Genomic DNA, 57,671 nt, shown 5'->3' on the forward strand with positions numbered 1-57,671 from the left:
CGCCACATCCTGGATATCCGGCTCCTGGTAGTAGTGCGCCAGCACCACGGCATTTTTTTCTTTTTTCAACCGTTCGATGGCGGCAAAAAGATCAAGCGTGGGATCGATCTCGATATCGAGAAAACCCTTTTTGGGGACCTGTTGGCGGGCGGCGGTGATGATCTCTTTTTCCATCTGCTTCGATTTTTTCAAGAGGGCAATATTACGAACCGGGAATCCAAATCGCCGATCAAATTTTTTTTCAAACCCCTAAACTGTAATAATAAATAATAATAAATATTTTAAAAAAAAGTCTATTATTATTACAACTGTGGATTCGTGGATAATTCAACCATTGAGTAAAACACAAAGTTAGTAATACACAGCAATTCACACTTTGTTTGTGGTTATCCACCATGTGAAACAACGCAGCAACTGTATTTCAGCCTATTTATGCACGATGTGGAAAAACAACCACCTGCAAAAATCGATCCTACGAATTTACTAGTAGGTCTGTGGATATCGCGGGTAAAAACCAGGTTCCACACAACATGCGGAAGGTGATCACTACTCCTTGTTAAGATGTGTGGAAAATGTTCCGTTTCATATACACGTTTCACATAGGGTTATTCACACCTAACCAAGGTTCTGCACAGCCCTTTGTGGGAAAAAAGGCATCTGCCTGGTTGGTTTCCCGCTGCGTTGTCAGCGAAAAACGCCGCAGGCGCTGCGGGAAATAAAAAGATAAACTCTTTCCTACCTTTATACCTAAGAAAACGATTGTTATATGAAACTATTGAAAAAACTACCCCTGCTGCTTTTTCTGTTTATCCAGTCTTTTGCCTACGCCAATGAAGGTATGTGGCTCCCGCTACTATTGGAACGTCTGAATGAAAAGGAGATGAAAAGCCTGGGGATGAAGATCAGCGCCAAGGATATATATAATGTAAACAGCGGCAGCCTCAAAGACGCGATCGTCAGCTTTGGCGGATTCTGCACCGGTGAGGTTATTTCCACCCAGGGCCTTGTGCTCACTAACCATCACTGCGGCTTTGATGCCATCCAGAACCACTCCACCCTTGATAATAATTATATACGTGACGGGTTTTGGGCCAAAGCCAACGGCTCCGAGCTTCCCAACCCGGGTCTCTTTGTCACCTTTATCGTGCGGATCGAGGATGTAAGCGCGGCCGCGCTAAAAGGCGTCACCGCCGGGTTATCCGAATCTGAGCGCCAGTCCATGATCGATAAGAACCTGGAAGCCGTAAAAATGAACGCCAAAAAGGAGGCCCACCAGGATGTGATGGTCCGTGGGTTTTTTGAGGGCAACCAATATTACCTCTTTATTACGGAGACCTATCGCGATATCCGGCTGGTCGGGGCACCCCCTTCTTCCATCGGAAATTATGGAAAAGATACCGACAATTGGATGTGGCCAAGACATACCGGCGATTTCTCGATTTTTCGCATTTATGCCGGAAAAGACAACAAACCGGCCGATTTTTCGCCCGAAAACGTCCCTTTTAAGCCAAAAAAGGCCCTTTCCATCTCACTCGATGGCGTAGCAAAAGGTGACTTTACCATGGTTTTCGGTTTTCCCGGAAGAACAAATGAATACCTGTATAGCGAGGCGGTACGCCAGGTAGTGGAAGTAAACGACCCCATCAAGATCGATATCCGCACCCGCGCGCTGGCCGTGATCGACGGATATATGCGCAAGAACGAACAAATCAAGATCCAGTACGCCGCCAAATATGCCGGCATCAGCAATTCCTGGAAAAAATGGCAAGGAGAGGTGCTTGGGCTGACCAAGACGAACGGCGTAGGCAAAAAACTCGCCTATGAAAAGGAATTCCAACAGCGCGTAAACGCCAACCCGGCCTTGAAAGCCAAATACGGCAATCTGCTCGCGGAAATTGACGCGGCTTATAAAGAAATCGAGCCACTGGGAAAAGCGAGGGACTATTATAATGAGATCATCCCACGAATCGAACTCTTCCTTGCCTGCAGCCAGGTGAACAGACTAAACACCGCCCGCGAATCAAACGGGGAAGCGGGTTTCAAGAAAACCTTGCCGGGTGTACAGGAAAGGCTGGAAGGGATCTATAATGAATATAATGCCGAAGTGGACAAAAACCTGTTCATCTCGCTCCTTGAGATTTACGTGAAAAAACAGGAAAATGAGGTCATTTCACCCTATTTATTGAAGATTTTGGCCGAAAATGATCAAAATTTCATAAAATTGGCCGATTTGGTCTATTCTTCCACCAGCCTGGATGATCCGGCCAAAACCATGGCGGCATTGGCCGCAAATCCCGCAGAATTGGCCCAAAATCACCAAAAAGACCTTGCCAACGCGCTTTTTATCGATATCAACAATACATATTATAATAAGGTAACGAAAAAGCTCAATGCGGTGCAGGACCGGATCAATACCCTGCAAAGGACCTATATGGCGGCTCAAATGGAGGTTTTTAAGGAAAAACGCTTCTATCCCGACGCCAACAGCACCCTCCGCGTTACTTATGGTAATGTAAAAGGATACCAGGCCAGGGATGCGGTGGAATATGATTTTTATACCTATCTGGACGGAGTCATGGAAAAATACAAACCCGGCGATTATGAGTTTGACCTGCCCGAAAAGCTCATTGACCTGTATAAAAAGAAAGATTTTGGCCAATATGGCGCCAAAGGCCGGCAGCCAGTCTGTTTTATCGCGGCCAACCATACCACCGGCGGAAATTCAGGCAGTCCGGCACTTGATGCCTATGGAAACCTGGTAGGACTGAATTTTGACCGGGTTTGGGAAGGAACCATGAGTGATATCAACTATGATCCCTCCATTTGCCGGAATATCATGGTGGACATAAGGTATGTGTTGTTTATCATCGACAAATTCGCCGGGGCGGGGCATTTGGTGAAGGAGATGAAACTGGTGCATCCGAAGGGGGGTCGGTAGTCAGAAGTCGGGAGTCGGGGGTCCGAGGACGGAGGTCCGGGGTCGGGGGTTGCGAGCTCCGAGTTTTAAAGGAAAGGAAGTTCATCCGAAATAAAACTACGTACCTCCGACCCCGGACTCCCGACCTTGGACCCCGGACCCCGGTCTCCAACCCCCGACCTCCAACTCCCGGGATTTTCCACTTCTTTTCCCCAAATACCCTATTTTTGCCATCCGTTTTTATAACCCTATAATATTATATGTCAGTCATTCAAACAATCAGAGACAGGGGCGCATTGATTTCAGCAATCGTGATCGCTATTTCACTGGTAGGGTTCATCCTGATGGATGCCTTTTCCGGTCGCGGCAGCATTTTCGATGGGGAGCGATCTACCACATTGGGAACGGTGAACGGCCTGGAGATCAAGTATGCGGATTTCGAAGCCAAGTTGAAGGCACAGGAAGCACAGCAACAACAACAGGGTTATCCCATGAATGAATCATCCCGTCAGGGTTTGGTTCAGCAGTTGTGGAACCAGGAAGTGAACCGTCTTGTAATGCAGGGCGAGTTTGAAAAGCTTGGGCTCTATGTTGGTAAGAAAGAGCTGAACGATGTACTCTTTAATGATCCCGGTGAACAGGTGATCCAACGCTTTACCGATCCGCAGACCGGTATGTATGATGCGGCCGCTTATCAGCAGCAAGTGATGCAATGGAAGAACAGTAAAGTGCCCGAAGACCAAAAAAGCTTTGAGCAGTTTTTGGCCGATCTGGAATACCAGCGCCTGAATGATAAATTCAATTCACTGGTTGCCATCTCCGCGTATTACCCCAAATGGTACCTGGAGAAACAGAATGCTGAGCGCAGCCTGCTTTCCAATGTATCGTATGTGCTGGTTCCTTATGTGACCGTTAGCGACTCTTCAGTAAAGATCAGCGATAAAGACATCAGTGATTATATCGCAAAGAATAAGGATGATTTCAAAGTAGAAGAAAGCCGCAGCATTGAGTATGTAACTTTTGATGCGGCTCCTACAGCGGGTGATAGCGCGGCGGTGTTTCAACAACTCGAACAACTCAAGCAATCTTTTGCTACCACCACCGACAACGAAGGATTTATCAACGCCAACTATTCGGAGCTGGGATATTATAAAAGCAAAATGGCCAAGTCGGGTATTCAGGCGGGCCCTTATATTGACTCTGTGGTTAAAGTAGGTGCCGGTAATGTATATGGTCCTTTTGTGTTTGGTAATAATTATCAACTCGCAAAAGTTATCAGTCAGGCTGTTTGGCCCGACACAGTGAATGTGCGTCATATCCTGGTTTCTACCATGGAGAATGGTCAGCAGATCCGCGATGACAGCAGCGCGAAGAAACTGGCCGATAGCATCCTTGGTCTGGTACGCAGAGGATCTAATTTTGATTCACTGGTGGCAATGTACTCCAGCGACCAGGGCAGCAAGGCCAAGGGCGGTAAATATGAGAATGTGACCCCCGGGGGTATGGTGCCGGCCTTCAATGAATATATTTTTACCCATGGACCCAAATCCACAGATGTGGTGAAGACCGAGTTTGGATACCATGTGATCGAGGTGTTGAGCCAGAAAGGATCTTCGCCGGTATATGAAGTAGCTTATTTGACAAAGCCCATTGTGGCCAGTCGCGAAACAGATGCCTCTGCCAACAATGCGGCCAATAAATTTGCCGGCGACAGCCGCGACCCCAAAGCCTTTACGGCTAATTGGGAGAAAGAATTAAAAGCAAAGGGAATACAGAAGGTGCCTGTAACGCTCGGGCCCCAGGATTATAATATCATGGGACTTGGCGTATCGCGCCAGTTTGTACGCGATGTGTACGAAGCGGACCAGGGCGATGTATTGCCTCCCACCATGATCGGCGATAAATATGTAGTAGCCGTGGTAACCGCAGTAACCAAAGAAGGAACCATGTCGGTTGACCAGGCGCGTGTGCGGGTAGAGCCTTTGTTGCGCAACGAGAAGAAAGCCCAGCAGATCATTCAGAAGATCGGCAGCTACACCACCCTGGAAGAAGCTTCTACCAAGGCAGGGTTCCCGATAGCAACCGCGGACAGCCTGCGGTTCTCCGGTGGCAGCAGCCAAATGAGTTATGAGACCAAGTTCCTGGGTGTGTCATTTAACCCGGCCAATAATGGCAAGGTGGTGACCAAACCCATTGACGGATCACAAGGGGTATATGTGGTACGCGTGAATTCGCAGACCGCTACCTCGGTGGCATCCGCGAATATTGAAGATGAGCGCCGGTTTCTGCGTCAGCAGGCCATGCAGCGCATCATGGGCGGATATGGTAATTTCGGGTTTGGCATGCAAGGCGCCACACCGGCGTCCACGCTGCGTAATCTCGCGAAGATCAAGGACAACCGCCGGAAATTCAACTACTAAAACACAGCCATTGATACGTCGGCAGCCACCTCAAACAATGGGGTGGCTGTTTTGTTATACCTTTATACCCGATTATGGCCGAAGAACTCATTAATAAAGTAGCGGAGAGTGGTCTGGTGACCCTGGACCTGGAAACCTATTATCCCAAGGGCGAGACCATGGTGTTTGACCTGAAGGATTTTCTTTTCATGGAACTGATCCTGAAAGAAAAGGATTTCCGCGAAAAGCTCAAGTCCCATGATTGGGAACAGTACCGCGATAAGTTTGTGGCCATTGTATGTTCGGCAGACGCCATCATTCCCGTGTGGGCGTATATGCTGGTAGCAGCGCAGTTGCAGCCTGTGGCCAGAGAAGTGGTATTGGGTGATGAAAAAGAACTCCACAAAAAAATATTCCTCGATCGCATAGCCGCCATCAACGCCGATGATTATTTGGATAAGCGCGTGGTGGTAAAAGGCTGTGGCGAACTTCCCATTGGTGAATTTGCCTACCTCGAGATCACCAAAAAACTCCGTCCGGTTGCCAGGAGTATTATGTATGGTGAGCCTTGTAGTACGGTGCCGGTGTATAAGAAGAAGGGGTGATGATGTGATTTACTACAGAGGCGCAGAGACACAGAGAAAATACAGCTCCATCCCGAATTACCAACTCGCCGATCTTATTTATCTCTTCAATTATTCGTCGCGTAGCGACGACAGGTCGGTAGCCCCCGAAGAATTGAAATGTTCGTGATCGTTCCGTAGGAACGAAGGGTGAAGAATATATTCGAAAAAAGGCACCATAATTAATTTTCATTATGATATTCTAAGTAAAATCTCTTAGGCATGAAAAGTTTCATTTATCTGTATCATGTTTAGAATTTCCGAAATTGATTTCTCGCATATGATTTTAGTGTTATCTCTAAAAATAATTTGGTGAATTGAATGTAAATGCCGGAACTTAGGTAGACCATTTACCAAACGCTGCGCATGAACCTTATCCAAAAACTCCTTCTCTTCACAGTGATGTTTTCCTACACATCACTCTATTCTCAGGATAGTTCATTACAACAAGACCTGCTTTCACTTCCCACAAAATATTTTAATAAGCTTCAGGATAAATACGAATCATTAGGCGAATCGCTTGACAAGCGCGCTGCTAAAATGCTTAATAAGGCTCGTAAATCCGAAGAGCGCTTATTCAAACAACTTTGGAAAAAGGATTCAGCAAAAGCGAAGGAGTTGTTTGGCGATGTGCGCACGCGTTATGCGCAACTTCAATCACAGGCCAAAGACCGCGCGGCAAAGCTTACTGTATTTTCCAAATTGTATAGTGGTCGCATAGACTCCCTCACTACATCCCTTAAGTTTTTGGAAGGAACCGATCTGGTCCCCGCTTCCATTCGCGAGAAATTGCCCAAGGGCATGGAAGGGTTATCGGCATTGCAAGGAAAACTCGACCAGGCCGAGATCATTCGAAAAGCCTTGCAGGAAAGAAGAAAGGAGCTTGCCGCGGCGCTGGCCAATTCAGGTCTTGGAAAATATGTGAAGGATTTCAATAAGCAGGTGTATTATTATCAGCAGCAGGTGAATGAGTATAAGGATTTACTTAAGGACCCCACAAAACTAGAGGCAAAGCTTATTACAGTATTATCCAAAATTCCCCAATTCAAAGAGTTTTTAACGAGAAATTCTCAGGTTGGTCGGCTTTTTCAAACCTCGACAAATGCTAATAATACTTCTAGCGCTCCAATAGTAGGACTTCAGTCTAGATCATCAACACTTCAAAGCCTTCAATCAAGGTTTGGTAGTTCTTCGCAAATGCAACAGGTAGTTCAACAAAATATCCAGTCAGCACAAGGACGCCTTAGTCAGATCAAAGAAAAGGTTAATCATTTTTTACCACAGGGAGGAAGTGGGGAGGAAGAATTACCAGAATTCAAACCCAACACCCAACGAACGAAGAGTTTTTGGAAACGGCTGGAGTGGGGCACAAACATTCAGAATGTAAGAGGTAATGGGTTGTTACCCTCTACGAGTGATTTGGGTATTTCACTTGGATATAAATTAAATGACAATAGTATTGTTGGCATAGGAGGATCTTATCGTTTGGGTTTGAGTAATCAACTCAGGCGCTTGAAGATAAGCCATCAAGGTGCAGGGATTCGCACCTTTTTAGATTATAAAGTTAAGGGTAGCTTTTTTGCAAGTGGTGGATATGAGATAAATTTCTTTCCAACGCTCCGAGGAGTAAGGGTGGAGCCAGCATCGGGAGGTGCCGGAATCAATCTGAATGGAAGAAGTCAAAGCGGACTAATTGGCATTCAAAAGGTAGTGTCATTGAATTCAAATTTATTCAAGAAGATGAAGGCCCAAGTATTGTGGGATTTTCTGAGTTACCGACAAGTTCCCAGAACGCAACCTGTTTTATTCAGGATCAATTATAATTTTTAGCATTACTAACTATCGAAACCAGATCGTATGAGAAGGAGTATTTTTTTACCTATCCTAATTGCGCTATTCATTCATGCTGAAGCCCAAGTTAATACTGTAACGGGGTCCGCCGAGCAGGGCTTTCCGTTGATTAATTATACAGACACAAAAAGCGGGATGACCCTGCAAGTTGGACTCTTTTATTCAAGTGGAAATGGATTGCTGGTAAATGAAATTGCTTCAAATATTGGAACCGGATGGAGTTTGGATGCAGGTGGGGTAATTATGCGTGTTCAAAATGGGGAACCAGATGATCAACAGGCTTTTTTTTCGGGAGATCTGGCTTCGGATGATCAAAATGTGCCTGGTGTGAAGAATGTTGGGAAAAGTTATCCGGATGGGTATTTATACAACCCAAATACGGCCTTGGGGTGTAACCAAGGTAAAAACTATTACCCTGTATTCAAGGAAAATAAAGTATATAAGGAAAGAAATATTGTGGCAGGAGATACGGAACAGGATAAGTTTATCTTTCGTATGAATGGAAGAGCCGGGGCTTTCGTTTTAGGAAAAAATAGCACCGCTGCAACATTGGGTGATTCGAGGATGAAAATAACTTTTTCAACTCAGGATTTAACGTCACAAGGAATTAGAACTCGAATTAACCAGTTCACTATTGTTACGGAGGATGGCTTGAAGTATGTTTTTAGTGACCTTGGCCTCACGCGAATATGCCGGTATAAGCTGGCTCAATTTGATAAAAACGGAAGTTTTGTAGTTAAAAGCGGCAACGGTGATGATGCAGATTATGCTGTGAACAGATTTTACGGCTTTCCGCTGGATCTTGATGAGCGCCCATTCGTAGTTAATTCGTGGTATCTTACCGCAATCGAGAATACAAATAACGGGCAGAAAATATATTTTAATTACCAAAATATAACCTCTGATGTATTAGCTGGAAAAATAATAAGTCATCAACGAAATCTTAATTATCTATCTAAGGGAAGCCAACGTAAGAAGAACAAGCAAGGTGAAATGTGGTTTAAATATCTTTCAAACCCCACAAATGCTGACCAATTTTCTTGGGATTTAAATTCTTTAAGTAGGCTTAAACCAGCTACTACAAGTTTGGTTTATAGCCATTCCATCACAACTTCAAAAAGGATTACTTCAATTATTTTGCCCAACCAGGGGCTGATCAGTTTTATTTATCAACCAAAGGAGAGAGAAGATCTTTCTGGTGAACATGCTCTAGGGCGAGTTGAGTATATAATAAGCAACAAATTGATTCGGGCCTATGAATTGACACACGGGTATTTTTATAAGAATTCTGTAATGCCGTATTATTCAAACTTTACAGGATTCCAAAAGAAATTTGCAAGACTATGCCTCTTGAGTCTGCGAAAATTGGGAAATGGAGATGATAACGCAACTGAGCCGCCCTATTTATTTGAGTATTACACGGGGTATGCGGGCAGGCCCGGTAACTCAAATGGTGATGATATAGTGCCTGCAAGAAATTATTTAAGCCAGGATCACTGGGGATACTATAATGGGTTTAATAGTGAAATGCCATTGACAGAGGACCATGATAAGTTCAATGATGAACGTACTATGTATTTTAAAGCGGTTCTGCCTAAATTCAAAATCCCTAAATCCGGATATGCGAAAAATGGGTTACTTAAGAAGGTGTTTTATCCAACAGGCGGGTATCTTGAATACAAGTATGTTCAGAATGTTCCGCCTCAGAATCTGTTTCCGGCTGGCTATCCTCAGTTGAGTGGAGGCGTCTCTGTTTCAGAGACCGTTTTGTTTGACGGATACGATGTGGCTAAAAACATCATTACGACCTATAGTTATAAGCTAAGTAATGGGTTGTCCTCGAGATGGGGGGAGGAAAAGCCATATTATTACAGTTATGATATCAATAAGTTTGACCTTAAGTTTTCCCGTATTGCGTATAATAAACCCGGGCTTCAGTATCCGGAAATGGCCGTATCCACTGAATTAGGAAAGATTCTTGGAAAGGCGTTGATTACTTCTGCAATTGCTGCGACAGTACAGATAGGCATTCAGGCCATTTTAGAGCAGGTTTGGAGCGCGGCCATTCCCTATGTAAATATGATAATTTTTGCCTACAGTATCGTTAAATTATTAATTGAGTTTTTAACACCCCTTGACGCACATCGGTTTATTCTAAGCAATGTGAATAACGCTTTACAAAACCCGCTTCCAGTTATGCATTCTATGGTGGAGGTGAAGAATAATTCCCCAAATGGCAATAATGGGAGGACGGTATATCAGTTCACAGACCTTGCAGATTTTCCAGCTATTGTGCCGAAAATGGAATGGCCCTTTGTCCAATCTCAGAGGGTGGTGGCTTGGGCATACGGCCTTCCTAAAAAGGTGACTGTTTATGATAAGGACAATGATCTAATTGCGGAGAATATAACAAACTATAAAAATATTCAGGCGCCATTGGCAAATAGTAATTATTTGAATTGTAACTGTGCTACAATTTTAAGACAATCGCAAAAAGGCAATAAATGGGAGGACTATCAATATACCTCCTTTGCCCAAAGCACCTATTCGTGGATGACTCCCCGGAGATACTATGGATTTACAGGACGTGCGGACTTGGTTTCAACAATTGAAAAATCTTATACAACTAATGGGAATCTATATTTTTCAAGTTCCACAGTAACTACAATTGACCCAATGACACTATTGCAGAAAGGAAAAATCATACAAAAAGATGCCCAATCGGTTATCATTAGTTTATCATATTATCCAACAGACTATACCTCCACAACAGGCGCTATTGGGAAGTTAAAAGAGAATAATGCAATTCATATTCCGATTAGTACAGAGACTTGGAAAATTCAATTGGTGAGCGGCCCCCCCTCAACATATACAATGGAACTTTTGGATGCCACAGTAACCGAGTTTCAGCTTTATACTTTTGGCACATCGCCCAATACACGCCAGGAGGTTAAACCCTTTAGAACGTACAGGCTAAAGTCAAAAGCCCCGGTTGCATTGGCCACAGTGGGAATGCATAACCCCAACAGCTTACTGAGGGTTCCTTCGTTATATAAGCAGATTTCAGAGATGACCTATGACACAGAGGGTAATCTTATTCAGACGGTTTCTGATGACAATATCATGAGTTATATCAACGATTATTCATCACGAAACGTTGTTGCAACCGTTGTTAATGCGGCTCACGCGGATATTGCTTATGCTGGATTTGAGTCTAACGGAAGCGGTAATTGGACATACAATCCGGCTTTTATAAAGACAACTTTTAGTTTAACCGGCTTGAAGTCTTTCCAATTGGGATATGATCCTTCGGTTGGATCAACTTCAACGATAGCACGAACCACTCTGCCAGGAAAGTCTTATACCTTGACATATTGGCTTCGATATACAGGAACAGAATCTGTCTTGGTAAATGGGCAGACGGGCGAACTTGTTTATACAGGACCAGACGGTTGGAGACTATATCAGCATCAGTTCTCCGAGACAGCGTCGGTAAGTATTACTGGCACTGGTTTAATTGATGAATTGCGATTATATCCAACTGGTGCTTTAATGAGTACCGCCTCCTACAAAGAGGGAATTGGTATAATTACTGAATGTGACGCAAATAACCGGTTCATTTCTTATGAGTATGACGCATTAGGACGATTGAAGACCATCCGTGATCAGAACCGGAATATTATAAAAACTTATGAGTATAACTATAAAAAATAGTGTATGGCTAAATTATTGAATGGGTATCTCCGGATTTGTAATATTCGTACTTTCTTATTTTGCCTTTTTTTTTCATCAATGATAGGCCTTGATGCTGAAGGACAGGTTACCGGACCGCAATGTGTGCGCCAGGGAACTATATACCAGTATAATATTTCTACTAACTCCGGAAGTCAGATAGAGGTTTGTGTTTCTGGGGGTGAAATTGTGGGAAGTGACAGTATTTGCCGAACACAAGCTACAGTTTCTGATCTTCAAATTATATGGAGCTCATCGGTTACAAATGGAACAATTCAGGTCAAGTCTGGCTCTTCGGTACTCCACTCATTTTCAGTGGCGATTACAGATCAAATATTTCCCGGAGTTATTGACTCTATGGTAACAGAACAAGAGATCATAAACGACAGCATTCCATCCCCAATAGGATGTAGTTTAGCTAGATTGGGCAACTGCAATGCCTCTTTTGCCTACCAATGGCAGCAATCGGAGGACAACCTTATATGGACCGATATTTCAGGCGCCACCAATCAAAGCCTTGGGTTTCAATCCGCCCCAACACACACAACCTTCTATCGGCGAAAAGTACGGGAGATGAATTCAGGGGAGACCAGTTTTTCCCCAGTGGCAATTGTGCGCGTTACGATCGTGGTGGATGATGAAGATAATAAGTAGTTTATTTATTGAATTAATGCAAAACCATTAACCATATCATTTCCTTAAATCAGTTTTATGAAGAAGCTGGCATTATTGATTCTTGGCGTTTTATGCGGATTACAGGTTATTTGGGCTCAATTGACCATTGCGGGACCGGGTTGTGTTTCGCCGGGGCGGTATACATATTATTTAACTGGTAGTTGGAATTCAAAGACAACGACGATGCAGTGGTGTGTTGTGGGAGGGACTATAGTGGGAGGGAATACTTGTAAAAGTGGGCTGAACTTATCTTCAGTTGAAGTAATTTGGTCTACCAGTGGAACCTTGTCTGTTGTTACCAATAATGCCGGAAATGCTTCAAAAGCAGTAGGTGTTACTGCAACACTGAACGGAGGCTCCATTACAGCCAATCTTACTCAAACTGTTTCTAATAATGTACCTGCAACAATTACATGTTCCCCAGCCTATGGCGGGTATTGTAGCCCTACATATCAGTACCAGTGGCAGAAGTCAATTGATGACATTAACTGGACAGTTCTGTCGGGCTCAACAGGGTTAGACCTTTCATTTACCTCAGCACCTACTCAGACCACATATTATCGGCGAAAAGTAACAGAAACAATTTCAGGGGGTATTGCCTATTCAAATAGGGCAACCGTATTTAAGGCGCTTCCTTTAAGTCCGGGTTCTATAACATCTGCGCCGCAGACAGTATCAACAACCGTAATTCCTTCAGATTTAACGGCCTCTCCAGCATCTGGGGGTAATTGTTCAGGAAATTATGCCTATCAATGGCAGTATTCATTTAACGGAACCGTTTTTGAGGATATTGATAGTCTGCTTACGCAAAACCTTCAGTTCCTAGAAATGCTTGATAGTAATACACATTTCAGGCGAAGGGTTATTTGTGGAACGGATACAGCGTACACGGCAGCGCAGATGATAACGGTGACCAGGCCATTCTATCCAGGCTTGGTTACCTCTCCTATCCAAACCATAAATGTAAATACTATCCCTGCTGCTATTCAAGCTTCACTTCCGTCAAATGGAAGCTGTGGTAGTAGCTATACTTATCAATGGCAGCAATCTTCCGACGGCTACACATTTTCTACAATAAGCGGAGCCACCTCTCAGAATATAACATTTTCTTCCCCACTTTCGGCTACGACCTATTATCGGAGGAAGGCGTTCTGTGGATCTGAATCCGGATATTCTAATACAGTAGCCGTCGTTGTTAGCCCTTCTCAGACAACTCCTGCCCTGGTTTTAACACCCATTGATAGTCTTTTGAATCAAGCGGGGATCAATATTCCAGCACTTTTTAATCTATATAATGATACACTAGCCAATAGTCGTAATAACGTAGATACTATGCTGGTAAAGGCCTTTGATCAGGATCTGCTTGCCCAGAAGTTGTTTGCAATGAATAGTGCCTCGAGTACATTGGAACAGGCTGAAATCGATAGCCTGTTTGCTGAGCCGCTCGCAGATAGTATAGGATATAGAATGAATAATAGCCGATACGGTGGATCAGGTATTGATACCATGCCAGCTTTGCCTCCATTTTTGGATGATAACATCATCCAACTTTATCGATCTACAGGAAATTACACAGGACTTGATTCAATTGTGAACCTGGAGGTCCTTGTATCAATAGAGGATGTGCTTGCCACGCTCGGCGATTCTGCTTCTACCAGTTATAGTCAGGCTACTTCAAGGATTTTCCCTATCAATTTTAATTTACTATCAAATTGGAAAAGAAGTGCTGTAATTAATGGCCCTACATTAGTTATAAAAAATCAAACGGTACAGTATACAGGCACATTTAATTTTCCATTAGGCAGCCCTTCCGACATACGCTGGTTGGTGACCGGAGGTACTATAGTTTCTCAGAACGTAAACCCGGCTTCGGGAACAATTTATGTTAACGTAAACTGGACAAGCTCTTTCGGAACACCGAGCGTTGCTTTGATCGACTTTTCATCTTTACAGTATCAGGTCCTTCCGGTTCGTTTTGTCACGGCTCTGATTTCTTGTTTTTCTTTCCCATACTCCCAGACCATCTATTACGGCCAGACACCCTCCGTTTTAAATGCCAGTACCTGTAACGAAAATTTAGGTAATACCTTTTCCTATCAATGGCAGGTACTTGACGTGTACGCCAACACGAACTGGACAGACATTGTAGGCGCAACGCAGGCAACCTATCAACCCCCCATATTATCGGGGGCATGGTTTATGTATCGACGGATTACAAAAGTATTCAATAGTTCGGGAGGCCTTATAGGTAGCTACCCAACATCGGCGGCCAGCATAAGACTTAGGGATCTGGATCCGGGAAGTATAAGTTCGACCGTAACAGAAGTTCAATACAACACGGTCCCTGTAGTTACACAGACTGCTGCTTCTGCAGGATATACCGCATCAGGTAGCTCACTTGTCTATACCTGGGAATACTCGACCAACGGCGGTACCTCCTGGTCTACTCTTGGGACCGGAGCTGCTTATCCAAACGTTCCGCTTACGTCGAACATTCGTGTAAGGAGAAAAATAAAGATTGAAGGATTGCCTACAGGTATATATAACCTACCTCAGTCTTTTTGGCAGTCTTATTCTAACGAGCTACGGTTTACTTATGTTTATCAGACGGCCGATTATGAAAACCGGAACTATATCCGGGAAAATGTGGTGCTGACCAGGGGGGTGACTTCCTGGGAGAATGCAGATGCCCTGCCTATTGAAAAGAAGGCCCAGACCACAACGTATTTAGATGGCTTGAGTAGGCCGATTCAGGTTGTAGGAAAGGGAACACACTATGATGAAGTTGCGAATCAGTGGTATGATATGGTACAATCCATCACCTACGAGGCCGGCGGGCGAGTAGACAAAAGCTTATTGCCTTATCCTTCCACGGAGAATTTGGGTAAATTTAAAATTAATGTTACAGCCGACCAGCAGGCATATTACAGTTCTGCATATGGGGAAGCCAATGCTTTTTCCAAAGTGGATTATGATGGCAGTCCTTTTAACCGGGTTCTCAAAACATATGCACCAGGGGCAAGCTGGCAGGGTTCCAATGTCGGAGTTAGTGGTGATGTGGAAGCATATAGCTCAAGTGAGAATGTAAAATGGTTTACAATTGGATATAACTCGACAGACCGGCCCATATTGAAAGGAACATATAGTTCCTATGAATTGGTGAAAACCTTTGGGAAAGACGAAAAGGACAAAAAGGTGGTCACTTACATGGATCGAATGGGCCAGGTGGTACTTAAAAAGGTGCAGTTGGCTGATGAAGGCCCAGGACTAACCACCCAACATCAAGGCTGGCTTTGTACCTATTATGTGTACAATGACCTGGGACAACTTCGATACACAATTACGCCCAAAGCCATTCCCTTAATGGAACAAAATGGGTGGCAGGTCACTCAAGCCATTGCTGATGAACTCTGTTTTTGGTATGATTACGATGAATTGGGGCGTGCCATAGCAAAAAAAACACCCGGAAAGGGGGTAGAGTATATTGTTTACGACAAAAGGAACCGACCAGTCTTTACGCAAGATGCAAACCAACGGGCAAAATCACCTGATGAATGGTTAGCAGTTTTCTATGATGTTTTGAATCGGCCCAGGCTAACTGGGATCTATAAATCTAATAGTACCCGTGATCAACTGCAGGCAGTTGCATCAGTTGCTGCCACCTCAGAAGGGATAGCTTTATCAGGCGGGGGGTCAGTAATGTTGTGGGGCTGTCCATTGACAAATTCTGATATTAACAATACCTCACTTTTCCAACAGCTCTCAGCTTCCTTCTATGATAGTTACGGGTTTTCTGGTGTTAAAACTTTTAACTCGACACATACCCAGAATCTCTCTTATAGGAATGCAGGCGGGACAGGTGACGTTGAGCCAGCGGTAAAAAGCGAGCGGGTAAAAGGCCTGTTGACCGGTTCAAGAACCTTGGTTTTGGATGGCGCCGGAACACCGCAATATCTGAACAGCTCAATATTTTTCGATGAAGAGGGACGAACAATACAGGCGCAATCAGATAATGTGAAATCAGGTGTTGAGATTGTCAGCAACCAATATCATTTTGATGGCAGATTATTGAGCTCATCGGAAACGCACAACGGGACCGGGACGGTATATACAAATTTCAATATTCTGACAAAATACAAATTTGACAAGGTAGGTAGAGCCGTCGGAATAGGGAAAAAGCTAAACATAACTTCCCGTAGCTATGTCGCGAGCCCCAATGTTTTGACAGCAGAGGAAGATAATGATGCCGGGTACAAAATAACGGTGGCATACAAGTTTAATAAGATGGGCCAATTGGCAACAAAAACCTTGTCTCCCACAGGAGGACCGGGCGGGACGGCGTTGGAGACTCTTGATTATTCATACAATATCCGGGGATGGTTAACAGGGATCAACAAGAACTATGCGCTCGGCGAATACACTTCCAACCAATGGGATCATTTTTTTGGAATGTATATCGGTTATGATAATGCAGATGGCAAGTTTTCCACCCCCCAGAAGAATGGGCAAATAACCGGATTACTCTGGAAGAGTCAGGGGGATAATACGCCTCGAAAATTTGATTTTGTTTATGATAATGCAAATCGATTGGTTGCGGCAAATTTTAAACAAAGAGGATCCAGTACAGAGAGCTGGAATTCCACCAAAGTTGATTTTAGTACAAGGGATGTTACCTATGATGAAAATGGGAATATTCTTACCCTAAAGCACATGGGTATATTGCCAGGTACATCAGCACCGGTGACAATCGATAACCTGGTTTATAACTATGTCACCCAGACCAATCGGTTAAGCCGGGTAGATGACAATGGCGGAATTGGCGCGAATAATGGTAAACAGTCTGACTTTAAGGATGGTGAAAATGCTGTTGGCACAGAAGATTATAACTTTGATGCCAACGGGAATTTGATCCTTGACAACAACCGGCGGGTTAGTTCCGTGACATATAATTATTTAGATAAGCCGGAACTGATCACCATTGCTCCACCCCAGGGATCGGCCGGCGGAGGAACAATTCGATATATATACGCTGCGGGAGGAGGCAAACTGCAAAAGATCGTGACGGAGAACCCGAGTATCGCAAATGGTAATCAGCAGCGAATCACAACAACTACATACATTGGAGCATATGTATATGAGAAGCTGACAATTGCCGGAGTGCCTCAACCGGAAGTATTACAAATGGTCGGTCATGAGGAGGGCAGGATTCGTGTCATTACCCCTTATTCCAATCCGTCTGATCCAGCCAACTATATAGGCGGTGGAGTTGCTTTACCGGGTGGAAAACAGGGTGTATTTGATTATTTCATTACTGATAACCTGGCTAATGTAAGAGCGGTCATTACAGAGGAAATCAACACAGCGAGCAGTATCTGTACCATGGAAAATTCAAATTCCACGGTTCAGCAGTATGAAGAAGCACTATTTGGAAATCCTACGAATAATGAAGTTTCTTCAACCAGGATAGGAAAGCCCACAGCATGGACTGCGAATACGAGCGGTCAGGTTAGTAAGCTTCAGAGCCCGGACGGATCGGCAACCAAGGTGGGGCCAAATGTCCTATTAAAAGTAATGGCAGGGGATTTACTTAATGCCAGGGTGGACTATTATTATCAGAATAATCCAGGAAGCAATCCTCTTCCTTCAAATGGCCTAAATGCGCTGGTAAATACATTATTAGGTGCATTGAATGGAGGGAAAGCAACGGGCTTGACCAAGGATAGGGCAGGAGAAATAGGTACGGCCCTGGGAGCTACAATTCCGCTTCAATCGCTAATGAGCAATCAACCGGGAAGTGGTGTACAAACAGCCCCCCGGGCCTATTTGAATTATATTTTCTTTGACGAACAATTCAACTATGTAGATCAGATTAGCGGGTTTCAACGGGTCAGCCAGAGTGGAAATGGAGCGGCTCCCTTGCAAGTTACCGGACTCAAGGCACCCAAGAACGGATATGTCTTAGTTTTTTTAAGCAATGGAAGTTCCGAATCCGTTTATTTCGATAATTTCACAGTCAGCCAAGAAAGGGGGCGCCTGATCGAGGAGAATCACTTCTACTCTTATGGACTGAAAATACAAGCGATTTCTTCGAAAGCGCTCTCTAGTTCTTTGAATGCGAAAATGATTAACCATGGATACCAGGGAGCTTTTTCAGAAGAAGTTACTGAATTTGAATTAAATTATAATGAGTTTAGCCTTCGTACCTATGATCCCCAAATTGGTCAATGGACAACACCAGATCCTTACGATGAATGCCCGTCTCAATATACCGGCATGGGGAATGATCCTGTTAACAATATTGATCCGAGTGGAGGAAGCATCTGGGGTTCAATATTCAAGTTCTTTGGTGGGACAGTCTCTTCAGGTTGCCCTTCCGCGTTAACCTCAGGAGCTACTCAGGCTGCTACTGCTTCATTTGCAACTACTGTAATAAGGATTTCGACAGTTTCGTTGGCGGTTGGTTTTGGATCAGCGGGGCATGAGATCAATAGAGCAATATCTTCTGTTCTTAACGAGGGAGGCATTGGCTTAAACGGAAGTTCAGAAACTTCTGCAGTTTCAATTGATATTCAAGCAGGTGCAAAGATCGCCAATGCATTGAATTCCAGTATAATCTCAAATGCTGGGTCGGCAGAAGTAGTTTCAAATCAAGGCGATGTCTGGTCTTATCCCTTATATAAAACCATGGATGCAGCAGCTTTTGGATGGTGTCTATCGAATTTATCAAAATGGAATAACCCCACAGTTGAGTATTCTGCAGTTATCTATGAAATAACAAGAGACGGCAATAAATATTATGGATTTACTAGAGCGGTAAAATGGGATAATAAAAATGAAAATCTTGCACCAGGAATGGATGGCAAAAGTATGGCTCTATATAAGAGCACCTTAACACTTCCAGATGAGGCCAAGATTGTTGCCCATATTCATTTTCATTTAAGGGGATCACATTTGATACATCCAGGATTTAGTTGGCGTTCACATGCTTCTGATAATTCAGATCAATCGCTAAAGGAGAATAATCCTGGATATTCATGGTATTTGTTGTCACACACCGACCTCCTAAGGAAAATCTCCAAAGAGGAATCCTTTCATGACGGATGGGTTATTGCTGAAAATTTTAGGCAAAATGTGACGTATGATATAGATGGGAAAGATTACACTCGTCCTTTGCCAAATTTACAGAAATATAGACTTGATTTTGCAAAGTATAATAATCAAAACAGGTATATGGATGCCTATTATTGGTTTGATTTACAGCCCATTACCAACTATCGTACTTATATTAATATGAAAAAGCAAGCATGGGTAGGAGAGTAGGAATAGAGCACTTTCAAAGTTTGATATTTTTTTGAACTAATCCCTTTATTAAACAAGTTCGCTATGAAGCTATTTTTTATTATTTTGATTCTAGCCTTTTATTTCGGCTCATGTCGGGAGAATACAAGGAAACCAATCGTGGTTCGTGAATTGCCGCTCGGATTTGTTAGGGAAATTCCAAGCTGGTTTGCTCATAATCCCCAGCTTCAAGCAAATTTTTTTGAAATAAGAGACAAATTAAATCTGGTGGCTCTAGAAAATGGGTTTGATAGTATATATATCCGGATTTGGTTTGACTGTCTTGGAGGTCAAGGAAACAAAATTGTTACTTTTCAGTATTCAAACAGCAAATGGAAGATAAACTTGTATTCTTACAATATTGTTAGTAAACAGGGGATTATTCTAGATATTGTGCATATACGCAAAGAAAGATTGTCACCAGTTTCTGAATGGAGTTCGTTAGTAAAGAATATGTTTGAGAATCAGGTACCTGATTTGCCTGATTATAGTACCTACGGTTCGGATTATACTATACCAACCGATGCAACTGGTGTTACTGTTGAAGTGGCTACTTTTACGCAATATAGAGTTTATAGCTATCCGGCATTATCGTTAAACGATACGATTTCGAGTGGTCCTGCTAAGCTCGAAAGATTTATTAAAGAATTGGAAAAAGAGTTTGATTTTCACTCCCCATGTCAGAGATGATATTTTAACGGACAATGAAAATCAGTAGTTTGAAGTTTTTTCTATCTGTAGTATGCTAATATCGGACTAATACTAAAGCAATCAACAGTTGTAAAATTATGTTTTGAACTATTCGTCAACATTAATACAAACAGTTGAATTAAGATATGAAATATGTGTTTAAACTAAAAAGGAATATCTCCTGATATTTTGAAGCTTATTGTATTGCGGATAAAGGTTTTATAACCAATTGTAATTGATCTTTTTAATCTGGTCTTTTAATCTATTTTATGATTTTGATTAGTGCAAATTTTCATCAAGCTAATAAGAATTGACGCACTGTTTATTTTATGAACTCATTTTTTCAGACTTGGGCTACAAGGCACTTTCTTGCTTCATCAATGGTTTTTTATAGGATGTATCCTAAAGGATCACTAAGTGACCATAGCATGAAATATTCAGCACATTCGTCAATTAATTTTAAGTATGAAATATAGAATTTTATTGCTTTTGAATTTAATAGGCGCTTGCGAAAGTTCTAATTTTAAGCGGAATAATGATATGGATAGCTTTAGAAGTTTGGGTGGGGGAGAAAGGTTTCTGAATATATTATTTAATGCTGACACATCACTTGACTATCGATACTTAATAGTGAATTCCGTTCAGATGGAACAGGAAATTAATGGCAAGTCTTTTAAAAGTGATTCAAAGATTGATGCTCAGTATGAATTTAGCCTGTGCAAGAAAGGTGCTGATACAAATACGTTTAGAGTCAATTACAATGATTTTTCTATAAGTATGGCTATAGATGGCATTCAAGTTTCAGCCAATGCGAAGACCGCCAAGTATTCCTCGAATCCATCAATTAGGGTGTTCTCAGCTTTTTTGGAAACAGATTTTGTTTATGATTTAGATAGTACCGGACGTATTTTATCAGCGAGTGGAATGGATGACTTAACGAAAAGAATGATAGAACTAGGAAAGAACGATCAGGAAGTTGTACAGCAAATCGAGTCATACGTTAAGGGACTCGCCGGAGAAAGTTTAATGAAGAACTCTGTTTTGAAAGCATTTAATTTCTTGCCCAGAACCCCGATTTACGAAGGGTTTGAATGGACAACGCAGGAGCCCTCCGTTTGGGATGCAAATGTTACCTTGCCCATGAAACATAGGGTGGTGGAGATTACAGAGGATGAGGTAATAGCCGTTTTGGATTCGGACATTGAACTCAAAGATTTGCAAACAAGAATTCAAGGAAATTTGGCGACCAGTAGTTTAAAGGGTAAGGGTAAAGGGAAGGTCAGTATTAGTACAGAATCCGGATTAATTCTTGAGTATAATTTGGAAGTGAAGTTAAAAGGAGAGACAACCGTGTTGGGTCGAACTATTCCTTCAAAAATTGTTAGTAAGAATACAATTAAAAGAGTGCAAGGTTAGGCGGAAGAATTGGTTCAAAATGCGGCATTCTCCACTCTTTTGATTCTTCCTCCGCTATTCCCCAGCTCTCCTGAGTCTTCTTCACCGTTCCAAAAATCAGACACCCGCTGGCCGTAGTCTTACTGCAGTGTGCCAAAACCGATTTTAAGACTATAGACTACGGCCAAGTAAGAATCTTCTCTTCGCTTTTAAATTTATATCCATCCCAACGTGTAGGTAACAATTTCTAACAGAGACCTTGGATTTTAGGATAAAATAGCAAAGTTCTCCGTGATTTTTCGGAAATTGAAGTGGTGAAAGAAGCAGCCAGAGTGTGGCGGAAACACGGAAGTTTTATTTGATTAGCTTCAATGGAGAATACTGGAAGGGCCGTAGTCAGGTGAACTATAATTGTGGTAGTTTGGAGTTAGTAAGACAACGGCCAGCGGATGTTTGAGTTTTGAGGAGGGTGGGAAGACTCGGGAGAGCGGAGTTCCAGTTAAACAGCTACAAATTGGCGGTCAAATTAAAACGCCTGGGCAGGAGATTGGAATTATTAAAAATATTAAGAATACATCAGAAAGATGTACTGTTTTTAATATTGAGGTTGATGGTAATCATAACTATTGTTTTACAGTAAGTTAGCTGCTTGTTCACAACAAGAATATCACCGAAAGTAAGTGACCTTCGTTTTAATCATGCAATGTTTTAAGGTATGAACATTAATAAGATTTTCTTGGAACTCAAAGCATTCGTTTTGGAGCAGTCAGCGGTTGATGATGTGGAAATTAGAAGGGAAACAAGCATTGCTAATGATCTAGGTGTTTATGGGGACGATGCAACGGAGTTTATTATGGCTTATAGTAAGCGTTTTAATGTTGATGTTTCAAGATTCATGGCCGCCGATTATTTTAGGGCGGAAGGCGGCATATCTTTTTCTTATTTTTCAGAAGGTATATTTGGTAGAGAGGGTAAAAGGTATAAAAACCTTACAGTGGGAGATCTTGAAAAAGGAATCCTTGCGAGGCGATTAGACCAAGAAGTATTGGAAAATTTGTAGATAGATAGTTGGTCTCGATCTCTGCCACTCTTAAGGGTTTTCCTCAACCTTTCCAAAGATCAGAAAGCCGCTCGCCCCGCTGGCCGCAGTCTTACTACAGTGTGCCCTGCTGGTCGTTGTCTGATGAACTATAATTGTTGGAGTTTGGAGTTAGTAAGACAACGGCCAGCGGGTGTGTGAGTTTTGAGGAGGGTGGGAAGACTCTGGAGAGCGGGGGTATTTTAAATATGATTCAAGAAATCAAAAAATGTAGTAAGATATGCGTTATGCTTTGTTTATTATTATTTTATGCCTTTTTGCTTGCCGAGTTGGAAAGGAGAATGAGAAAATTCAGATTTGCATAAAAATAGTGTCAGATGAAGTTTCAACTAAAACTTCATTTGATGAGATTTACTTAGGTAGTGCTATGGATGGACGAATTATAAGTATTGATGGCTTTTTTTCTTTTGGTTTTGAGGACATTGCTCTATATCCAGAAAAAGATGATCATAGTAAAAAGGGACTATGGCTAATCTTTAATCGTGAGGTTATGGCAAAAGATTCTTTGTTAAAAAAACTTAATGGACGAAAAGTCAATATTACTGGTAAGGTAGATTTATTAAACAAAGGGCATTTGAATTATTATTATGGAACCATTTCAAATGTTACGTGTATTCAACAAATTAATTAGCCTTTCCCCGATTTCTATGGTTCAACCAAACAAAATTCCCCGCTGGCCGTAGTCTTACTGTCGTAGGCTGGGGTCGATTTTAAGACAGCAGACTACGGCCAAGTAAGAATCTTCTCTTTGTTTTTGAATTTATATCCTTCCCAAAATGTAGGTAAAAATAACTATCAGAGACATTAGATTTTAGGATAAAAGAGTAAAGTTTTCCGTGATTTTTCGGAAATTGAAGTGGTGAAAGAACCAGCCAGAGAGTCGGGGAAACTCGGAAATAATGTTTGATTAGCTTCAAGGGAGAATACTGGAAGGGCCGTAGTCAGGTGAACTATAATTGTTGGAGTTTGGAGTTAGTAAGACAACGGCCAGCGGATGTTTGAGTTTTGAAGAGGGTGGGGAAGACTCAGGAGAGCGGGGGTAAAAAATTAAAGTGGGTGGTTAACCCTGAAAACTTAGTACTGTTTTACCGGCAAAGGATAGATTTTTATATGGGTAAGCGTTCTGGCTCAGCTACACTGATTCCTCCGAGTACAACTGAAATAATTCCAATAAAAAAAGCTATTTATGGAAGATTGGGTTTCTGCTTTTAACAATTTAATATAAGAATGAAATAGATATTTATTTTTCTAATTTGTATTCTAATCAAAAATATCTATTTGATGAGCCAGGAATCGACGAAAACTTGTAGTATAGATTTTTTTATGAATCTAATCAATAAAGATATTTCCTTAGTTAAAGGAGCAAAAAGTATTTTAGACTTTAAAGAGGGAAATAAATTTATCTTTCCTATTGATGTAAATTCAGTTTATTATTTTGTTCCAGAAATTTTGGCAATCAAAGTTGAGAAAGAGGTTGTTAATATTGAGACCTTATTTATTATTTGTGATACACTTGATAAAATAAAAATGATAAGCGGATTTTCCTCCACTGGAATCGGTGTCTTAAAGAATGAACTGATAAGTCTTTACGGCTACCCACAAATAAATATTGAAACAACTATTTCAGATATTCCTTATGCAAATAGGCATTTTTGGGTGGTAAATTCTAGCGTGGAAATATTGTTGAAAGGTAATATGAACGATGGAGTTTCCAACGTCGTATTTTTTTCGACTGATGTTGAGGATTATTTAGGTGAATGGAGTATAGGATACGTACAGACTAATAGATAGTATATATCTTGCTGTTCAGGTTGGTTTAAACAATAGGGCCCGCTCTTATTAATCTATCATTTCAAATTAAGTTAAATAGGTCTCGGTTTCCCCCGCAATCCTGAGTCTTCCTTTCCTTTTCAAATCTCAGACACCCGCTGGCCGTAGTCTTACTGATGTGCGCCAGAATCGATTTTAAGACAATAGACTACGACCAAGTAAGAATCTTCTCTTTGCTTTTGAATTTATATCCTCCCCAACATGCAGGTAAAAATACCTAACAGAGACATTGGATATTAGGATAAAAGAGTAAAGTTTTCCGTGATTTTTCGGAAATTGAAGTGGTGAAAGAAGCAGCCAGAGAGTGGCGGAAACACGGAAATTTTATTTGATTAGCTTCAATGGAGAATACTGGAAGGGCCGTAGTCAGGAGAACTATAATTGTGGTAGTTTGGAGTTAGTAAGACAACGGCCAGCGTGTGTCTGAGTTTTGAAGAGGGTCGGGAAGACTCAGGAGAGCGGGGTGCTTCAAAACATGGTGATTTCAGCAACATTCGAGATCCTATAAACCGGTTATTACGGTCATTGAATATAACATGTCAATTACTGAAAATATTAAAAACTGAACCCTTATGAATATAAAAGGTATTCACTTGATTTGTACAGTTTTATTGCTTTCTTGTTCCAGTAAAAGGATACCCAAGGGTAAAGTAGCGTTTATTCAAATTTATCCATTTTTTGTTGTTGATACAATAAACCAAGATGGCAATAGTCGTATTGTTGGAAGGGATAGCTATTTGATTATAAATTCGCCTAATGACACAAATGAATTGAAGAAAGCCATTGATTCATTTAACACCACGAAAATGTTAAATACCAAGAGAATTGAGCATTTTACTCAATTCTTCTATAAAGAGTCGAAAGTAACTGCAAAAAAATACATTGACTCAAAGCATAACAATGATACACACCATAAGGATCTTATTGCAGAGTATGGTTGGGTTGATTTTGGAGAGATAAAGTACTATTTGTTTTATAAAAACGGCAAATTGTTAACTAATCGACAAGGCGTTGAACTAAGTGAAGCGGAAAATTAGTAAGGAGACTATATTTTAGAAAACCCCAAAGGAAATCGTTAGCTCAATTTCTAAGATGGGAGAAAAGTGGAGTTAAAATTCAGATTTCTTGCGCTAGATCACTAAGGTTAATAATATTTCTCCTCCACTCTCATGAGCCTACCTCAGTAGTTCAAAAAATCATATGTCAGAATACCTAAAAGCGAATAGAAATTTCCAATTGCCCTCCCAATCCTTCAGTGATAATTCGCTGAAGGGTGGAAAAACGAATGTCTTTCAGGTCTTTCTCCAATTTTGAAATATAAGATTTATTGGTTCCACAAAGCTGTGCTACCCGCTCTTGTGTCATACCCCTCTTCTGCCGGGCCTGCTGAATAAGAACACCAAGCTTAAAAGTCTCATAGCCCGCATCAAACTTTTCGCGCTTTTTTGAACCTTTCTCACCAACTTCTTTATCTATAAAGCTTTTAAGACTTGTTAGATTTTTTTTCTTCATAGTACTCTTTTTTTACTTGTTCGGCTTTCAATATTTCACTCATAGGAGTTTTCCTGGTCTTCTTTTGAAAACCATGGCCAACAACAATTATATTGCCATCATCAAAAAAGCAGAAAATCCTGAATATATTACTGCCTGATTGTACCCTGATCTCGTAAAGACCATTTGTATTTTCAAGGTGTTTAAAATACACTTCAGGAATCCGATCCAATTCTTCCACCACCCTAAGAGTCCAAAGAATTCTGTTTTGAACCTTTGTTGTTTGTTTCGAGTAGAATTCTTTAAAGTGGTTTTTATAAAAGAAAATGGAACGCTCTTTTGCCACAGACCAAAGATAGGGAATGTAGTCCAATTGGACAACAGGATGGTAGCCCCCGCCCAGCCTCAGGGAGACCCCTTCAGGGTCTTATGCACAATCTCGAACCTTTTCTACAAACGGGTGACCCCTTCGGGGTCAGAATCGGGAGTTTTTTGTAAGTTAGAAGAGGATATTTATCATTAGACTCAAAGAGAATGATGGATTTGCTTAAAGGGAAAAGTTCGGATGAGCCGTAGTCTGGCGAACTATAATTGTGGTAGTTTGGAGTTAGTAATACAACGGTAAGCGGGGTTTCGAACTAATATGAAAATAAAATTTAAGGAATAATTTAGTATCAAAATATGGTTATTAGATGCACATCTAAAGATTTGCAAATTAATGAGAAAGAACTTTTACCTGTAGAGTTTGTAACTTCTGAGTTTCATATTACACCCGAAAAGAAATACATCGTTTTTGGGGTGACGATTCTTTCTATTAAAAATCAACCTGTCTGCCTGGTGCAGCACATTTCTGATTATGGCCATTTAGTAACCACCCCCCTTTTTTTATTTGAAATATTGGATGCGCGAGTATCTAAACATTGGGACATGAGAATACATGAGGATGGAAGCATAACATTTTGGGTACCCTCCTTTTACAAGCAATATTATCATGATGATCTTTTTGAAGGGGTATCTGAAACAGTAGACGATTTTGAAATAGTAAAGAAAAAGATAGAAGAAGAGTTTGTCATTTAGGTTTCTGACCCGTCACGGGATGCTGGCCGTAGTCTTAATGCCGTAAGCCAGATCAAATTTTAGGACGATAGACTACGGCCAGGTAATGCTCCCCCCCTCACATCATAGACCCCTCGTCGAGCCGGTACTTTTCCTTGATCTTTCGCATCACTTCATCCATGGAAGGGCGATGGTCTTTTGGACTCCATTCTCCCCGCTCCCATTTGTCCAACTCTTCATTGATGTTCTTTTCCTGTAGCGACGAAAGCTTGGTGACCAACATATCGCTCATTTCTTTTTGCCTGGCAAGGAATACCTTTTGTTTTTCGTAATACGTTTCTTTATCCCGGCGCATTTCATTCTCGGAGGCAGCCATTTTGGTTAGCTCTTCCTTTGCCAACGCGATATCATAAGGCCCAACGGGCATGATGAGTTTGGAGATTATGGGACCGGTTTCAATCAGAATGATCAGGAGCGAAATAAGCAGACTGGCCCATAACACACTACTTTCCTGCCGGGTAAGATCGGATAGCGCCTTGTTTCGTTCCAGGAAACCGACATTGGCAGCCGCCGTCTTTTCATAGGCCTTTCTCTTTTCTTCCATATCAGCCTTGGCATGGGCAAGAATACTGTCCTGCGATTCAATACCACCGGCCAGCGCCGCCAGTTCGGGCGTAAACTGCACAAGCGCTTGTTGATACGCGGCTTGTTTGAGCCGGGTTAAATTATCGATTCCGCGCTGCATGGATCCTCCGGTGCCATCGGCTTCGGCGACATAGGCTTGTTGCAAACGATGCAAGGTATCTTCAATGGCAAGCTTGCGGGCGGACAAGCGGTTGCGCTCATCGGTGGCGGATTGAGTAAGGGAGGTATATTCCTGCTGCAGGAGGCTATCGTTCAGTTGGATACGGGCATGGGTATTCTCAATGACCTTGGTGTCGATCTCTTTTTCGAAGATCTTCATTTCCAAAGGCCGGGCAATGGTTAAGCCGATCAACAGGGCAAGCGCGATACGGGGAATGGCCATCCAGACCTGCTTTTTCCTGCTTACACCATATTTCCGCATGGTGGAGACCAGGAACCGGTCGAAATTGAAAATGATCAAGCCCCAGATGATGGCAAAACCCACCGCCACCCAGAAATTGCCAAAAACAGTGTACATGGCATAACCGGCCGAAGCGGCGGCGAGCACAAAAGTGGCCAGGATAACACCGCCCAGACCGGAATATTTTGCATGCTCGGATGGATATTCTTTTAATAATTTTTGATGCGCCCCCGCACACCACCACAAAAAGCGGGTGTCGGAAGGTTTGGTTTTCTCTCCAAATGAGTCATAGGTGTACAGACTCGTGTCCCCCTGTTGTTGTTCAGCAGACATAACGAATGGTTTACAGTAAATGAATTAAAAAATGCCCTATTTGTGGTTGAAGTGGAAAAGATAGAACGGGGGGCGTCCCGTTTCATTGCAAAAGTACTGTTAATTCAGTTTTTCACGTATCTCGGTCAGCAATTCCATTTGCTTGGCCTGGATGTCAAAAAGGGTCTTTATTTGCTCTTCAAGAAGGAGGTCAATCTTTTGGTGAAGGTTGCGCACCTCCAATTCGGCTTTCAGGTTGATCATGTAATCGTTCTCTGCACGTTTGCGGTCCTTTTCTTCCTGCCGGTTCTGGCTCATCATAATGACAGGGGCCTGAAGAGCGGCAATACAGGACAGGATCAGGTTCATCAGGATAAAGGGATAGGGGTCAAATATCTTTCCGGGAGAAACTACGCTATTAAAGAGTATCCAGGCACCCAATAAAAACAAAAAGGAAAGTATAAATGACCAGCTACCGCCAAAGCGGGCCACTCGATCGGCGAGCCGCTGACCGGGAGTGGTTTTTTCCATAATGGGATGGGAAAGCTGTTCAATCAGGGATCGCTCTTCCCTGATCGAGTCATTGACGATCTGGCGAAGCTTGATGACCTGGTCGGCCTGATCGGCGAAGAGTTGGTCAATGTCTATTTTACCGGGCATAAAGAAGTTTTATTTCTCGCCGCGCTCGCAAAGAATAAAGCGAGCGCGGCGGCTTTACTGTAATCGAATGACGGGATACCACAGCGTATCTATATTTGTTCGCGTTCGCTGCGAGAAACTCTTTTAAAACCACCCACGTTTTTTGAAGATCCTCAGCATAACAATAGGTACGATGAGCATGAACCCTACAGCCAAAAAGAATCCCCATTTATGGTGTATATACGGTATGGCTTCGAAGTTCATGCCAAAGATCCCGCCAATAACAGTGGCCGGCGCAAGTAAGCAGGTCACAATGGCCATCACTTTCATCACCTCATTGGTCTTAAGGCTTACCTGGTTGAGATAGAGGTCTTGTAGGTTGAGAATAAGATCGCGGTAGTTTTCACTCAGGTCATAAGCTTGCACCACGTGATCGTACACGTCATTGAAATATTTTGTAGTACGGTCTTCAAGCAGTTCACTTTCTGACCGGATGATGCCACTGACCAGATCACGAACAGGCGCAATATTTCTTTTCAGCACGATCATTTCCTTTCTCGCCACATTGATACGCGCCAGGGTGCGTTTGTTGCTGGACCGCACCACTTCTTCTTCAAGGTCTTCGATGTGGTCACCCAACTGTTCCATCACCAGGAAATAGTGGTCAACGATCATATCGATCATGGAATAACAGAGATAATCGGCCGTCATTTGCCGGATCTTGCTATTGGCCATTTTTAATTTTCCGCGGAGACCATTGAAAACATCACGACTGGCATCTTCCTGGAAGCTGATGACAAAATTGCGCCCCAGTACGATACTGATCTGCTCCTGTTCCACAGTATTTTCCTTGGCGTTAAAGTAAAGCATATTGAGCAGGCAGAACATCACGCCTTCGATATCATCCATTTTCGGACGCTGGTTGACACTGAGTATATCTTCCTGGATCAGCGGGTGGACACCAAAATGGTTGCCAATGTTTTCTACATCCGCCTTTCTGATCCCGTCAATATTGATCCAACTGATCTTGCCGGAATGAAGAAATTCTTTGCATTCATCAATCGAACTTAATTCGTGAATATCCACGTTTTGGACATTATAGTCATATACGGTGATCCTGACATCCTTGGAATCTTCGCGCTGGGGAATGACCGTGGGATTGACCTGAAGGATCTGCCGCGTGCGTTTGGTACCAAAAAGGGTTGGTAACCCGAGATAGCGGAGGTATTTATCCGGGTTGAGTGGGTCGAGGATCTTTTTTACGCCGTTGGAACGCTGGGGCAAGGGAGTGTTTTTTTAAAGTTAGGGGTTTTCAAAACAGAGAACAAGATTTACCACAGAGTAAGCTGTTAGCCATTAGCTATTAGCTCTTGGCGATGCTTTGCGTCATTGCGCCATGGCGGTAAAATTCTCTGCGAAACGCTGCGTTCTCGTGTTCTTTGCGGTGAATCAATCAATGTAAAACCATTCTTTTCTCCAATTCCTCCAAACTATCCCCTTTGGTTTCCGGCATTTTTGTCAACACCCACACCAACTGCAGCACCATCATTCCGGCAAAGAAGGTAAAGATGATCCAGGGGCTATCTTTAAGTATCCCTTCTTTCTCATCGAGGAAGAGCGGTGTAATGAGGGTGATCAGTGCGGCGAATACCCAATGTACACTGGTGCCAAAAGATTGGCCCAGGGCCCGGGATTTGTTGGGAAATATCTCGGAGATAAATACCCAGATCACGGCTCCCTGGCCGATGGCATGGGATGCAATGAACAGAAGCAGGAAGCTCATGAGGAAACCGGAGGAGGCGCCTGTTTTAAAGGCATACGCTACCAGGGCCAGGCTCAGAATATAGCCCAGCGAACCAATGATAAGCAGTTTTTTCCGCCCCATGCGATCGATCAGGTATAGTCCGATAAAAGTAAAAATGAGGTTGATGCCCCCGATGGCAATGGAATTGAAAAGGGACTCTTTAGCCGCGAGGCCGGCCCTTTCCAGTATCTCCGGAGCATAATATAAAATGAAGTTGATACCCGATAGCTGATTAAAGAAGGCAATGAAAAAGGCGAGGAACAGGGGCGTGCGTAACCGGGAGCTGAACAATCCGGAAGGATTTTCCCCATTTACTGTGGCATTGGCTTCCTGTATGCGCTTTATTTCCCCAGAAATATCCCCCACCCCCATTTTTTCCAGTACCGGTCTGGCGGCCGCGGGATCATTTTTCCGGGAGATCAGCCAGCGCGGGCTTTCCGGAAGACCGGGAACCATAAAGGTGTAGATCAGTGAGGGGATGGCCATCACCCCCAGCATCCACCTCCAGTCATTGGCCCCGTCAAACCCTTTCAGGAAGTAATTGGAGAGAAAGGCAATGAGGATGCCAAATACGATATTGAACTGGTACATACCCACCAACCGGCCCCTGACCTTTGGCGCAGCGATCTCTGAGATATAGGTAGGCGCCACCACCGAGGAAGCACCGATGCCAACACCACCGATGAAACGAAAAAAGGAGAAACTATAAGGGTCCTGCGCCAGGGCTGACCCAATAGCAGAAACGGAAAAGAGTATGCCGATCCAGAGCAGGACCTTTTTTCGTCCATATTTTTCGGTGGGAATACCCCCAAACAAGGAGCCAAAAACAGTTCCCCAAAGGGCCATCGACATAATGAAAAATCCGTGAAAAAGAGGGCTGGTGTGCCAGAGTTCCTTGATGGGGAGATTGGCCCCGGAGATAACTACCGTATCAAAACCAAAGATAAAACCCGCTAAAGCCGCAACTACGGACCAATAAAGGAGCAGATGTTTTCTCATAGCAATCGCAATAGGATGAATGAGAAAGATAACGAAAAACAATAATATTATTTGCCCAATAATTCCCTGGCTTTTTCGAGTTCGGCGGGTGTATCAATACCGATGCCCGTGTATTCGGTGGAGACCATACGGATCTTAACCCCATTTTCGAGATAGCGCAGTTGTTCGAGTTTTTCTACCTGTTCCAATTTACCGATCGGCCATTGGGTAAATTCGAGCAGGGTTTCTTTTCGGAAGGCGTAGATACCGATATGTTTATAGTAGGTGAAGGGAAGTCCCGACTGACGATCATAGGGAATAAGGGCGCGACTGAAATAAAGTGCATTGGAATCCTTGTCCACCACTACTTTGGCAAAGTTGGGATTGGACAGGTATTCGGCATCGGCGGAGGGGTGCATGACCGAGGCCACTTTTACGGAAGGGTCCTGAAAGGCAGCCACCAATTTTTCCAATACATCCTTATTGACAAAAGGCTCATCGCCCTGTACATTCACGACGACGTCCACATTCATCTCCTGCACAGCTTCGGCGATCCTGTCTGAGCCGCTTTCGTGTTCTTTCTTACTCATTATGGCCCGGCCTCCGTGTGTGGTGATTTCCTGGAAGATGATATCACTATCGGTTATCACGATTACTTCATCAAAGAGACCGGTGGCCACTGTATTTTCATAGGTGGTGCGGATGACGGTTTTTTCACCCAATAATTGCATGAGTTTGGCGGGAAAGCGGGTGGCGGCATAGCGCGCCGGGATGCAGGCAATGATCTTGTTGGTATGCATGTATATCAAAGATAATAGTTTCTCGCAGCGAGCGCGGCGGTTACCGCGGCATACGCTGCGAGAAACAAAAGATCAATGGTTTTTAAATGGATACCCCATTAATTTTTTGAAATCCTCATCTTCTTCGTTCGGATAGTAGCGATCCAGCCCGTATTTGATATCCTTTGGCGCCAGTTTTCTGAATGTTCCCAGCAGCCGGTCCCAAATGGACAGAATGGCCCCGTAGTTACTATCGGTATAGGGTTGTTTCCAATGGTGGTGGACCTTGTGCATATTGGGCGAAACAAGGACATAGCTAAGGGCTTTATCCAGCCAGACGGGCAGGCTGATATTGGCGTGCGTAAAGGCCGTGGAGAAGACCAGGATGGTTTGAAAGATCATGACGGCATACATGGGGGCGCCGCTGACGAAGATGCCCATGAAGAAGAACAGTCCGCGCAGTATACTTTCGCCCGGGTGGTGACGGAGTCCGGTGGTGACATCCACATTATTATCGGCATGGTGAATGACATGGAAGCGCCAGAGAAAAGGTACTTTATGTTCGGTGATATGGACCAGCCAGCCGCCAAAGAAATCGAGCACCAGAAAGGAGATCAGCACGGTGGCAAGCACGCCGGCATTGAACCAATGCACCAATCCAAAAGACTGGTTACGACACCAATCACTAATGAGAATAATGACGAGGGCGAGAAAAGTGTGAATGATGAGGTGAATGACAGTAAAACTAAAATTGATCAGCGCGTGTCGCGGCTTGGATCTTTTATATGCCATGGGCAGGAGCGGAATGGCCCCTTCAATGATCCAGAAAAAAAGCAGACCGCCTACGAGAATGGCCATGCGTTCCAGCGGGCGTTGTTCCAGCGTAGAGAAGTGGTTAATGATGTTTTCCCACATGACAGCAACTTTGGTGTTAAGTTACGGGGTTTTGGGAGTTTTTTTATCTTCATGTGGCATTCCTTTGCGCCTGGCGGTTAACTTAACCGCCAGGACGAAAAGACACAAGAGTGCGCGAAGTATATGGACAAAGAAATAATGGCTTATAATAAAAAGCAGGCACCTGGAGACAGGGAGATCTGCGAGTTACTTGCCCGGCAAATTGATAAGGGATTGCCGGAGGCGGAGAATAAGATCTGGCATGCGCATCCGGTATGGTTTCTGGATGGGAACCCCATTGTCGGGTATCACAAACTAAAGGAGAGTGTTCGCCTGTTATTTTGGAGCGGACAATCCTTTGAGGAAGAGGGGTTATTGCCTGAGGGGAAATTCAAGGCGGCGGAAGCCCGGTTTACCTCGGCTGATCAGGTGAAGAAACGCGATCTTCAACGGTGGCTCAAGAAGGGCCGCGAGATACAATGGGATTATAAGAATATTGTAAAACGCAAGGGAAAACTAGAACGGATAAAATAATTATGGGTTTAGTAAGTATAGGAAACCGTAGTAAGTTTATTATTGATCAAATGATATGGATGGTGGCTGCCGGCACTATTCCAATTATTATTTATAGGGTTATATATGGCAATTGGATCTGGGGAAAACCGGTTGACCCCCATCTAAATGATATAAAATATTTTACAGAGCCAACTATGTTGATAGCGCCCTTCATTGCATTATCAATATACTTTGTGTTTTTTATAAAAGAAAGGCGAAAGTCATTTAGCAGGAAAATTCCAAACATTGTTCTGATACTGGCCGGGATATCATTCCTGGTTTCGGTTTTCCCGTTTTCAGTATCCCTGGAATTTGGTACAAGTCAGGCTAATTTAAATAAGACAATTGGATGGGACAAAGATTCGAATTCGTCTTTTGATTTGTCAGAGGAGATGACCATGTTTCTACCTGTGCTGATGGTCCTTCTTTACCTGCTGGTGATTATTCTGATGCTTTATGTAGTATTTAAATGGGGGAGGGCAAAAGGTAAATAGTATTAATGTCGCCAACCTGGACAGGAAAAACAGGCGAATGATTTAATAAAGTGACAGCCCCTATCCTTTCTTCACAAACTTTGTCAATATCACAATCATTTGTTCATTGATCTTTCCTTCGATCTGACCGGTATTGTCCGGAACAAGGCGGATCTTTTTTACAACCGTTCCTTTGGCGGCACTAAAACTGGTGCCTTTTACATTCAACGCCTGGGTCAGCACAACCGTATCTCCATTTTCAAGGGTATTGCCAAATGCATCTTTATGTGTGTCGGCTACTTCAAAGGCACTTAAAGCCCATTCTACCACGGATTCATCCAGCTCTACAGAGTGAAGAACCTGCGAAGCCCATTCTTCTTCTTTGAATACGGATAAAAGCCGGTAACTTAATGCCTGAACGGAGGGCTCGGGATTCCAGATGCTGCCTTCGAGACAGCGCCAGTGCTGGGAAGTGGAACGGTCTTCCAGAGCGGCAAAACAAACGGGACAAAGCGCCACCATATTCTCTACGGCTTCCTCGGTTTTGGGGCTGACAAGATATTCGATACTGGCCGGTTCGGCACCACAGAGTTCACAAGTGCCCTGGCAACGCTGGGCCAGAATTGGAGAAAGAGCCATAGTTGGTTTTTAGAGCCGCAAAGGTACGAAGAGGCAGAGAGAGTGGCGAATATTTGTCGACCAACCTTTCAATTTTAACCCTTATAATATGAACCGCATCATTTTGCTTCTCCTGTTTATTCTTGCAGACATTACCAGTTTTGCGCAAGTACAAAAACCCTGGACGGAGGCGGACAGGCTTTTTCTTGTTTCGGGTTTAACCCGCACCCGAAACGAAGTGATACAGGCCACCCAAAACCTATCGGATACCCAATGGCATTTTAAACCCGATTCAGCGTCCTGGTCACTGGCCCAGGTACTTGAGCATCTGGGATTGTATGAGCGCTTGTTTATTCAGGAAGCGGATATCATGCTCAGTACGGTTCCGGATCCAGCCATGGATAGCCTCTCATTACCTGATACCACCTATATCAACTGGATGAATGATCCAAACCCGCATGTGGCGGATTGGAATGCGATTCCCCTTGGTTTTATGAAAGGGAAAGATAACCTCAGGTTCTTTTTATTTGGCCGGGACAGGTTTATCAACTTTGTTGAAAAAACGACCTATGACCTGCGATCGCATTTTACTTTTCGTTGGGGCCAGGAGAAAAGAAGGAGCATTCATGCCCTCATTGTGGTACACTTTGCGCACACCGACCGCCATTTAAAACAAATACATCGAATAATGGCACACGCGGGGTTTCCTAAAAAGTAGTTCAGTATTGAATAAAATAGTTTTAACAAAAAATTGGACAGCGGGCATAATAAGAGCGAGTAGTTTTAGGAACCATGAGGATACTGACTGCCATTCTCTTTTTCTTCCTGCTCTCGGGGCAAACCCAGGCTCAGGTAAGTGTATTGACCCTGAAGAAAAAGAACAAAACCATTCGTCGGTATTGGCCCGGTACGGAGATCGCGTTTCAGTTATCCAATAAGGAATGGCGCAAAGGCCTGATCAAAAAGATCACCAATGATTCGCTGTTCATTCAGCCGGTTATCGTCCGTTATTTTCTGATGGGCACAGACACGCTGAGGTATTTGACCACCGGCTATGCCCATTCCGATATCTATGCCTTTCCCAAGCCCGGTATCAGCATTGAGTACAATGATGGACGGTTTCAGATCAGGCGATCAGCGGGGCATGTCCATTTTTATTGGATAAAAGGCGGTTGGTTATTTCGTGCAGGCGGAATGGGTTATGCCGGACTTCACCTGATCAATGCTACTGCCAAAGGTTCGGGCGGGGTGAAAGCGGGCTCACTCGCACTGGCAGGAGGGGTTGTAGGGCTTGGTTTTCTCTTAAAAGCACTTTATACCCCTGTAATCAAGGTGGGGAAAAAATACAAGCTGGTGTATATTGATCTTGAATAGAGCAATGGTTACCGCAACCTGCTGACTTTATTTCACTCGGAAAATCATTCGATATGAAACGAATACTACCTGTATTGTTTGTTTTGTTTTTTGTTGCTTCCCTGCAGGCACAGGAACAAAAGATCGTATACCCATTGGAAAATACGGAGGGACTCGAACCTTATTTAGTGGATATTGCCGCCGTTACCTTTAAAGGAAAAAAGGGGATCCGGGTTTTTGACAACGCGGTAGAAAATCCCACCGAGCGTAAGCTGGCGATACTTGAAGGACTCTCATTTCACAACGGCATTATTGAGATGGAAGTGGCGGGTGAGCCCGGTAAGAAAGCCTCTGAAACAGCCCGGGGATTTGTAGGCATCGCTTTTCGGGTCGATAGCAACGCGTCTCATTTTGAATGCTTTTACCTGCGGCCGACCAATGGCCGGGCGAATGATCAGGTTCGCCGAAACCATTCCTTACAGTATATCTCCTATCCCGATCATCCCTGGCATGCCCTGCGGGATGCCTTTCCTGAGAAATATGAATCGTATGCCGACCTGGAGCCGGCCACCTGGACAAAAGTGAAGATCGAAGTGATCAATGATACGGCCAGGCTTTATCTCCATGGGGCATCCCAACCCTCATTGATTGTAAACGACCTCAAACTTGGGTCAGCAAACCGCGGACGTATCGGTCTATGGATAGGCCCGGGAACCGAAGCCCATTTCAGGTACCTGACAGTGACAAAAAAGGATTAGCGCCATTTCCCATTATTCCGGCAGCACCCGCTAATTTCTGATGGAGTTAAATTAATATTTTAATTTACACTCATGGGACTATTTAGCTGGAAAAAGAAGAAGGAGCTTCCGCCGGAAAGACCGGCCTATGATGCGGAAAAATTACAGGCCATTTTTATTCGGGATATGACGGCCAATGCGGAAAGACTGGCCCAGGCTTTCAATCCCCGGTTCAACGGGGCCTTTGACTATACCGGTGACAGCCTTTTGTTATTGGATAAATTGATGGATGAATTTTCTACCCATGCTTCCAAGATGGACCCGCGTGTGATGCAGGATATGATTGCCCAGGCGGGTGCATATCTATTTGAAGTAGCCCGGCGAAAGTTTGGCGGCGTCTATGTATGGTTTGAAGAAAGACATCAGCCGGTATTGATAACGGGTCTGCCGGATTATCAGGTAACCATACTGGCTTTTGCCAAGATCAAGGACCGGATAGAGAATGGCCTCGAAGACAGCATCCCTGTATTTTTTCAACAGTACACCGAAAAAGTGACGCGGGCCAAACCCGGCGACAAAATTACGATCGAATAAATTGCACACTGAAAACCAACATGAGTCCCTCCAACATCTTTCAACGCCTGATCGACTACCTGCCGGAGCATTATACCGGGCACAAAGCGTATGGGCATATACAGATGCACATGCGGACCAAACAATGGGAATGGGCGTTACTGAGCCTGATCGATCTGGCCGATAAGAGCGGACATTATTTTGCCGAAGAGTATTGGCTTCAGTTGGCCGATGCGGCCCGTCAGTTGGATAAACCGGATAAAGAAGCTTATTGCAAAGCACAAATCGTGCGTAACCGCGAAGAGATACGAATGGCCACCCCATTTGGTTGGACCACCGTGAAAATAGATGATACCCATTTTCAACACCATATTTCAAAAAAGATCCGCGAACAATGGGATGCGGCCCGGCATAAGCGGGATGAGGTGGACAGCTTGTTGGACGACGACGGGGTTCACCAAAAATCAGATGGCCGTTCCGGGAGGCTTTATTATGTTAAGCAGGGAAGATTAGCTGAAACAGAGTATGAATTCGGAGAGGATGGACTCATACTCTATTTTGCCTATACCACCCATTGGATCAGACCCCAAAAGGAGCCATTGACCGCGGAAGAAAGAGCAGAGGCCAGGAAAGCCATCATGGACTGGTCGGGCAGGAATCGCACACCGGTGGTGTTTCAGGATTAACCGTGCAGTAAACTTAATGGAAATGAATAGTGCCAGCCTATTGGATTATATCAGCAAAGGAAGAACAGATCTTGTGTTCGATCTTTTGAAGCTACCGGATTGGCAGAACATGCTAACGCAGGGAACGGTGAAACCACTTCAGTGGTTTGTTTATTACAACGATACAACGGCACTCAAAGCAGTATTGGAGGCGGGCGGTAACCTTAGTTCGCTTAACCTCGATGAAGAATTGGGGAATGCCGCATTTTTTGGGCATTGGAAGGTTTGTGATTTTCTCATCGGACATGGAGCCAATGTAAACATGAAACTGGCTGATTCGGAGGAAACACCCTTACATTCCGCTTTGTGTAAAGCAGGCCGGCCCTATTATTTCTATACGGTCAAATTGCTTGTAGAAAAAGGGGCGTATGTGAACGCCCGAACAAAACCAGGTGTTGAGACGGGCGCTTTTATGCGGGATGTGCGAACAAAGGGAGAGAGCCCACTGCATAGGGCGGCCGCTTATGCCGACGAGCGAACGATTCAATTTTTATTGGAACATGGGGCCGATAAAGAAGCAAAAGATGCGAGTGGGGATACGCCACTAAGCTGGGCAAGCGCTCATTTAAGACCCGGGGCCATTTTATCCTTGTTGGCCTATGGCGACTATCGCATTAGCGACGCGCACAAAACAAGAAATACCAGTGACCATGGGCAGGGATGGGGAAATGGAATGGATTGGAACCTGTTTGGAGAATATCAACCTGTTTGAAATCATAGGGCAGTACCAGGCACCTCCCTACCTTTCCGGTAAAATCCTGGCATCATGCTTAAGATCCTGATTATCGTTGCCGTTGTGATCCTGACACTGGTTTTATTTTTAGCCTGGGGAAATTTCCGGTTTGAAAAAAAATTCCGGAATGATGTTACCCAAAACCTTTCGGGTAATATCCCTGTAAACAAGGAAATGCTGACCGAAAAGGATCTTGCTCACCTTCCTGAACCTGTTCAAAAATATCTAAGGTATGTGGGAGTAGTAAACAAACCCAGGGTGTATAATTTTTATGTGGAGATGGATGGTCAAATGCGAAGTAAAACACAGGATTATTTTCCTTTTACCTGTGAGCAATATGATTTTATGCCACAGCCCGCGCGCCTATTCTTTATGAAAGGGAAAATGAAGGGCATTAAAGTTCCCGGTTACCATCACTATGAAAAGGCCAAAGCAAGTATGGATATCCGCTTATTTGGATTATTTCCGGTGATACAAAAAAGCGGGGAGGCAATGAACAAAGCGGAAACGGTCACCCTGCTCAATGACATTTGCATCATGGCCCCGGCGGCACTTATTGATAATCGAATCAGTTGGGAGGAGATAGATAGCCTGTCGGTAAAAGCGATCTTTACCAATGAAGGGATTTCAGTTTCGGCCATATTAAGTTTTAATACAGAAGGGCAAATGATCAATTTCCTGTCTTATGACCGCATCGAGGTAAATGAAATGAAAGCGTACCCCTTCTCAACGCCCATGACTGAGTATGGGGAATTCAATGGTTATCGACTTTGTTCCTTTGGAGAAGCGGTATGGCGGTATGAAGATGGCGAATTTACCTATGGACGGTTTTTCATTCGAAAAGTTGTCTATAATGTAAACAGCTAAATACCTGCATTCAAGAAAAAAAGAAACCTTAGTTTTCTACCGGAGGATCAAATTCATGTTTACAATTGAAACAGTGATAGACCTTTCTTACTGTAACGGGATAGTCTCCAAGAAAGAATCCGAAAATGGCTCCAATCCAATTGGCGGGCTTACGTGGAGAGCTGACATATTCGATATTGTCTGAGCCACATTTAGGACAGATGATCTTTTCTTTTTTTTCCTGCTGAATTTCATGGATCAGCTCCATGGCCCGGCCAACCTGTGATTTTTCCACCATGAGTTTAATACCCCCGACAGCCTGTGTCCAAATAGGATTAATGGTCACCGTGTTTTCATCCATGAGGTAACACACAATATTCTCCGATTCCAATCTACCCAATAATATATGGGCATCAATGTAGTTGGTAAAAATTTGTACCGGAATAAAGGAGCCAGCCATACCACAATTTAACCAATGATAAGAAATCCCGAAATCGAATAATCCCGCAATCCCTTAATCCTCCAATCCTAAAATCCTGGTAAATCCTGGTCGTTTATTGATTAAGCATCAGCGGCATCACCAGCATCATCAACTCTTCATTTTCGTCCTGCTCGGTTGGCTTGAGGATTCCTGCCTTGGTAGGCGTAGATAATTCCACCACCACTTCATCGCTGTCGGCGGCGTTGAGCATTTCGATCAGGAAGCGGGCGTTGAAGGCGATGGTAATGTCTTCCCCATCGTAACGGCACTTCATTTTTTCATCTCCTTCAAAGGAGAAGTCAACATCCTGTGCGGTGAGTTCCAACTGGCTTCCGGCGATGGAGAGGGCCACCTGGTTGGTGCTTTTATTACTAAAGATACTCACCCGGCGAAGAGCGCCCTGGAAGTCCATTTTATTAACGGTGAGTTTGTAGGGGTTGTCGGCGGGGATCACCACTTTATAATCCGGGAAGCGCGCATCGATCAAACGGCAGCTCATCCGGGTATTATTGAGGGTGACAAAAAGATGGTTGTTATTATAGCTGATCGTGATCTCGTCGTCACTATCCGGTAAAACAGATTTCAGCAGGTTCAGCGGTTTTTTAGGAACGATAAAGGAGTCGTTCTTCGGGCATTTCACATCGGTGCGTTTGTAGCGAACGAGACGGTGCGCATCGGTGGCAACAGTTTGCATCCCTTTTTTATCCAATTCAAAGAATACACCTGTCATGGCCGGACGGAGATCATCATTGCTGACGGCAAAAATGGTCTTGTTAATCGCGGTAAGCAAAGCGGTGGAAGTGGCCGTGAAGGAAGTTGTTTCATCGGCTGATGGTTCTTTGGGGAAATTATCGGGGTTCTCACCCATCACTTTATATTTCCCGTTATCACTGGTGATTTCTACGGCGTAGTTCTTATCAATGTTGAAGGTAAGTGGCTGATCGGGGATGTTCTTCAAGCTGTCCAACAGGATCTTGGCAGGAATACAAACCTTGCCACTGTCTTTGGCTTCCACATCCAGCGCTACCCGCATTACGGTTTCCAGGTCGGTGGCTACCACCGTCATTTTATTCTTTTCTACTTCGAAAAGAAAATCTTCGAGGATGGGAAGAACCGTATTGGTATTAATGACACCTGCAATATGTTGCAATTGTTTAAGCAGCGCTGACGAGGAAACGATAAATTTCATCTTATCGGGTTTGCGGCGAAACTACTGATTTTTAACTAATTCCCAATAGTATTGAGGATGTTGGATGTTGGATGTTGGTGGCCTTCCAACATCCAACATCCAACATCCTCAATCCCACATCTGTTATCTCTCCCTTGATATCCCTAACTTGCCACTTTTACAACCCTGTCCTCCTATGTTTGATAAACTTTTTGGAAAATCAAAGAAGAAGCCCGACCTGCCAGAACCGGCGATCCAGTTTGGCCGGTATTCGGACAACAATAAGACCACGGTGAAAGTAAACCGGTGGACGGATGCGGATAATTTATTCAAGGAAAAGAAGCACCCCGAGGCCCTGGATGCCTTTTTTGACTACCTGACGGATGATTCGGCGGGAAATGTCATTTACCAGCGAAACGGCAACGAGGGCCAGTTTGAGATTTTCCAGGGCTCCAAGATCGTCAGGGGCCGGTTTACCGGTGACCAGCTATCCGCCGAAGTGACCCTGGCCCGGATGCCCCAGCCGAGTGTGCCGGTGATGCGTCGATTACTGGAACTTAATTTCAGCCTGTATTATTCGCGCTATGCCCTGGATGGCGACCGGCTCTGTATGCGCTTCGACACCCCCGTGGTTGCCGGCAACCCCAATAAACTATACTATGGCCTGAAAGAACTGGCCACCAAGGCCGATAAGCAGGATGACCTGCTGGTGCAGGACTTTACCATCCTGGAGAAGCATGATATTGAACATATCCATGAGATATCTGCCGCGGAGAAGGAGATCAAGTACCAGTACATGCAGAAGTGGATCGCTGAGACCCTGGAACTGGTAGGGACACTGGATGCAGATAAATTTCATGGCGGCATTGCCTACCTCCTGCTCACCCTGGCCTTTCAGATCGACTACCTGCTGGTGCCGGAAGGAAAACTGATGCATGACCTGGAAAAGATCGTGGAATTATATTTCCGTAAGGAGGATAAACCGGTACCGGAAAAAAACCGTGACCTGGTGGAAGCCTACCGGAAACTACAGGCAAAAACCCGGGAAGAGGTCTTCCATGACCTGTACCGGTCCAGGCACACTTTTTCCATTGTTGCCCCCCAGGCCTATAAGACGATCGCCGATATGATCTCCGCGGCCAATCAAAACCTGATCTGGTACAAAGAGAATAATTACCCGGCTATTGCCACCAAGATCAGCGAATATGGTTTTGCCTATTGCCAGTATTCCTATAGCCTTCCCCGTCCCGTATCCGCGCTCTTTGAACTGTTTATGCGGGTGAACTACAGTGATTATTTTGAGGCGCTTGGGTTTCCCCGTAAGTTTTATAACAAGGCTGATGGCCGGTTTGATGTGGATGCCATTTATCAGCGGATCCAGGAGATCACCGAGGCGTGGAAATCCAAATTCCCTTCGCTGGTTTTTCGTAATGAGAACCTTCGTTTTGACAACCTGATGGAGTTCAACCACTCCTTTACCAATGAAATTGAATTTTTGAACCTGGAAAACAAGTGAGCCATGGAACCCGGAGCATCAACGTTGACCATTGAACGATTTCAGCCCGCTATCATACAGATCGCGACACAGACCGGAACGGGCACCGGTTTTTACCTGAAGGAATTTGACCTCATCATCACCAATGACCATGTGGTGGGAAATAATGCGGAGGTCACCATTGCGGGCAAGACCTTTGAAAAACAAGTGTCAAGGGTTTTTTATACCGACAGAAAACACGACCTGGCTTTTTTGGCCTCTCCTTTAGGAGTTGAACTTCCCGATATCAAACTCGGGCGATATGAGTCCATGAAGGACGGTGACCCGGTGATCGCCATTGGCCATCCTTATGGATTGAATTATACCGCCACACAAGGAGTGATCAGTAAAGTGGACCGTGTGCGTGATGGCCTGAAGTATATCCAGATCGATGCCGCGATCAACCCTGGTAATAGCGGAGGCCCGCTGGTAAATGGGGCCGGAGAGATCATTGGGGTAAATACATTTATCATTCGCGGTGGCGATAACCTGGGATTTGCCCTCCCCGTGAATTACCTGCTGGAAGCCCTTCGCCTCTATGTTCCCAATAAAGGGTATCCTTCCACCCGTTGTTTTAGTTGCGGCTACCTGGTATTGGCGGGAAATATTGACTCGGGTAAATACTGCCCCAGTTGTGGCACGGAAGTAGAGCTCCCCACCATGCCGGAAAAAGAACTGGAACCGGTTGGCGTGGCCAAAACGATTGAAGAAATTTTGAAAAGCCTGGGCAAGGATATCAAACTGGCCCGCGAAGGCGCCAATAACTGGTCGGTAAAAGAAGGAACGGCAAAGATCCGCATCACCTATAACCCCGAGAATTATTTTATTGCCGGGGATGCCTATCTCTGTCAGCTTCCCACCGATCCGGCCATGATCAAATCACTGTATCATTACCTGTTACAGGAAAATTATTCCTTAAATGGCCTGGTACTGAGTTGCCTGAAACAGAATATCGTCCTTTCCTGTGTATTATATGATCTGGATATGAGCCTCGAAATGGGACAGGCAATTTTTGGCAACCTCTTTCGAAAGGCCGATGAGTATGATGACCTGCTGAAAACAAAGTTTGGCGCAGTGGAGCGATTGGAGGAATAGTCCTGTTTGTAAAATACTCATTTCCCTATGCCGCTTCAACGCCTTACACCGGCACAAGCCCTTCAAAAATTAAAGCATTACTGCGCCTATCAGGAACGCAGCCATAGCGAGGTAAAAGAAAAAGCCTATGGATTTGGTCTCCACCGCCAGGAGGTGGATGAGGTGATCTCCGCGTTGATACAAGAAGATTATTTGAATGAGGAACGATTTGCGATCGCCTTCGCGGGAGGTAAGTTTCGTATGAAGGGCTGGGGCCGGGTCAAGATCAAATATGAATTGAAACAACGGAAAGTGAGTGATTACTGTATCCGTAAGGCTTTACAGGAAATCGATGAAACAGTTTATCAGAAAACACTGGAAGCCCTGGCCAAAAAAAAGTGGAACTCCATTCGCGGAGCAGGCACCAATGGGTTTGTGAAAATGAGTAAGACGAGGGATTATTTGATACAGCGGGGGTTTGAAACCGATAAGATCAGAGAGGTGTTGACGAAGATGGGGAATAAGGAACAGAAAAATAAGGAATAAGAAAATAGGTGGGTATTGCAATCAGCGCAGTGACCTCTCTCTTATTCCTTATTTTTCTGTTCCTTATTTCTCTAAAACCCTTTCTTCCCCGAAGCCGCTGCCTGCTTCACTTCTTCTTCTGTTCTTCCACCCGGAGGGCAGTTTTCTTTTAAAAATTTAGTGTACAATGCGGCAAGGTGTTGAAACGTGCCCTGACCTTCGCTGATACCATGTGTGCGATTGGGGTAGGCCATGAATTGGAATTGTTTCTTGTGTTTCACCAGTTCATTCACCAGCATTTCCATATTCTGATAGTGTACATTATCATCTCCTGTACCATGGATCACCAGCAAATTACCCCGCAGGTTTTTTGCATAGGTAAGGGCGGCGCCCATTTTATAGGGAGCCATATCTTCCTGGGGAAGACCCATATACCTTTCAGTGTAGATATTATCATACAGCAGGGAGCTGGTAACCGGCGCAATGGAAATACCAGTTTGATAGGTTTCGGGGTATTGGAAGAGCAAGTTGAGGGTGGATGAACCACCACCGCTCCATCCCCATACGGCCACCCGCGTGCTGTCGATAAAGGGCCATTTTACAATTTGCTTAGCGGCAAAGGCCTGGTCCCGGATATTGAGCTGCCCGATATTTTTATAGATTGATTTTCTCCAGGCCCGTCCGCGGGGAGCGGGAGTACCGCGGTTATCCACAGAGACCTGTATATATCCATCCGCTTCCATATCGCCGGCATACAGAAAATTGCCTGCGGCGCCATAGCTGTCGGTTACGGTTGCTGCAGCTGGTTCGCCATACACATAGAAAACCAGGGGATATTTTTTATTCGGATCAAAATTGTTGGGTTTTACCATCCAGCCATCCAGGGTAACACCATCATCGGTGGTAACCTGAAAATATGAAGTATTTGAATTCACTTCCGAAGCAGGTTTTACCTTTTTGCTGATATCATCTTTTTCGTTGAAAGGGGTATGAGCAGGCAGATAAACCCACTCGGTCATGGGCATGGTATAATAATTAGAGAAAGTATGCCGCGCAAATTTTCCACTTGGCGCGATCTCATATCCATGTGTACCTATTTCATTGGAAGGGGAAACCAATTCCAGTTTTCCTTTGCCATCCAGTTTGGTTTTGTATAAATATTTCTGGGTGGCATTTTTAGGTGAAGCCGTAAAATAGACATACCCTGTTTTTTCATCGGCGAGCAATACATCGATCACATCATAATCGCCTTTGGTGATCAGTGTTTCTTTTGCTCCATCGCGGGTGACGCGGTAGAGATGACGCCAGCCATCTTTTTCACTCAACCAGAGAAATTCTTTTTTACCATTGATCCAGTCCCAGCCGGTCACATCGTCGGTCCACTCACTGACGGTAGCTACCCAGGCTGAATCTGATTCGGTGTAGATGGTCTTTGCTTCGGCCGTGGCTGTATTGCAGAGCATCAGCTTGCTTTCATTCTGGCGACGGTTGAGTTGTTGCAGAATGATCTCGCCGGGGGCGCTCCATTCCATTCGCACAATATAATGTTGAGCGGGATCGCCGGGTACATTCATCCATTTGGTATCTGCATTGTTGATATCAACTACGCCGATACGTGCCGGCGACGGGGGCTCACCTACTTTGGGGTATTCTACCGGAATCACCTGGCTATACACCGAGTCGGTGGTGTTCAGCATGAAATAATCGCGAATCTGATTGGCATCGATCTGCCAGTAAGCAATGCTTTTTCCATCGGGGCTCCAGCGAAAACCATCACGCATGGCAAACTCTTCTTCATATACCCAGTCAAAGGTCCCGTTGATGAGTTTTTTGGTACCCTTGTCATCGGTCAGTTTTTTGATGGCGCCACTGGCCAGGTCTTCCACATAAATATTGTGCTCACATACATAGGCTACCTTGGTCGCATCGGGGGAGAATTTGGCAAATTGGAGTGTTGACTCAGGTTTACCCTTGCCAATTTGTTTTAATTCACCCGTGGTGCGGTTCAATACCCAGTAATCACCCCGGGTAGGATAGCGCCATACACGTTTGGCATTCGTGTAAATAAGAGCAAGCTTACCGTCCTCAGAAAGTTGAAAACTACGGGGGGCAATGGCTTTTCCATTGACCGTAAGATCCTTTTTGCTGATAAAGGTGGTCTTGGTCAAACCAGGCAGATCGGTCTTGACGATCTCGCCTTTTTCGGCCTGGTAATAACTGTTCCCATCAGGGGTCCATTTGGTGACGGGTATGCCCGGTTGGGCAAACACCAGCAGCGCCAGCAATTGAAACACAAAAAAGGAAAGAATGGCTTTTTTTGATTTCCGGAATAACATGATCAAATATTTGGGGTCAATTAACAGTATTTCAATGAAATTTTAAGCTAAAATTTGATGACCGGGTGGCTTTTTCCCGAGGCGGACGCCGCGAGGCAGTGTTAGCAACTACCGCCTGAACCTTTTCGCCCCAACGTATCGGGACTACCGGAAACGATTCTTAATCCAGCTTTCTAATCCAGATGTTCCTAAAGCTCACAGGGTTGCCATGGTCTTGTAAAATTATGGGTTCCCGGTCGCTATGGAGTTTGTATTCAGCCACGCCGATATATTCGGTGCCACCCCAGATAGCGGTATGGTTTTGCACCAATACGCCATTGTGGATGACGGTGATATAGGCCGGGGAGATCAGGCTGCTGTCTTTGGTATTGAAACGCGGAGCGGTAAATACGATATCATAGGTTTGCCATTCGCCCGGAGGCCGGCAGGCATTGACCAGGGGCATGTGTTGTTTGTAAATACTGGCCGCCTGTCCATTGCTATAGGTGCGGTTATTATAATTATCCAGGATCTGCAGTTCATAGCGGCCCATCAGGAAAATCCCGCTATTTCCCCTGCCCTGTCCGTTTCCGGCCACAACGGCGGGAGTGCGCCATTCAATATGTAACTGGCAACTGCCAAATCCTTCTTTGGTTTGTATATCCCCCTTACCTCCTACAACGGTCAGTATATCATCGGCCACTTTCCATTCAGGAGCACCGCCACCCATTTTCTTTTGCCAACCGGAAAGGTCTTTGCCATCGAACAAAGCGATTGCATCGGATGGGACACCAGCGGCCGTAGGGCCGGGGGTTACTACCCTGGGTTCGGGTTGCCATACCTCGGTCAATGCGGGGTCGCCTTTGCGCTGGGCTAATGAAGAAATAGAAATAACTAAAGCAAGGAGGACAAGAGATCGTTTCATGATAAATAAGTTGATGTGTGGATTAAAGATACGTTCATTGTAAATTATAAGATCAATACCTTTACAAGACATCTTTTTTCATGTCATCACTCACGATCAGTCTTATACAAACGGCCCTCCATTGGGAAGACCCGGCAGCTAACCGGCGTATGTTTGAGGAGAAGATCCGGTCCATAACAGAAAAGACCGAATTGGTCCTCCTGCCCGAGATGTTCTCGACCGGATTTAGTATGGACCCGGCAAGACTGGCGGAGACCATGGATGGCCCCACAGTGAGTTGGATGAAAGAGCTCAGTGCCGAACGAAAGATCATCCTCGCGGGCAGCCTGATCATTCGTGATGGGGATGAATTTTATAACCGTCTGCTTTGGGTTTTGCCCAATGGGCAAATAGGAGTGTATGATAAACGACATTTGTTTGCCTATGCCGGCGAAGATGAAAAATATTCACCCGGTAATAAACGCCTGATCGCTTCTGTAAAGGGTTGGCGGATCAACCTGCTGATCTGTTATGATCTGAGGTTTCCGGTTTGGGCCAGGCAGCAATCACAGGAAGAAGGCCCCGAATACGACCTGCTGATCTATGTGGCCAACTGGCCAGCCAGGCGGGCGCATGCCTGGAAAAGCCTCTTACCGGCAAGGGCGATCGAAAACCAATCCTATGTAATAGGATTAAACCGGGTAGGCGAAGACGGGAATGGACATTACTATTCCGGTGACAGCCTCGTGATCGACCCTCTTGGGCAAACCTTATTTCATCAGGCAGATACAGAAACGATTCATACGATCACCCTCGAAAAAAAATCACTGGAAGAAGTGCGCGGCCAAATGCCTTTCTGGAAAGATGGCGACCCTTTTCTCCTAAGCCTTTAATACATGAAATCAGCCTATCTCCCTTCCCTGATCTACACCGGTAGCGAAGAGCGATCGGGGCTGGCCGTGCTTGCAGACGATGATATCATTCAAGACCTGGTACCTGTTACAGAAATCCCCTCCGGGTATGAACGCATTGATCTTTCCGGAAAGATCCTTGCTCCGGGTTTTATTGACCTGCAGATATATGGCGGCAATGGGCATCTTTTTTCACAACAACCCACCACCGAAAGTCTGGAAGCCACTTATCAATACAGCCTTGACGGAGGCGCCACTCACTTTTGTATTACCATTGCTACCAATAGCCGTGAAGTGGTTTCTGCAGGTATCCGGGCAGTAAAAGCCTATTGGGAAAAAGGGGGTAAGGGTTTATTGGGCCTGCACCTTGAAGGGCCATTTATCAATAAAGAAAAAAGAGGCGCCCACCTGGAGGCGTTTGTCCATACACCTGCCAGAAAAGAGATCCTTGAATTACTGGAAGAAGGGAAAGGCGTAATCAGGATCATGACCCTGGCGCCCGAATGTTGTGACCCGGAACTGATCCATTTACTTCAGGAGAATGGCGTGATCGTTTCTGCGGGACATAGCAATGCCACCTATGAACAAGCCACCCGTGCCTTTAACGGAGGTATTACACTGGCTACTCATTTATACAATGCCATGTCTCCCCTGCAGAGCCGTGCCCCCGGCATGGTGGGCGCCATCTATGATCATCGGTTAGTGATGAGCAGTATGGTGGTGGATGGTGTGCATACTGATCTTGCCGCCGTGCGCATCAGCAAAAAGATCATGGGTGACCGGCTATTTCTCATTACTGATGCAGTGGCCGAAACAGCCGAAGGGCCTTATCCGCATGTATTTCAGGGCGACCGCTATTGTATGCCGGATGGAACCTTATCAGGCTCTGCCCTAACCATGATGAAAGCAGTAAAAAACTGTGTTGACCATTGTGGTATTTCACTCGAGGAGGCTTGTCGTATGGCAAGCACCTATCCTGCGAAGGCTGCAGGTCTTGATAACCAACTGGGGTATATCAGGAAGGGATATGAAGCCGCATTCACCACAATCTCCATTTAACCTGGAGTTCCTTGCAGACTGCCGGTAAAATTTCTCTCAACTATTGTACATGTGACGCGAGGATGCGTTTTTTTACTTCTTCAATTTTATAATCCAACCCATTTCGTATGGCATCTACACTCGGCCCTACAAAGATCTCCGGCTGTACCCCTTTCCCGTCTTTTGGTTTTAACGGATGGGTAACAAGGCGAAACAAGGGCAAACGAAAGCGAACTTTTGAATGAGGAAGGGTAACATAAGGGATTAGCCAGGCAGAATTACCATAGGCTGCACCACCGGTTTCTTCTCCAATGATCGTTACATTGTCTTGTTCTCTTAATGTCCCGGCAAAAAGCGTGGTGGCTGAAAAAGAGTTGCCTCCCGTAACGATATAGACATGTCCATTGAAGCGATTTTTCTTTTTGGGTTTGAAATAATGTTTTTCATAAAACCCAAAATGATAATAGCCATCTGCTTTTTTCCTGGTGAAGAAAAGGAGGAAGAGCTTGTTGAAGAAATTATTCTGAACGTATTTACCATGCGGTGGATTCTTACGAATGGCATAGAGTGAATCGGCCAGACGAAAAGGTTGGCGGGCAATAAACTTGGTCAGGAGTGTGGAATTCCCCACATTACCTCCGCCGTTTCCACGCACATCGATCACCAGGTTTTTGGTTTTTTGCTGTCGCAAAGAGCGAAAAGACGTCCGGAAGAATTTTTTTAATCCATACCCGTTGCTAAAACTATTGAGGGTCATGTATCCGGTGGAATCCGGATCGGCAAACAGGAGTTGCCGCGAGTTATTGCGTTCCTGTTGTTTTCTTTCACTTTTTGGCGGTCTTCTCATCTGGGCGATTCCCCTTCGGAACAAACTATCCTTGCGTGGATCGAATACGGGAATGGTCACTTCTTTTTCTTTGCCTGTATTATCCAAATAACCGATACGGTATTTATTTTTTATGCCAAACACGGTGGTATAAAGCGCGCTGAAATTTCCACCGCTGCTGAGTGATTGGTATTTATGGGTAAATGAATACCCATCGGAGGAGAGAAATTGCGCCAGGGTATCCACGAGTGTCCGTATTGGAATCCCATCGATATGGGTAAGGGGAGTACCCCGAACCAGGATGCTATCATGGCGATTGAGATTGGCGGTCACCACCGTGGTATCACCCCAGGTTTTGATGCGAAGGGGGAAAGAAAGCTGACGAAGCGTGTCCACGAGGCGGTTGTAATTTTTGGACGAGCGTATGGTAGAATGTCCGCAATGCACATGCGCATACACATAACTGAGTAGTTTCCTGAAATTTCTTTCATTCATGGAATCGGCGAGTTGGGTCATGCCCCAATCGAATACCGAGTCCATAGCTGGCTTGGATGTATACCAATACGTGCTTGGATGTGTTGACTCAATCAGGTTCCGAAAAACCCGATAATCTTCCTGGAGTGCGGTGGGTGCGATATTTGGAACGGCCCTGGTTTTGCGGCTGGCCGTGCAGGCGGTAAGAAGCAGGGGGATAAGGATCCCTAAAATGATTTTGTTCATTTCTTCAAATGGTTCCATCCCTGTGCGGTGAGGGGGTGTTGGCTACCGCCTTTGGTGATGATCTGCGCACCTTTTTCCGGTTCTGTCATATAGCCCACAATACTGATTGCTTCATTGTCCTTTATTTTTTCATAATCCGTCTGGGCCACCGTGAAAACAAGCTCGTAATCTTCGCCCCCGCTCAGGGCACAGGCAGTCGGGTCTATTTCAAATTTATAGGCCGCCAGTTTTGAGTCCTGCGCCACAGGGATCTTCTCTTCATACAAGATACAACCCAATTCGCTTTGTTTGCAAATGTGGAGGATCTCTGAGCTAAGCCCGTCGCTGATATCCATCATGGACGTGGGCATGATCCCTTTTTCTTCGAAGAAGGCAATGATATCTTTTCTTGCTTCAGGTTTGAGAAGCCTGCCTATTACATAGGCTTCTCCTTCCAGGTCGGGTTGTATCTGTGGGTTCTCGAGATAGATCTTTTTTTCTCTTTCGAGGAAGAGCAATCCGATATAGGCAGCACCTAAATCACCACTTACACAAAGGAGGTCCCCTTTTTGCGCGGTGCTTCTTTTTACATATTTATCCGGGGCCACTTCACCCAGGGCTGTAACCGAAATGATCATTCCTTTTTGCGAGGAGGTGGTATCACCGCCTACGAGGTCCACATTGTATTCGCGGCAGGCAGCATAGATCCCTTCATAAAACTCTTCGAGCGATTCCACACTGAACCGGTTGCTGATGCCCAGGCTCACCACTACCTGAGTGGGCGTGGCATTCATGGCATAGATATCACTCAGATTGACGACAATGCTTTTATACCCCAGGTGTTTGAGAGGGGTATAGGACAGGTCAAAATGAACACCTTCTACCAACAGGTCGGTAGTGACCACGGTTTGTTTGCCAAAATGATCGATCACCGCGGCATCATCGCCCACACTCAGCAGCGTGGTGGCATTGCGTGTTTCATTGTTTCGTGTCAGGTGCTCGATCAATCCAAATTCTCCCAGGGTAGCTATTTCTGTCCGTTCCGGCATATCAATAAGTATTATGTATGATCTGAAGTAATTGTGTTTGTATCTGTCCGTTGGTGGCGACCAGATGGGGTTGATAGGGTGAATACCGATCACCGTTGAAATCCGTTACTGTTCCTCCCGCTTCTTCCACCATCAGGAAACCGGCGGCACTATCCCATGCCTGGAGTTTGTGTTCATAGAATCCATCAAACCTTCCTGCGGCCACCCAGCAGAGGTCAATGGCCGCCGAACCCAAACGTCTTACCGGCACTCCCTTTCGGATAAGCCGGTCAAATACATCCAGCGGTCCGTTCTCCATATCCAGGTAGCTATAAGGAAAACCCGTAACGAGACAGGATTTCCAGACATCGGTTTCCTGGCTGACATGGATCGGTTTATCATTCAGTGTAGCGCCTTTTCCTTTTTCGGCTACAAAAAGTTCATTCAGTACCGGTGCGTAAACAGCACCCAGGATCATTTCTCCGTCTTTTTCCACACCGATCGACACACAACAAATGGGTAATCCATGGGCAAAATTCACGGTACCATCTATGGGATCCACGATCCATTTATAAGGGGAATCCTGGGCCATGACCCCGGCTTCCTCACTCAGGATATAATGATCGGGGTAATGTTTTTTGATCACTTCAAAGATCGCTTTTTCCGCCGCATGATCGGCTTCGGTAACGAGGTTATTGACCCCTTCTTTATTCGAAATGATAAAATCTTTATGGTAGAACCTGAGTAATTCTGCACCACCGGCAAGTACGGCTTCTAATAGGGCTTGTTTCATGGGGCAAAGATAGACCAGGATTGGAAGGATTTTTGGATTACCTGGATTTTATGATTATGTGGATTTGTTTCTCGCCGCGTACGCAGAGATTGTGGCGAACGCGGCGGCCGTCCTATTTTCGAAAAGAAAACTGCCGCTGCGTTCTTTGCCTCTTTGCGTGCGCCGCGAGAAAAATCTGTGAACTCACCGCAATCCTTGAAATCTACATAATCATAAAATCCAGGTAATCCAAAAATCCTATCCATCCTGGTCTATCTTTGCCCCGTGAAACTCTCACTCCTGCTCGTCTCTTATAACTCCCTTCTTCCTCTCCGTTCCTGCTTACGATCGGTGGAGGAAGCAGTACGCGTTTGTGGTTTTGCCGTGGAAGTGATCGTTGTCGACAATGCTTCGGCGGATCAGACTCTGGAAATTCTATCGCATGAATTTCCGGGAGTAAAATGGGTGGCCAATACCACCAACACGGGTTTTTCAAAAGCCTGTAACCAGGCTTTTGTTATGGCCAGCGGAGAATATGCCCTCTTTCTGAATCCCGATACGGTCATACCGGCGGATGCGCTTGCTAAAACCATCAGCTTTTTAGACCATAACCCAGGTGTAGGGGCACTGGGGGTTCGGATGCTGGATGAGAAGGGCCGTTTTCTGAAAGAATCCAAGCGGGGAATGCCCGGCCCACGCGCCAGTTTTTTTAAATTATTTGGCCTCGCTGCGTTGTTTCCATCTTCCCCATTTTTTGCGGCCTACTATGCCGGACATCTGAAAGAAGATGAACCCGGAGAAATTGATGCCCTTTCAGGGGCTTTTCTTCTGATCCGAAGCAGCTTGTTCCGTGAACTGGGAGGTTTTGACGAGTCATTCTTCATGTACGCCGAGGATATAGACCTGAGTATCCGCATAAAGAAAGCAGGGTATTCCTGTTATTATTTTCCCCAGGTGACCATCACCCACGCCAAAGGTAAAAGCACGATCAAAGACAAGCTGTACCGTGAAAGGTTTTATGGGGCCATGGCTATTTTTGTCAATAAATACTATGGCCAGGAACCACTAAAAGCGGGCTTCCTGAAATTGGGGATCCGGTTTCGCCAGCTACTTGCCGGTTGGATAGGTTGATATGAGCCGCAGGATTGCTGACTAGGGAGAGGTTTAAATGCTTAATTTTAGCGCGCAGACAGAAAAGAAAAGAACGGATGACGAGAATTATTGATATTAAATTGCCCAAAGCGATAGCTAACGCCCTGCGTATACCTCAAAACGATCCGAGGCGACAGCAGATACGGGTGTTAAAGAAATTGTTGAAGAAGGCAAGGTTTACGGAGTTTGGCCAGGAATACCGTTTTGATGAGATACTGCTCAGCAAGCACCCGGGCAAGAAATTTCAGGAACTGGTTCCCACCTATGACTACAATAAGATCTACGATCAATGGTGGTATAAAACCCTGGAGGGCGTACCCGATGTAGCCTGGCCGGGTAAGATCAAGTATTATGCATTAAGTTCCGGCACCTCCGAGGCAGCCAGCAAATACATCCCTATTACCAAAGAGCTGCTTCGCAGCAATACGATCAATTACCTCAAACAACTTTTTTCGCTTTTTGCTTACGATCATGTGCCACGCAATGCCATGGCCAAGGGCTTTTTGATGTTGGGGGGCGCAACTGACCTGAAGAAGGGAAAAGCGGGTTGGTATGCGGGTGACTTGAGCGGGATACTCGCAAAGAAAAGACCTTTCTGGTTTCAGACTTTTTACAAACCCGGAGGCCGGATCGCCGCGATCCAGGATTGGAACCAGAAATTGAATGAGATCGTAGAGCATGCCAAAGAATGGGATATCGGGTATATCGTGGGCGTGCCCGCCTGGTGCCAGATGTGTATGGAAATGGTGATCGAGCATTACAAAGTGAAAAATATCCATGAGATATGGCCCAATTTTTCCTTTTTCGTACATGGAGGCGTGGCCTTTGAACCCTATAAAAAAGGGTTTGAAAAATTATTGGGTAAACCCATCATTTATATCGAGAACTATCTATCGAGCGAAGGCTTTATCGGGTATAAACACCGCGAACACGCTAAAGGGATGCAGTTGATCCTTGATAATAATATCTTCTTCGAATTTGTGCCTTTTGATGAAAAGAACTTTGACGCCGAGTGTCAGATGGTGGACAAGCCTGAAGCGTTGATGATCCATGAAGTGGAAGAAGGAAAGGAATACGCCTTACTGATGAGCACAAATGCAGGGGCCTGGCGTTACCTGCTTGGCGATACGATAAAATTTGTGGACCTGGAGAAGAATGAAGTGGTGATCACCGGCCGGACCAAACATTTCCTGAGCCTCGTTGGCGAACACCTGAGTGTGGACAATATGAACAAAGCGATTCAACTGGTAAGCGAAGAGTTGAATATCTCCATACCTGAATACACGGTGGTAGGTATTCCACATGAAGGTTTCTTTGCCCACCGCTGGTATATTGGGTGTGATGATCGGGTGGATAGCGCCGATATAGCCAAACGGATTGATCAACACCTGCGCGTGCTGAATGATGACTATGCCACAGAGCGGGATAGCGCGTTGAAAGAAGTATTTCTGGAAGTACTCCCCGAGCACCGGTTTATTGAGTTCATGGAACTTAAAGGCAAATTGGGAAGTCAACACAAGTTTCCCCGTGTGCTGAAAGGGAAAATGTTGGAGGATTGGGAGCTTTTTTTGAAGGCAAAGGGCTAAATAAATCAAAAAGCTTTTAGCCTTTAGCTATTAGCTATTCGTATTTTTTCAATAAATATAATAGCGAAAACTGTCAATGACCACGAAAGGCCTCATCCCCCGAATCTGGCGTCTCACAAAAAGGATATTTCTCTTCCTGTTCATTTTTCAATTTGTGTATATCCTGGCCCTGAAATGGATCGATCCCCCCATAACCATTACCCAATTCGTTTCGTGGATAAAGGGTGATGGGCTGAAAAGAGATTATGTAGATAAAGAAGAGATCTCTGTATTTGCCCGCCTTGCTGTTATTGCGGCGGAGGACCAGTTATTTCCCGATCACAGTGGATTTGACTGGAAGAGCATCAAAAAAGCCCAGGCCTATAACAAACGTAAACCCGGGCGTGTACATGGCGCCAGCACCATCAGTCAGCAAACAGCAAAGAATGTATTTCTGTGGCAGGGAAGGAGTTGGATTCGCAAGGGGCTTGAGACTTATTTTACCTTCATGATCGAACTGATCTGGGGAAAGAAACGCATACTGGAAGTGTACCTCAATGTGATTGAAATGGGGCGTGGTATTTATGGTATCCAGGCGGCGTCAAAATCTTATTTTAATAAACCGGCAGGAAGTTTATCCCGACAGGAAGCGGCGATGATCGCGGCCTGTCTGCCCAATCCAAAACTCTATCCGGTAAAACCCATGTCAAAGTATGTGGCCAGGCGCTACCCGTTTGTATTGGGGCAAATGCGCAACCTTGAAGGAGATGAAGACATTCAAGCCGTAGTTTCAAATAAATCAACTATTAAAGGGAAAAAAAAGTGACCTATCTGGCGTCCCCCGGCTGCCAGGTTGCCAACTTACTAAGAGCGCTAAGTGCACTATGGAAGCGATCGGATTCACTTCCACGAATTTCCACCCACGGAGTTTCCTGATTTACCAACAGATCTTTATACATTTTATATAACCGCTCTCTTGATTCCAGATCGGGGTATTCCCGCAATTCATCTTTCACCCAGGGAAGATCTGTTGCACAAAGAAGGTAGAGATCATATTTACGCGAAGCGATCTGTTCAAGGATGTATTTATGGCATTTGTCAAAAACAAATTCACACCACACCTGCATTACGTACATGTTGGTGTCGAGGAAGAGGAGGGGTTCGGGGTCGGAGGTCGGGAGTCCAGGGTCCGGAGTCGGGAGACCGGAGTCGGAAGACGGGAGTCCATGGTCCAAAGCAGGACCTCCGACCTCCGACTCCGGACCTCGGACCCCCGACCCTTGACTTCCGACTCTCAAAACGTACTCTTCCTCCAGAGCCACCTGTCCTTTTGCGATGGTAAGCAGGTCATCGTAGGTGTAATTAGTGCCATGTTTGAGCAGGAATTCACGCGCATATTCCGGGCACCACAGGGTATTGAAATGCGCGGCCAATTGACGGCACAGGGTGCTTTTACCGGTTGATTCCGGTCCGATGATAACGATCTTTTTTATCGTGTTTTTCTCGCCCATGCCGGTTT

Annotated in this window: 50 protein-coding genes and 1 pseudogene (2 of these 51 cut by a window edge); 31 read left to right on the top strand and 20 right to left on the bottom strand. The window is 44.7% G+C overall.

From position 1 onward, the window contains the following. Positions 1 to 174 carry the beginning of a quinolinate synthase NadA gene (gene nadA / locus J0M30_02750; GenBank protein ID MBN8666393.1) on the bottom strand. Its footprint begins 837 nt before the window's first position, so the window shows 174 of its 1,011 coding nt (coding positions 1–174); it begins with the start codon at positions 172 to 174; its stop codon lies off the left edge, out of view. A 592-nt stretch (positions 175 to 766) separates the two neighbouring features. Here nadA and J0M30_02755 point away from each other — a divergent pair. The 13 genes from J0M30_02755 to J0M30_02815 all read left to right on the top strand — a co-directional run bounded on the left by J0M30_02755 (position 767) and on the right by J0M30_02815 (position 25,586). Then, positions 767 to 2,938: a S46 family peptidase gene (locus J0M30_02755; protein ID MBN8666394.1), complete on the top strand. Its 2,172-nt coding sequence runs from the start codon at positions 767 to 769 to the stop codon at positions 2,936 to 2,938. 239 nt (positions 2,939 to 3,177) lie between these two features. Beyond that, positions 3,178 to 5,337 carry a SurA N-terminal domain-containing protein gene (locus J0M30_02760; GenBank protein MBN8666395.1) on the top strand — a complete coding sequence of 720 codons (2,160 nt, stop codon included), beginning with the start codon at positions 3,178 to 3,180 and terminating at the stop codon, positions 5,335 to 5,337. Between the two features lie 74 nt (positions 5,338 to 5,411). After that, a complete protein-coding gene (locus J0M30_02765) occupies positions 5,412 to 5,921 on the top strand; it encodes a DUF2480 family protein (GenBank protein ID MBN8666396.1) in 510 nt (169 codons plus the stop codon). A 384-nt stretch (positions 5,922 to 6,305) separates the two neighbouring features. Next, a complete protein-coding gene (locus J0M30_02770) occupies positions 6,306 to 7,769 on the top strand; it encodes a hypothetical protein (protein ID MBN8666397.1) in 1,464 nt (487 codons plus the stop codon). Between the two features lie 27 nt (positions 7,770 to 7,796). Continuing rightward, a complete protein-coding gene (locus J0M30_02775) occupies positions 7,797 to 11,504 on the top strand; it encodes a hypothetical protein (GenBank protein MBN8666398.1) in 3,708 nt (1,235 codons plus the stop codon). A gap of 3 nt (positions 11,505 to 11,507) precedes the next feature. Next, positions 11,508 to 12,176, top strand: coding sequence for a hypothetical protein (locus tag J0M30_02780; protein MBN8666399.1), 669 nt, complete (start codon positions 11,508 to 11,510; stop codon positions 12,174 to 12,176). Between the two features lie 57 nt (positions 12,177 to 12,233). Continuing rightward, entirely contained in the window at positions 12,234 to 19,517 is a 7,284-nt protein-coding gene (locus J0M30_02785) for a hypothetical protein (protein ID MBN8666400.1), read from the top strand. A gap of 63 nt (positions 19,518 to 19,580) precedes the next feature. After that, positions 19,581 to 20,225 (top strand): hypothetical protein, encoded by a 645-nt coding sequence (locus J0M30_02790; GenBank protein MBN8666401.1) that lies wholly within the window; start codon positions 19,581 to 19,583, stop codon positions 20,223 to 20,225. Positions 20,226 to 20,690: 465 nt separating this feature from the next. Further along, positions 20,691 to 21,641: a hypothetical protein gene (locus J0M30_02795; GenBank protein ID MBN8666402.1), complete on the top strand. Its 951-nt coding sequence runs from the start codon at positions 20,691 to 20,693 to the stop codon at positions 21,639 to 21,641. Between the two features lie 715 nt (positions 21,642 to 22,356). Further along, positions 22,357 to 22,680: a DUF1493 family protein gene (locus J0M30_02800; GenBank protein ID MBN8666403.1), complete on the top strand. Its 324-nt coding sequence runs from the start codon at positions 22,357 to 22,359 to the stop codon at positions 22,678 to 22,680. Positions 22,681 to 22,939: 259 nt separating this feature from the next. Beyond that, positions 22,940 to 23,350: a hypothetical protein gene (locus J0M30_02805; protein MBN8666404.1), complete on the top strand. Its 411-nt coding sequence runs from the start codon at positions 22,940 to 22,942 to the stop codon at positions 23,348 to 23,350. A 650-nt stretch (positions 23,351 to 24,000) separates the two neighbouring features. Next, positions 24,001 to 24,510, top strand: a complete 510-nt coding sequence (locus J0M30_02810; protein MBN8666405.1) for a hypothetical protein — start codon at positions 24,001 to 24,003, stop codon at positions 24,508 to 24,510. A 611-nt stretch (positions 24,511 to 25,121) separates the two neighbouring features. Beyond that, positions 25,122 to 25,586, top strand: a complete 465-nt coding sequence (locus tag J0M30_02815; protein ID MBN8666406.1) for a hypothetical protein — start codon at positions 25,122 to 25,124, stop codon at positions 25,584 to 25,586. Between the two features lie 175 nt (positions 25,587 to 25,761). Here J0M30_02815 and J0M30_02820 read toward each other — a convergent pair whose 3' ends face one another. Both J0M30_02820 and J0M30_02825 read right to left on the bottom strand, forming a co-directional pair. After that, positions 25,762 to 26,061: a helix-turn-helix transcriptional regulator gene (locus J0M30_02820; protein MBN8666407.1), complete on the bottom strand. Its 300-nt coding sequence runs from the start codon at positions 26,059 to 26,061 to the stop codon at positions 25,762 to 25,764. Then, complete coding sequence (locus tag J0M30_02825) at positions 26,033 to 26,386, bottom strand: type II toxin-antitoxin system RelE/ParE family toxin (GenBank protein MBN8666408.1); 354 nt, start codon at positions 26,384 to 26,386, stop codon at positions 26,033 to 26,035. Before J0M30_02825 ends, J0M30_02820 begins: the two co-directional genes overlap by 29 nt. 335 nt (positions 26,387 to 26,721) lie before the next feature. Between J0M30_02825 and J0M30_02830 the strand changes: the two genes are divergently transcribed. Then, entirely contained in the window at positions 26,722 to 27,117 is a 396-nt protein-coding gene (locus J0M30_02830) for a hypothetical protein (GenBank protein ID MBN8666409.1), read from the top strand. A 97-nt stretch (positions 27,118 to 27,214) separates the two neighbouring features. On the opposite strand, the gene J0M30_02835 is transcribed toward J0M30_02830, so the two are convergent. The 6 genes from J0M30_02835 to J0M30_02860 all read right to left on the bottom strand — a co-directional run bounded on the left by J0M30_02835 (position 27,215) and on the right by J0M30_02860 (position 33,568). Beyond that, on the bottom strand, positions 27,215 to 28,474 hold the full coding sequence (locus J0M30_02835) for a DUF4407 domain-containing protein (protein MBN8666410.1): 1,260 nt from the start codon (positions 28,472 to 28,474) through the stop codon (positions 27,215 to 27,217). Positions 28,475 to 28,573: 99 nt separating this feature from the next. Further along, positions 28,574 to 29,113 carry a DUF1003 domain-containing protein gene (locus J0M30_02840; protein MBN8666411.1) on the bottom strand — a complete coding sequence of 180 codons (540 nt, stop codon included), beginning with the start codon at positions 29,111 to 29,113 and terminating at the stop codon, positions 28,574 to 28,576. 123 nt (positions 29,114 to 29,236) lie between these two features. Beyond that, positions 29,237 to 30,346, bottom strand: coding sequence for a magnesium/cobalt transporter CorA (gene corA, locus J0M30_02845; protein ID MBN8666412.1), 1,110 nt, complete (start codon positions 30,344 to 30,346; stop codon positions 29,237 to 29,239). A gap of 199 nt (positions 30,347 to 30,545) precedes the next feature. Further along, positions 30,546 to 31,895 carry a sugar porter family MFS transporter gene (locus J0M30_02850; protein MBN8666413.1) on the bottom strand — a complete coding sequence of 450 codons (1,350 nt, stop codon included), beginning with the start codon at positions 31,893 to 31,895 and terminating at the stop codon, positions 30,546 to 30,548. A gap of 47 nt (positions 31,896 to 31,942) precedes the next feature. Then, positions 31,943 to 32,674: a 3-deoxy-manno-octulosonate cytidylyltransferase gene (gene kdsB / locus J0M30_02855; protein MBN8666414.1), complete on the bottom strand. Its 732-nt coding sequence runs from the start codon at positions 32,672 to 32,674 to the stop codon at positions 31,943 to 31,945. Between the two features lie 72 nt (positions 32,675 to 32,746). Continuing rightward, positions 32,747 to 33,568 carry a sterol desaturase family protein gene (locus tag J0M30_02860; protein ID MBN8666415.1) on the bottom strand — a complete coding sequence of 274 codons (822 nt, stop codon included), beginning with the start codon at positions 33,566 to 33,568 and terminating at the stop codon, positions 32,747 to 32,749. A 123-nt stretch (positions 33,569 to 33,691) separates the two neighbouring features. Between J0M30_02860 and J0M30_02865 the strand changes: the two genes are divergently transcribed. Both J0M30_02865 and J0M30_02870 read left to right on the top strand, forming a co-directional pair. Continuing rightward, positions 33,692 to 34,081, top strand: a complete 390-nt coding sequence (locus J0M30_02865; protein ID MBN8666416.1) for a DUF1801 domain-containing protein — start codon at positions 33,692 to 33,694, stop codon at positions 34,079 to 34,081. 2 nt (positions 34,082 to 34,083) lie between these two features. Beyond that, positions 34,084 to 34,596, top strand: a complete 513-nt coding sequence (locus tag J0M30_02870) for a hypothetical protein (protein MBN8666417.1) — start codon at positions 34,084 to 34,086, stop codon at positions 34,594 to 34,596. A gap of 60 nt (positions 34,597 to 34,656) precedes the next feature. Here the strand turns inward: J0M30_02870 and J0M30_02875 are convergent, their stop codons facing one another. Continuing rightward, positions 34,657 to 35,214, bottom strand: a complete 558-nt coding sequence (locus J0M30_02875) for a PhnA domain-containing protein (GenBank protein ID MBN8666418.1) — start codon at positions 35,212 to 35,214, stop codon at positions 34,657 to 34,659. An 88-nt stretch (positions 35,215 to 35,302) separates the two neighbouring features. On the opposite strand from J0M30_02875, the gene J0M30_02880 reads away from it, so the two are divergent. From J0M30_02880 to J0M30_02910, 7 genes are all read left to right on the top strand, one after another. Further along, entirely contained in the window at positions 35,303 to 35,911 is a 609-nt protein-coding gene (locus J0M30_02880) for a DinB family protein (GenBank protein ID MBN8666419.1), read from the top strand. A gap of 74 nt (positions 35,912 to 35,985) precedes the next feature. After that, a complete protein-coding gene (locus J0M30_02885) occupies positions 35,986 to 36,567 on the top strand; it encodes a hypothetical protein (protein ID MBN8666420.1) in 582 nt (193 codons plus the stop codon). 53 nt (positions 36,568 to 36,620) lie between these two features. Beyond that, positions 36,621 to 37,304, top strand: coding sequence for a hypothetical protein (locus J0M30_02890; protein MBN8666421.1), 684 nt, complete (start codon positions 36,621 to 36,623; stop codon positions 37,302 to 37,304). A gap of 72 nt (positions 37,305 to 37,376) precedes the next feature. After that, complete coding sequence (locus J0M30_02895) at positions 37,377 to 37,877, top strand: hypothetical protein (protein MBN8666422.1); 501 nt, start codon at positions 37,377 to 37,379, stop codon at positions 37,875 to 37,877. 20 nt (positions 37,878 to 37,897) lie between these two features. Then, the gene (locus J0M30_02900; GenBank protein ID MBN8666423.1) at positions 37,898 to 38,542 is read left to right on the top strand and encodes a hypothetical protein; all 645 of its coding nucleotides are present in this window, start codon (positions 37,898 to 37,900) and stop codon (positions 38,540 to 38,542) included. A gap of 22 nt (positions 38,543 to 38,564) precedes the next feature. Then, positions 38,565 to 39,293 carry an ankyrin repeat domain-containing protein gene (locus J0M30_02905; GenBank protein MBN8666424.1) on the top strand — a complete coding sequence of 243 codons (729 nt, stop codon included), beginning with the start codon at positions 38,565 to 38,567 and terminating at the stop codon, positions 39,291 to 39,293. Between the two features lie 54 nt (positions 39,294 to 39,347). After that, positions 39,348 to 40,181: a hypothetical protein gene (locus J0M30_02910; protein MBN8666425.1), complete on the top strand. Its 834-nt coding sequence runs from the start codon at positions 39,348 to 39,350 to the stop codon at positions 40,179 to 40,181. Between the two features lie 28 nt (positions 40,182 to 40,209). Here J0M30_02910 and J0M30_02915 read toward each other — a convergent pair whose 3' ends face one another. Continuing rightward, positions 40,210 to 40,620 carry a DUF2007 domain-containing protein gene (locus J0M30_02915; GenBank protein MBN8666426.1) on the bottom strand — a complete coding sequence of 137 codons (411 nt, stop codon included), beginning with the start codon at positions 40,618 to 40,620 and terminating at the stop codon, positions 40,210 to 40,212. Positions 40,621 to 40,714: 94 nt separating this feature from the next. Further along, positions 40,715 to 41,830: a DNA polymerase III subunit beta gene (gene dnaN, locus J0M30_02920; protein ID MBN8666427.1), complete on the bottom strand. Its 1,116-nt coding sequence runs from the start codon at positions 41,828 to 41,830 to the stop codon at positions 40,715 to 40,717. Between the two features lie 175 nt (positions 41,831 to 42,005). On the opposite strand from dnaN, the gene J0M30_02925 reads away from it, so the two are divergent. The 3 genes from J0M30_02925 to J0M30_02935 are packed head-to-tail and all read left to right on the top strand — an operon-like array spanning position 42,006 to position 44,963. Beyond that, the gene (locus tag J0M30_02925; GenBank protein ID MBN8666428.1) at positions 42,006 to 43,325 is read left to right on the top strand and encodes a hypothetical protein; all 1,320 of its coding nucleotides are present in this window, start codon (positions 42,006 to 42,008) and stop codon (positions 43,323 to 43,325) included. A gap of 3 nt (positions 43,326 to 43,328) precedes the next feature. Beyond that, the gene (locus tag J0M30_02930; protein ID MBN8666429.1) at positions 43,329 to 44,438 is read left to right on the top strand and encodes a trypsin-like peptidase domain-containing protein; all 1,110 of its coding nucleotides are present in this window, start codon (positions 43,329 to 43,331) and stop codon (positions 44,436 to 44,438) included. 27 nt (positions 44,439 to 44,465) lie between these two features. Beyond that, on the top strand, positions 44,466 to 44,963 hold the full coding sequence (locus tag J0M30_02935) for a RecX family transcriptional regulator (protein ID MBN8666430.1): 498 nt from the start codon (positions 44,466 to 44,468) through the stop codon (positions 44,961 to 44,963). A gap of 71 nt (positions 44,964 to 45,034) precedes the next feature. On the opposite strand, the gene J0M30_02940 is transcribed toward J0M30_02935, so the two are convergent. Next, on the bottom strand, positions 45,035 to 47,278 hold the full coding sequence (locus J0M30_02940) for a S9 family peptidase (GenBank protein ID MBN8666431.1): 2,244 nt from the start codon (positions 47,276 to 47,278) through the stop codon (positions 45,035 to 45,037). Positions 47,279 to 47,438: 160 nt separating this feature from the next. After that, the gene (locus J0M30_02945) at positions 47,439 to 48,182 is read right to left on the bottom strand and encodes a DUF1080 domain-containing protein (protein ID MBN8666432.1); all 744 of its coding nucleotides are present in this window, start codon (positions 48,180 to 48,182) and stop codon (positions 47,439 to 47,441) included. An 80-nt stretch (positions 48,183 to 48,262) separates the two neighbouring features. On the opposite strand from J0M30_02945, the gene J0M30_02950 reads away from it, so the two are divergent. Together J0M30_02950 and nagA are read left to right on the top strand one after the other, a co-directional pair. Next, positions 48,263 to 49,054, top strand: coding sequence for an amidohydrolase (locus tag J0M30_02950; GenBank protein MBN8666433.1), 792 nt, complete (start codon positions 48,263 to 48,265; stop codon positions 49,052 to 49,054). Between the two features lie 3 nt (positions 49,055 to 49,057). Beyond that, entirely contained in the window at positions 49,058 to 50,131 is a 1,074-nt protein-coding gene (gene nagA / locus J0M30_02955) for an N-acetylglucosamine-6-phosphate deacetylase (GenBank protein ID MBN8666434.1), read from the top strand. Positions 50,132 to 50,171: 40 nt separating this feature from the next. Here nagA and J0M30_02960 read toward each other — a convergent pair whose 3' ends face one another. Genes J0M30_02960 through J0M30_02970 form a run of 3 tightly spaced genes read right to left on the bottom strand, consistent with a single transcriptional unit; the run spans position 50,172 to position 53,456 of the window. Next, entirely contained in the window at positions 50,172 to 51,656 is a 1,485-nt protein-coding gene (locus J0M30_02960; GenBank protein ID MBN8666435.1) for a peptidase S41, read from the bottom strand. Then, entirely contained in the window at positions 51,653 to 52,684 is a 1,032-nt protein-coding gene (gene thiL / locus J0M30_02965) for a thiamine-phosphate kinase (protein MBN8666436.1), read from the bottom strand. The genes J0M30_02960 and thiL overlap by 4 nt, the downstream gene beginning before the upstream one ends. A gap of 1 nt (position 52,685) precedes the next feature. Next, on the bottom strand, positions 52,686 to 53,456 hold the full coding sequence (locus tag J0M30_02970; GenBank protein MBN8666437.1) for an inositol monophosphatase: 771 nt from the start codon (positions 53,454 to 53,456) through the stop codon (positions 52,686 to 52,688). 264 nt (positions 53,457 to 53,720) lie between these two features. On the opposite strand from J0M30_02970, the gene J0M30_02975 reads away from it, so the two are divergent. The 3 genes from J0M30_02975 to mtgA all read left to right on the top strand — a co-directional run bounded on the left by J0M30_02975 (position 53,721) and on the right by mtgA (position 56,978). Next, positions 53,721 to 54,566, top strand: coding sequence for a glycosyltransferase family 2 protein (locus tag J0M30_02975; GenBank protein ID MBN8666438.1), 846 nt, complete (start codon positions 53,721 to 53,723; stop codon positions 54,564 to 54,566). A gap of 77 nt (positions 54,567 to 54,643) precedes the next feature. After that, positions 54,644 to 56,173 carry a GH3 auxin-responsive promoter family protein gene (locus tag J0M30_02980; protein ID MBN8666439.1) on the top strand — a complete coding sequence of 510 codons (1,530 nt, stop codon included), beginning with the start codon at positions 54,644 to 54,646 and terminating at the stop codon, positions 56,171 to 56,173. 76 nt (positions 56,174 to 56,249) lie between these two features. Beyond that, positions 56,250 to 56,978, top strand: coding sequence for a monofunctional biosynthetic peptidoglycan transglycosylase (gene mtgA / locus J0M30_02985; GenBank protein MBN8666440.1), 729 nt, complete (start codon positions 56,250 to 56,252; stop codon positions 56,976 to 56,978). A gap of 1 nt (position 56,979) precedes the next feature. Here the strand turns inward: mtgA and J0M30_02990 are convergent, their stop codons facing one another. The 3 genes and pseudogenes from J0M30_02990 to J0M30_03000 all read right to left on the bottom strand — a co-directional run. After that, positions 56,980 to 57,288 (bottom strand): AAA family ATPase, encoded by a 309-nt coding sequence (locus J0M30_02990; GenBank protein ID MBN8666441.1) that lies wholly within the window; start codon positions 57,286 to 57,288, stop codon positions 56,980 to 56,982. Between the two features lie 162 nt (positions 57,289 to 57,450). Beyond that, positions 57,451 to 57,663, bottom strand: a pseudogene (locus J0M30_02995) (ATP-binding protein). Beyond that, positions 57,642 to 57,671, bottom strand: partial view of a DNA-3-methyladenine glycosylase I gene (locus J0M30_03000; GenBank protein MBN8666442.1) — the final stretch only. It continues 525 nt past the right edge of the window; only the last 30 of its 555 coding nucleotides appear in the window; its start codon lies off the right edge, out of view — the gene reads right to left on this strand; it ends in the stop codon at positions 57,642 to 57,644. The pseudogene J0M30_02995 and the gene J0M30_03000 overlap by 22 nt, the downstream one beginning before the upstream one ends.

The sequence above is a fragment of the Chitinophagales bacterium genome, from assembly GCA_017303415.1.
Classification (GTDB): Bacteria; Bacteroidota; Bacteroidia; order Chitinophagales; family Chitinophagaceae; genus SpSt-398.

Bases quoted from the DNA above. Each gene is read 5' to 3' on its own strand.
- J0M30_02880 (MBN8666419.1), top strand. From the start codon at position 35,303: ATGAACCGCATCATTTTGCTTCTCCTGTTTATTCTTGCAGACATTACC.
- J0M30_02840 (MBN8666411.1), bottom strand. From the start codon at position 29,113: ATGCCCGGTAAAATAGACATTGACCAACTCTTCGCCGATCAGGCCGAC.
- J0M30_02945 (MBN8666432.1), bottom strand. From the start codon at position 48,182: ATGAAACGATCTCTTGTCCTCCTTGCTTTAGTTATTTCTATTTCTTCA.
- J0M30_02785 (MBN8666400.1), top strand. From the start codon at position 12,234: ATGAAGAAGCTGGCATTATTGATTCTTGGCGTTTTATGCGGATTACAG.
- J0M30_02755 (MBN8666394.1), top strand. From the start codon at position 767: ATGAAACTATTGAAAAAACTACCCCTGCTGCTTTTTCTGTTTATCCAG.
- J0M30_02790 (MBN8666401.1), top strand. From the start codon at position 19,581: ATGAAGCTATTTTTTATTATTTTGATTCTAGCCTTTTATTTCGGCTCA.
- J0M30_02780 (MBN8666399.1), top strand. From the start codon at position 11,508: ATGGCTAAATTATTGAATGGGTATCTCCGGATTTGTAATATTCGTACT.
- J0M30_02930 (MBN8666429.1), top strand. From the start codon at position 43,329: ATGGAACCCGGAGCATCAACGTTGACCATTGAACGATTTCAGCCCGCT.
- J0M30_02760 (MBN8666395.1), top strand. From the start codon at position 3,178: ATGTCAGTCATTCAAACAATCAGAGACAGGGGCGCATTGATTTCAGCA.
- dnaN (MBN8666427.1), bottom strand. From the start codon at position 41,830: ATGAAATTTATCGTTTCCTCGTCAGCGCTGCTTAAACAATTGCAACAT.
- J0M30_02765 (MBN8666396.1), top strand. From the start codon at position 5,412: ATGGCCGAAGAACTCATTAATAAAGTAGCGGAGAGTGGTCTGGTGACC.
- J0M30_02810 (MBN8666405.1), top strand. From the start codon at position 24,001: ATGAGCCAGGAATCGACGAAAACTTGTAGTATAGATTTTTTTATGAAT.
- J0M30_02960 (MBN8666435.1), bottom strand. From the start codon at position 51,656: ATGAACAAAATCATTTTAGGGATCCTTATCCCCCTGCTTCTTACCGCC.
- J0M30_02830 (MBN8666409.1), top strand. From the start codon at position 26,722: ATGGTTATTAGATGCACATCTAAAGATTTGCAAATTAATGAGAAAGAA.
- kdsB (MBN8666414.1), bottom strand. From the start codon at position 32,674: ATGCATACCAACAAGATCATTGCCTGCATCCCGGCGCGCTATGCCGCC.
- J0M30_02865 (MBN8666416.1), top strand. From the start codon at position 33,692: ATGGACAAAGAAATAATGGCTTATAATAAAAAGCAGGCACCTGGAGAC.
- J0M30_02895 (MBN8666422.1), top strand. From the start codon at position 37,377: ATGGGACTATTTAGCTGGAAAAAGAAGAAGGAGCTTCCGCCGGAAAGA.
- J0M30_02935 (MBN8666430.1), top strand. From the start codon at position 44,466: ATGCCGCTTCAACGCCTTACACCGGCACAAGCCCTTCAAAAATTAAAG.
- J0M30_02950 (MBN8666433.1), top strand. From the start codon at position 48,263: ATGTCATCACTCACGATCAGTCTTATACAAACGGCCCTCCATTGGGAA.
- J0M30_02795 (MBN8666402.1), top strand. From the start codon at position 20,691: ATGAAATATAGAATTTTATTGCTTTTGAATTTAATAGGCGCTTGCGAA.
- J0M30_02890 (MBN8666421.1), top strand. From the start codon at position 36,621: ATGAAACGAATACTACCTGTATTGTTTGTTTTGTTTTTTGTTGCTTCC.
- mtgA (MBN8666440.1), top strand. From the start codon at position 56,250: ATGACCACGAAAGGCCTCATCCCCCGAATCTGGCGTCTCACAAAAAGG.
- J0M30_02990 (MBN8666441.1), bottom strand. From the start codon at position 57,288: ATGTACGTAATGCAGGTGTGGTGTGAATTTGTTTTTGACAAATGCCAT.
- J0M30_02770 (MBN8666397.1), top strand. From the start codon at position 6,306: ATGAACCTTATCCAAAAACTCCTTCTCTTCACAGTGATGTTTTCCTAC.
- nagA (MBN8666434.1), top strand. From the start codon at position 49,058: ATGAAATCAGCCTATCTCCCTTCCCTGATCTACACCGGTAGCGAAGAG.
- J0M30_02925 (MBN8666428.1), top strand. From the start codon at position 42,006: ATGTTTGATAAACTTTTTGGAAAATCAAAGAAGAAGCCCGACCTGCCA.
- J0M30_02905 (MBN8666424.1), top strand. From the start codon at position 38,565: ATGAATAGTGCCAGCCTATTGGATTATATCAGCAAAGGAAGAACAGAT.
- J0M30_02835 (MBN8666410.1), bottom strand. From the start codon at position 28,474: ATGTCTGCTGAACAACAACAGGGGGACACGAGTCTGTACACCTATGAC.
- J0M30_02910 (MBN8666425.1), top strand. From the start codon at position 39,348: ATGCTTAAGATCCTGATTATCGTTGCCGTTGTGATCCTGACACTGGTT.
- J0M30_02915 (MBN8666426.1), bottom strand. From the start codon at position 40,620: ATGGCTGGCTCCTTTATTCCGGTACAAATTTTTACCAACTACATTGAT.
- J0M30_02820 (MBN8666407.1), bottom strand. From the start codon at position 26,061: ATGAAGAAAAAAAATCTAACAAGTCTTAAAAGCTTTATAGATAAAGAA.
- J0M30_02815 (MBN8666406.1), top strand. From the start codon at position 25,122: ATGAATATAAAAGGTATTCACTTGATTTGTACAGTTTTATTGCTTTCT.
- J0M30_02970 (MBN8666437.1), bottom strand. From the start codon at position 53,456: ATGAAACAAGCCCTATTAGAAGCCGTACTTGCCGGTGGTGCAGAATTA.
- J0M30_02870 (MBN8666417.1), top strand. From the start codon at position 34,084: ATGGGTTTAGTAAGTATAGGAAACCGTAGTAAGTTTATTATTGATCAA.
- J0M30_02850 (MBN8666413.1), bottom strand. From the start codon at position 31,895: ATGAGAAAACATCTGCTCCTTTATTGGTCCGTAGTTGCGGCTTTAGCG.
- J0M30_02805 (MBN8666404.1), top strand. From the start codon at position 22,940: ATGCGTTATGCTTTGTTTATTATTATTTTATGCCTTTTTGCTTGCCGA.
- J0M30_02775 (MBN8666398.1), top strand. From the start codon at position 7,797: ATGAGAAGGAGTATTTTTTTACCTATCCTAATTGCGCTATTCATTCAT.
- J0M30_02940 (MBN8666431.1), bottom strand. From the start codon at position 47,278: ATGTTATTCCGGAAATCAAAAAAAGCCATTCTTTCCTTTTTTGTGTTT.
- J0M30_02900 (MBN8666423.1), top strand. From the start codon at position 37,898: ATGAGTCCCTCCAACATCTTTCAACGCCTGATCGACTACCTGCCGGAG.
- J0M30_02885 (MBN8666420.1), top strand. From the start codon at position 35,986: ATGAGGATACTGACTGCCATTCTCTTTTTCTTCCTGCTCTCGGGGCAA.
- J0M30_02860 (MBN8666415.1), bottom strand. From the start codon at position 33,568: ATGTGGGAAAACATCATTAACCACTTCTCTACGCTGGAACAACGCCCG.
- J0M30_02875 (MBN8666418.1), bottom strand. From the start codon at position 35,214: ATGGCTCTTTCTCCAATTCTGGCCCAGCGTTGCCAGGGCACTTGTGAA.
- thiL (MBN8666436.1), bottom strand. From the start codon at position 52,684: ATGCCGGAACGGACAGAAATAGCTACCCTGGGAGAATTTGGATTGATC.
- J0M30_02980 (MBN8666439.1), top strand. From the start codon at position 54,644: ATGACGAGAATTATTGATATTAAATTGCCCAAAGCGATAGCTAACGCC.